Source organism: Longimicrobium terrae (genome assembly GCF_014202995.1).
In the GTDB taxonomy this organism is placed as follows: domain Bacteria; phylum Gemmatimonadota; class Gemmatimonadetes; order Longimicrobiales; family Longimicrobiaceae; genus Longimicrobium; species Longimicrobium terrae.
In genome coordinates this window covers 569572-622287 of sequence record NZ_JACHIA010000003.1, presented here as the reverse complement: position 1 = coordinate 622287, position 52716 = coordinate 569572, and the positions used below count along the sequence as shown (strand labels likewise).

General features: G+C 69.6%; 44 protein-coding genes (1 of these 44 only partly in view). 32 read left to right on the top strand and 12 right to left on the bottom strand.

Features of this window, described 5'->3' with window-relative positions; genetic code table 11:
- The first annotated feature begins 555 nt into the window (after nt 1-555).
- The 13 genes from HNQ61_RS08825 (at nt 556) to frr (ending at nt 14268) form a co-directional block, all read left to right on the top strand.
- The gene (locus HNQ61_RS08825) at nt 556-1209 is read left to right on the top strand and encodes a hypothetical protein (protein ID WP_183685586.1); all 654 of its coding nucleotides are present in this window, start codon (nt 556-558) and stop codon (nt 1207-1209) included.
- A gap of 258 nt (nt 1210-1467) precedes the next feature.
- On the top strand, nt 1468-1779 hold the full coding sequence (locus HNQ61_RS08820) for a hypothetical protein (RefSeq protein WP_170039980.1): 312 nt from the start codon (nt 1468-1470) through the stop codon (nt 1777-1779).
- A 139-nt stretch (nt 1780-1918) separates the two neighbouring features.
- Entirely contained in the window at nt 1919-3118 is a 1200-nt protein-coding gene (locus HNQ61_RS08815; protein ID WP_170039978.1) for a hypothetical protein, read from the top strand.
- A 413-nt stretch (nt 3119-3531) separates the two neighbouring features.
- The gene (locus HNQ61_RS08810; RefSeq protein ID WP_170039976.1) at nt 3532-4725 is read left to right on the top strand and encodes a hypothetical protein; all 1194 of its coding nucleotides are present in this window, start codon (nt 3532-3534) and stop codon (nt 4723-4725) included.
- Between the two features lie 347 nt (nt 4726-5072).
- Nucleotides 5073-7712, top strand: a complete 2640-nt coding sequence (locus HNQ61_RS08805) for a BamA/TamA family outer membrane protein (protein WP_170039973.1) — start codon at nt 5073-5075, stop codon at nt 7710-7712.
- 175 nt (nt 7713-7887) lie between these two features.
- Complete coding sequence (gene lepB, locus HNQ61_RS08800) at nt 7888-8673, top strand: signal peptidase I (RefSeq protein ID WP_205762210.1); 786 nt, start codon at nt 7888-7890, stop codon at nt 8671-8673.
- 289 nt (nt 8674-8962) lie between these two features.
- Nucleotides 8963-9820, top strand: coding sequence for a sigma-70 family RNA polymerase sigma factor (locus HNQ61_RS08795; protein WP_170039971.1), 858 nt, complete (start codon nt 8963-8965; stop codon nt 9818-9820).
- Between the two features lie 427 nt (nt 9821-10247).
- Nucleotides 10248-10676: a 50S ribosomal protein L13 gene (gene rplM, locus HNQ61_RS08790; protein ID WP_170039969.1), complete on the top strand. Its 429-nt coding sequence runs from the start codon at nt 10248-10250 to the stop codon at nt 10674-10676.
- 5 nt (nt 10677-10681) lie between these two features.
- The gene (gene rpsI / locus HNQ61_RS08785; RefSeq protein ID WP_170039968.1) at nt 10682-11074 is read left to right on the top strand and encodes a 30S ribosomal protein S9; all 393 of its coding nucleotides are present in this window, start codon (nt 10682-10684) and stop codon (nt 11072-11074) included.
- 206 nt (nt 11075-11280) lie between these two features.
- On the top strand, nt 11281-12144 hold the full coding sequence (gene rpsB, locus HNQ61_RS08780) for a 30S ribosomal protein S2 (protein ID WP_170039967.1): 864 nt from the start codon (nt 11281-11283) through the stop codon (nt 12142-12144).
- 203 nt (nt 12145-12347) lie between these two features.
- The gene (gene tsf, locus HNQ61_RS08775) at nt 12348-12947 is read left to right on the top strand and encodes a translation elongation factor Ts (RefSeq protein WP_170039966.1); all 600 of its coding nucleotides are present in this window, start codon (nt 12348-12350) and stop codon (nt 12945-12947) included.
- Nucleotides 12944-13681 (top strand): UMP kinase, encoded by a 738-nt coding sequence (pyrH, locus tag HNQ61_RS08770; RefSeq protein WP_170039965.1) that lies wholly within the window; start codon nt 12944-12946, stop codon nt 13679-13681. The genes tsf and pyrH overlap by 4 nt, the downstream gene beginning before the upstream one ends.
- 35 nt (nt 13682-13716) lie before the next feature.
- Nucleotides 13717-14268 carry a ribosome recycling factor gene (gene frr, locus HNQ61_RS08765; RefSeq protein ID WP_170039964.1) on the top strand — a complete coding sequence of 184 codons (552 nt, stop codon included), beginning with the start codon at nt 13717-13719 and terminating at the stop codon, nt 14266-14268.
- 247 nt (nt 14269-14515) lie between these two features.
- Here the strand turns inward: frr and HNQ61_RS08760 are convergent, their stop codons facing one another.
- The 5 genes from HNQ61_RS08760 to HNQ61_RS08740 form a co-directional block, all read right to left on the bottom strand.
- Complete coding sequence (locus HNQ61_RS08760; RefSeq protein ID WP_170039963.1) at nt 14516-15580, bottom strand: galactose-1-epimerase; 1065 nt, start codon at nt 15578-15580, stop codon at nt 14516-14518.
- Between the two features lie 300 nt (nt 15581-15880).
- Nucleotides 15881-16951: a glycoside hydrolase family 43 protein gene (locus tag HNQ61_RS08755; RefSeq protein ID WP_183685584.1), complete on the bottom strand. Its 1071-nt coding sequence runs from the start codon at nt 16949-16951 to the stop codon at nt 15881-15883.
- A 121-nt stretch (nt 16952-17072) separates the two neighbouring features.
- On the bottom strand, nt 17073-18551 hold the full coding sequence (locus HNQ61_RS08750; RefSeq protein ID WP_170039961.1) for a RagB/SusD family nutrient uptake outer membrane protein: 1479 nt from the start codon (nt 18549-18551) through the stop codon (nt 17073-17075).
- A gap of 47 nt (nt 18552-18598) precedes the next feature.
- Nucleotides 18599-21682 (bottom strand): SusC/RagA family TonB-linked outer membrane protein, encoded by a 3084-nt coding sequence (locus HNQ61_RS08745; protein WP_170039960.1) that lies wholly within the window; start codon nt 21680-21682, stop codon nt 18599-18601.
- A 132-nt stretch (nt 21683-21814) separates the two neighbouring features.
- Nucleotides 21815-22936, bottom strand: a complete 1122-nt coding sequence (locus HNQ61_RS08740; RefSeq protein ID WP_170039959.1) for a LacI family DNA-binding transcriptional regulator — start codon at nt 22934-22936, stop codon at nt 21815-21817.
- A gap of 451 nt (nt 22937-23387) precedes the next feature.
- Here HNQ61_RS08740 and HNQ61_RS08735 point away from each other — a divergent pair, with 451 nt between their 5' ends.
- The 5 genes from HNQ61_RS08735 to HNQ61_RS08715 all read left to right on the top strand — a co-directional run bounded on the left by HNQ61_RS08735 (nt 23388) and on the right by HNQ61_RS08715 (nt 29228).
- Nucleotides 23388-24356: an ABC transporter substrate-binding protein gene (locus tag HNQ61_RS08735; protein ID WP_170039957.1), complete on the top strand. Its 969-nt coding sequence runs from the start codon at nt 23388-23390 to the stop codon at nt 24354-24356.
- A 152-nt stretch (nt 24357-24508) separates the two neighbouring features.
- On the top strand, nt 24509-26071 hold the full coding sequence (locus HNQ61_RS08730) for a sugar ABC transporter ATP-binding protein (protein WP_170039956.1): 1563 nt from the start codon (nt 24509-24511) through the stop codon (nt 26069-26071).
- A gap of 1 nt (nt 26072) precedes the next feature.
- A complete protein-coding gene (locus HNQ61_RS08725; protein ID WP_170039955.1) occupies nt 26073-27050 on the top strand; it encodes an ABC transporter permease in 978 nt (325 codons plus the stop codon).
- Entirely contained in the window at nt 27050-28108 is a 1059-nt protein-coding gene (locus HNQ61_RS08720) for an ABC transporter permease subunit (RefSeq protein WP_205762208.1), read from the top strand. Before HNQ61_RS08725 ends, HNQ61_RS08720 begins: the two co-directional genes overlap by 1 nt.
- Nucleotides 28098-29228, top strand: a complete 1131-nt coding sequence (locus HNQ61_RS08715) for a glycoside hydrolase family 43 protein (RefSeq protein ID WP_205762206.1) — start codon at nt 28098-28100, stop codon at nt 29226-29228. Before HNQ61_RS08720 ends, HNQ61_RS08715 begins: the two co-directional genes overlap by 11 nt.
- Before the next feature lie 807 nt (nt 29229-30035).
- On the opposite strand, the gene HNQ61_RS08710 is transcribed toward HNQ61_RS08715, so the two are convergent.
- Nucleotides 30036-31088: a family 43 glycosylhydrolase gene (locus HNQ61_RS08710; RefSeq protein WP_170039953.1), complete on the bottom strand. Its 1053-nt coding sequence runs from the start codon at nt 31086-31088 to the stop codon at nt 30036-30038.
- Nucleotides 31089-31090: 2 nt separating this feature from the next.
- On the opposite strand from HNQ61_RS08710, the gene HNQ61_RS08705 reads away from it, so the two are divergent.
- The 10 genes from HNQ61_RS08705 (at nt 31091) to HNQ61_RS08655 (ending at nt 43099) form a co-directional block, all read left to right on the top strand.
- On the top strand, nt 31091-32233 hold the full coding sequence (locus tag HNQ61_RS08705) for a glycoside hydrolase family 43 protein (protein WP_170039951.1): 1143 nt from the start codon (nt 31091-31093) through the stop codon (nt 32231-32233).
- A gap of 8 nt (nt 32234-32241) precedes the next feature.
- Nucleotides 32242-33672 (top strand): family 43 glycosylhydrolase, encoded by a 1431-nt coding sequence (locus tag HNQ61_RS08700; RefSeq protein WP_221239671.1) that lies wholly within the window; start codon nt 32242-32244, stop codon nt 33670-33672.
- A 644-nt stretch (nt 33673-34316) separates the two neighbouring features.
- Nucleotides 34317-35375: a UDP-glucose--hexose-1-phosphate uridylyltransferase gene (locus HNQ61_RS08690; RefSeq protein ID WP_170039948.1), complete on the top strand. Its 1059-nt coding sequence runs from the start codon at nt 34317-34319 to the stop codon at nt 35373-35375.
- On the top strand, nt 35372-36370 hold the full coding sequence (galE, locus tag HNQ61_RS08685; protein WP_170039946.1) for a UDP-glucose 4-epimerase GalE: 999 nt from the start codon (nt 35372-35374) through the stop codon (nt 36368-36370). The genes HNQ61_RS08690 and galE overlap by 4 nt, the downstream gene beginning before the upstream one ends.
- 18 nt (nt 36371-36388) lie before the next feature.
- Entirely contained in the window at nt 36389-37555 is a 1167-nt protein-coding gene (gene galK, locus HNQ61_RS08680; RefSeq protein WP_170039944.1) for a galactokinase, read from the top strand.
- Between the two features lie 866 nt (nt 37556-38421).
- Nucleotides 38422-39168 (top strand): polyprenyl diphosphate synthase, encoded by a 747-nt coding sequence (gene uppS / locus HNQ61_RS08675; RefSeq protein WP_170039942.1) that lies wholly within the window; start codon nt 38422-38424, stop codon nt 39166-39168.
- An 8-nt stretch (nt 39169-39176) separates the two neighbouring features.
- Nucleotides 39177-40031, top strand: a complete 855-nt coding sequence (locus HNQ61_RS08670) for a phosphatidate cytidylyltransferase (RefSeq protein WP_170039941.1) — start codon at nt 39177-39179, stop codon at nt 40029-40031.
- A complete protein-coding gene (dxr, locus tag HNQ61_RS08665; protein WP_170039939.1) occupies nt 40028-41179 on the top strand; it encodes a 1-deoxy-D-xylulose-5-phosphate reductoisomerase in 1152 nt (383 codons plus the stop codon). The genes HNQ61_RS08670 and dxr overlap by 4 nt, the downstream gene beginning before the upstream one ends.
- Complete coding sequence (rseP, locus tag HNQ61_RS08660) at nt 41173-42528, top strand: RIP metalloprotease RseP (RefSeq protein WP_170039938.1); 1356 nt, start codon at nt 41173-41175, stop codon at nt 42526-42528. The genes dxr and rseP overlap by 7 nt, the downstream gene beginning before the upstream one ends.
- Nucleotides 42529-42715: 187 nt before the next feature.
- Nucleotides 42716-43099 carry a TraR/DksA family transcriptional regulator gene (locus HNQ61_RS08655; RefSeq protein ID WP_170039937.1) on the top strand — a complete coding sequence of 128 codons (384 nt, stop codon included), beginning with the start codon at nt 42716-42718 and terminating at the stop codon, nt 43097-43099.
- A gap of 324 nt (nt 43100-43423) precedes the next feature.
- Here the strand turns inward: HNQ61_RS08655 and HNQ61_RS08650 are convergent, their stop codons facing one another.
- The 6 genes from HNQ61_RS08650 to HNQ61_RS08625 form a co-directional block, all read right to left on the bottom strand.
- Nucleotides 43424-43636, bottom strand: coding sequence for a hypothetical protein (locus HNQ61_RS08650; protein WP_170039936.1), 213 nt, complete (start codon nt 43634-43636; stop codon nt 43424-43426).
- A gap of 401 nt (nt 43637-44037) precedes the next feature.
- A complete protein-coding gene (locus tag HNQ61_RS08645; protein WP_170039935.1) occupies nt 44038-44859 on the bottom strand; it encodes an MBL fold metallo-hydrolase in 822 nt (273 codons plus the stop codon).
- Nucleotides 44860-45011: 152 nt separating this feature from the next.
- Entirely contained in the window at nt 45012-46262 is a 1251-nt protein-coding gene (locus tag HNQ61_RS08640) for a putative sugar nucleotidyl transferase (RefSeq protein WP_170039934.1), read from the bottom strand.
- Between the two features lie 134 nt (nt 46263-46396).
- Complete coding sequence (locus HNQ61_RS08635; RefSeq protein ID WP_170039933.1) at nt 46397-47473, bottom strand: mannose-1-phosphate guanylyltransferase; 1077 nt, start codon at nt 47471-47473, stop codon at nt 46397-46399.
- Nucleotides 47470-47889: a response regulator transcription factor gene (locus HNQ61_RS08630; protein WP_170039932.1), complete on the bottom strand. Its 420-nt coding sequence runs from the start codon at nt 47887-47889 to the stop codon at nt 47470-47472. The genes HNQ61_RS08635 and HNQ61_RS08630 overlap by 4 nt, the downstream gene beginning before the upstream one ends.
- 52 nt (nt 47890-47941) lie before the next feature.
- Complete coding sequence (locus HNQ61_RS08625; protein WP_170039931.1) at nt 47942-48295, bottom strand: roadblock/LC7 domain-containing protein; 354 nt, start codon at nt 48293-48295, stop codon at nt 47942-47944.
- Between the two features lie 141 nt (nt 48296-48436).
- Between HNQ61_RS08625 and HNQ61_RS08620 the strand changes: the two genes are divergently transcribed.
- The 4 genes from HNQ61_RS08620 to HNQ61_RS08605 all read left to right on the top strand — a co-directional run.
- Complete coding sequence (locus HNQ61_RS08620) at nt 48437-49069, top strand: hypothetical protein (protein WP_170039930.1); 633 nt, start codon at nt 48437-48439, stop codon at nt 49067-49069.
- On the top strand, nt 49069-50358 hold the full coding sequence (gene serS / locus HNQ61_RS08615) for a serine--tRNA ligase (RefSeq protein WP_170039928.1): 1290 nt from the start codon (nt 49069-49071) through the stop codon (nt 50356-50358). The genes HNQ61_RS08620 and serS overlap by 1 nt, the downstream gene beginning before the upstream one ends.
- Before the next feature lie 106 nt (nt 50359-50464).
- Nucleotides 50465-51697, top strand: coding sequence for a sensor histidine kinase (locus HNQ61_RS08610; RefSeq protein ID WP_170039926.1), 1233 nt, complete (start codon nt 50465-50467; stop codon nt 51695-51697).
- Between the two features lie 520 nt (nt 51698-52217).
- Nucleotides 52218-52716 carry the start of an ATP-dependent helicase gene (locus HNQ61_RS08605; protein ID WP_170039924.1) on the top strand. Its footprint extends 1838 nt past the window's final position, so the window shows 499 of its 2337 coding nt (coding positions 1-499); it begins with the start codon at nt 52218-52220; its stop codon lies beyond the right edge, outside the window.

Below are 52716 nucleotides of genomic sequence, written 5' to 3'. Positions count from 1 at the left end.
GCGAGAAGTCAGCAGAGGCCATAGTAGTCGGAGGAGGTGCCGAAGGCGCTTGTACCCAGCCTCGCCGATGAAGGGCCGAACGGAAGGGAGGCCGATGCCTGCTTCGGCGGGGCTCGCACGGGAGGGTAGGGGTGAAGCCCCGAGAGTACCGCGCAGCGAGGAGACACCGACGGCGGAGAGCAGCCTCTTCGACCAGGACGGGGCTCCACAATCCAGTCCATCAACCTTCTGAACCGCCGTATACGGACCCGTACGTACGGTGGTGGGGGAGGGGTGCCGGGGGTAACTCCGGCCCCCCTATCCCGATCCCGGCCCGGATTTCACCCGCTGGCTGACGCGGCGGACCGTAGTTTGCTTTGGTGGCGGGGAGCAACGCTGGTTCGGCCGGAGCGCGGCCTGCCAGAGTGGGGAATGGAACTTGCTCCCCGCCGTTCGCGAACGCCCCCGGAGGATGGGCCCTGCCAGAGCAGGGAACGGGGGCTGGCTCACACAGGACTAACGGAGACGGCACCCGTGGCGCTCACTCGGAAAATCTCGCGCGCAATGCAGCGGCAGGTGGACCTTACCACCGCGGTCTGCCAGGAGCGGCTGCTCAGCACGCACGTTCGCCACGTGCTCGCGCTGGTGGACCTGGTGCACGACGAGCTGCCCTTCGATTCCGCGCTCGACATCTACGCGCGCATTCTCCGGCTTACCCCGGAGCAGGCCCGCAACGTTGGAAGCCGCGCGCTGGCCGCCATCGGACGGCGGACGGGGCTGACGGAAGCCGAGGAACTCAACCTCGACCTGTCCGACGACGAGTCGGACCTTCCGGATGAAACGCGCGCGCAGGGCGACGATTCGGGTCGGTTCGACGCGGTGTTCTCTCGCGTCCGCCGCCGCATCAAGGGCCGCGTGCAGGACGATCTTCGCCAGCGCATCAACCTGGCGTCGGCGCGTGCCGAAGACGCGCTCTTTGAGACGCACGTTCAGAACGCGCTGGTGTTCGGCAAGGCGCTGGCCGAAGAAGTGCCTCTGCACGAGGCGGTGGATCTGTACCTGGACGTGATGACGATTCCCGAAGGCGTGTCGGACGTCATCTTCAACCGGGCGCTGCGCATCGTCGCCGACGACGTGCTCCCGGGGCTGGACGCCAGCCGGGTTCCGCGCCGCGAAGCCGACGGCCGCACGGCCCCCGCTTCGGTGAACGCGTCGGCCTCCGCGCGCTGAGCAACGCACCCGGCCTGAGAGGGCCGGCACGGCCCCGCATCGCGCGGGCGCCGCACGACACGGACGGGGCCCGGCACGCCGGGCCGAACGGGTGAGGCGGAGGGAATGGGAGTGTCGTGGAACGCGATTTTGTGGTCGGGCTTCGTGGCCACCATCCTTTCGGCGTGTGTTTTCTGGCTGTTCCGGAGCTTTGAGTGGACCCGGTTCAGCCCCACCACCCAGCTGGGATGTCTGTTTTACCGGGATCCCAACGTTCCCGTGACCGAGACGGTAGGCTTCTTGCTCTTCTTTGCCCTGAACGTGGTGGTGGTCGCCGCGGTGTACGCGGGGCTCATGCGGGCGCTGGGCGGGCCGGGATGGGCGCTGGGCACGCTGCTGGGGCTCCTGAACGGGGCGGCGGTGGTGGGAGCGCTCCCCCTTCTGACCAGGGTGAGCAAGGCGGTAAAGGAAGGACGCATGCCGCCGCCGGGCCGCTACGGCCTGGCATGGGGCCGCGCGACGCCTTGGGCCATTCTGGCCGGCCACGGGGTGTACGGCGCGGTGCTGGGCGCGGTGCTCAAGGCGTTCTGAAGGATCCCGGCGAGCAGGCGGCGCCGGACGGGCAGGGGAGGGAAGGGCGCGCGGGCTGCGCCCTGCGGGACCGCGGCCCGGTACGGGCGCGGATGAATGGCAAGCGAAGTGTGATCAACACCCGGTTCGGAGAAGACAGATGAAGAGATTGGCAACAACCGCCCTGGCCGCCGCGGTTCTCGCGGTGGGCACCACGGCGGAGGCGGGCGCGCAGGACATGATGATGCGCCGCGCCAGCGCTTTCGAGCTGGGCGTGTACGCCGGCGGAAGTTACACCACCCCGTGGTTCAGCACGTCGGCCAACGGCGGCGACGACACCAGCTGGGCCCCGGAGTTCGCGCCCATCTTCGGCGCGACGGGCGCGTTCTTCTTTACGCCCTCGCTGGGCCTGCGGGTTCACGGCGCGTACATGCCGCAGAACCTGCCGGAAGACGAGGACAGCAACGTCGATTTCGAGTCTGACTACGTCGTCAACAGCTACCTGTACGACCTGGACCTGGTGTTCCGTCCGTTCGCCGCAAGCGAGACGGCCGGCAACCTGATGGCCAGCACGTACTTCTTCCTGGGCGGCGGCGGCTACACGGCCAACATCGCGGGAAGCGGCAACTACCCCGGCTGCCAGGCCGTTCCGGTCTGGATCACCAACGGCGTGTGCGTGTCGGACAGCCCCACGCTGTCCACCGTTGGCCAGGGTGTGGTGGGCGTCGGCGCCGACCTGTTCCCGATCGGCTCCGCGCTGGGCCTGTTCGGCGAGCTGGCGGTGCACGGCTACGACTCGCCGGCGCACGTGTCGGACGACAGCAACACGGCTGAAGACAAGATCACCTTTACGCCGCGCCTCGTGCTGGGCCTGAAGGCTGCGTTCGGCAACCTGCTGCCGCCTCCTCCTCCCCCGCCGCCGCCGCCGCCGCCGCCTCCCCCGCCGCCGCCGCCGCCCCCGGCTCCGCAGCCGCCGGTCACGCAGCCGACGCGCGAGATCCAGGTGTGCGTGGTGGAGAACGGTGCGCTGCGCAACATGTCTGCGACGTACAACACGCAGACGGGTGACACCACCTACATGGGTGGCACGCCGAGCATGACCGGCTACGCCGCGAGCTCGACGTGGTTCATCAACAACGAACCGGTCATGGTCATGGGCCGCCGGTACGTGAAGTACGGCCTGCCCCGCGTGCTCGGCGTCACCGACGTGACCCGTGCGGGCGAGTACCAAGGCGTGAGCGTGTTCGCCGAGAACGGCGCGACGGGCAGCCCGGATGTGATCTACATCCCGGTCCGCTCCGGCTGCGAGTTCCAGCCGTACCAGGTGGACGTCAAGGCGGGTGCGGTGCGCGGCGAGTAATCGCCACGCGCAATGCCCGGAAGTGAAAAAGGAGGGGCGCCACATGGCGCCCCTCCTTTTGCATCCCCCCGATGCCGCAGCCGCTACGCAAAGCGGTGCAAAAGTTCGAACGTTCGTTGCATGCCGCGGCCGGTGCCATTCTGGCGTGGATGTTCGGCCTCTGCCCCACCCGAGGGCGTCGGTATGACACGCGCGGCCGCCAACCGGCATGACGGGCGAATTACGGGCGCGGATGGATTCGCGCTATTGCAAGCGGTTGCGCGGCAACGGACTGGGCCGTGGGGGAGGTGGAGCCCGGCTCGATTCTCCGTGAATGTGAGTTGTGTTGGCATCGTTCTTGTATGGTCTCGTGCCGCGAAGTTTCGTTCCCCGTGGTGGGGAAGGTTCGCGATCACCCTGTTAGGGAGAAAAGGATGAAAAAACTCGCTACGTCTGCGCTGGCAGCAGCCGTGCTGGCGGCGGGGGCGGGGGAAGCGTCGGCGCAGGATATGATGATGCGCCGCGCCAGCCAGTTCGAGCTGGGCGTGTACGCCGGTGGCAGCTACACCACTCCGTGGTTCAGCACCTCCAACGGCGGCGACGACACCAGCTGGGCCCCCGAGTTCGCGCCCATCTTCGGCGCGACCGGTGCCTTCTTCTTCACGCCCTCGCTGGGTCTGCGTGTTCACGGCGCGTACATGCCGCAGAACATGCCGGAAGATGAAGACAGCAACGTCGATTTCGACACCGACTACACGGTCAACAGCTACCTGTACGACCTGGACCTGGTGTTCCGTCCGTTCGCCGCGAGCGAAACGGCCGGCAACCTGATGGCCAGCACGTACTTCTTCCTGGGCGGCGGCGGCTACACGGCCAACATCGCCGGAACCGGAACGTACCCGGGCTGCCAGGCCGTTCCGGTCTGGATCAGCAACGGTGTCTGCGTCTCGGATCGCCCGACCCTGTCGACGGTCGGCCAGGGTGTGGTCGGCGTGGGTGCCGACCTGTTCCCGATCGGCTCCGCGCTGGGCCTGTTCGGCGAACTGGCGGTGCACGGCTACGACTCGCCGGCGCACGTGTCGGACAACGACAACGTCGGTGGTGAGGACAAGATCACGTTCACGCCGCGCCTCGTGCTGGGCCTGAAGGCTGCGTTCGGCAACCTGCTGCCGCCGCCTCCTCCCCCGCCGCCGCCGCCGCCCCCGCCGCCGCCGCCGCCGCCGACCGTGGTGACGCCGCCGCCGGCTCAGTCGCCGACGCGCGACATCCAGGTGTGCGTGGTTGAGAACGGTGCGCTGCGCAACATGTCTGCGACGTACAACACGCAGACGGGTGACACCACCTACATGGGTGGCACGCCGAGCATGACCGGCTACGCCGCGAGCTCGACGTGGTTCATCAACAACGAACCGGTCACGGTCATGGGCCGCCGGTACGTGAAGTACGGCCTGCCCCGCGTGCTCGGCGTCACGGATGTGACCCGTGCGGGCGAGTACCAGGGCGTGAGCGTGTTCGCCGAGAACGGCGCGACGGGCAGCCCGGATGTGATCTACATCCCGGTCCGCTCCGGCTGCGAGTTCCAGCCGTACCAGGTGGACGTCAAGGCGGGTGCGGTGCGCGGCGAGTAATCGCCACGCGCAATGCCCGAAGTAAAAAAGGAGGGGCGCCGCAAGGCGCTCCTCCTTTTCTTTTTCTGTTGATCCGCGGATCCCACTCCCGGATACGGGGCTGCATCCCGTCATGCCGCCCGGCCGGAGTCATTCCGCACCCCGGTTCGAGGAGAGTCCCTTCTCCCGCTGCCCATGGCCGCGTTCGGGAAAGATGATCTTCCTCCGCGTCCGGCCGCACTCCCGATCGACACCGACCTCGTTTCATTCCGCCGCGCCCGCCGTTTTCTCGTGCGGGCTCCTCATTTGCATTCGTCTGGATTCTACGGGCGTTGACCCTCCAATCTCCTTTTCACGTGGACGATCCAATGGACATGGCTGGCGATCCTGCTGCTGGCGTTCCGGGTGGTGCCGGCGGTCGCCTGGTCGGGTGCGGGCGAGGTGGCGCCGCCCCCCTCGGCGCATTCGTTCCGGCGGAGCGCCGGCGCACGGCGCGGCTCCTTTCCCCTGCGGCGCTGGCGTTCGCGCTGGCCACCGCGGCCAGCACCGCCGCGGCGCAGCAGACCGCGACGGTCGCGGCGGGCGCGCGCTATCAGGTCGGCTCCTTTCACCGCTCGCTGTGGGGCGGCGCGTACCGGGACCTGTGGGCCACGCCCATCCGCGTCCCCGTCCTGGCGCCGGACACCTTTGCCGGCGGGCTGCGGGTGGAGCAGGAAGGCGGCGGGCTGGCGACGGAATCGCTGCGGCTTCGGGGCCGCGACGGGCGCGAATACGTGTTCCGCTCGGTGGACAAGGACCCCGCGCGCGGGCTGCCGCCGGACCTGCGCGGCGGCCCGGTGCAGACGGTGGCGCAGGACGAGGTGGCCAACAAGCATCCCGCGTCCGCGCTGGTCGTAGACCCGCTGCTGACCGCCGTGGGGATCCTGCACGTGCAGCCCCGCCTGTTCGTGATGCCCGACCACGCGTTTCTGGGCGAGTACCGCGAGCGCTTCGCCGGGCGGCTGGGCTGGGTGGAGCTGCGCCCGGAGGACGACGAGGACGGCGCTCCCGCCTTTGCCGGAGCCCAGAAGGTAATCGGGACGGACCGCCTGTTCGAGCGGCTGGAGGAAGACCCGCGCGAGCGGCTGGACGCGCGCGAGTACCTGGTCGCGCGGCTGATGGACATTCTGGTGGGCGACTGGGACCGGCACCTGGACCAGTGGCGGTGGGCCGGCTACAAGAGCGGCGACAACTGGCGGTGGCGTCCCATTCCGCGCGACCGCGACAACGCGTTCAACGACTACGCCGGGCTGCTGAACCTGCCGGTGCGCGCCGCCGCGCCGCAGTTTGCGCGGTGGGACGAGGACTACGTGGACGTGCCGGGGCTGGTGAAGACGGGCGGTGACCTGGACCGCCGGCTGCTGTCGGAACTGGACCGCGCGGCCTGGGACTCGGCGGTGGCGTTCGTGAAGGGGCGGGTGACGGACGCGGTGATCGAGGGCGCGGTGCGGCGGATGCCCGCGGAGTACATTCCGCTGAACGCGGAGGTCCTCGCCGGCCAGCTGCGCTCGCGCCGCGACCACCTGGGCGAAGCCGCGGGGCAGTTCTACGCGCTTCTCGCCAGCGACGTGAACGTGCACTCCACGGACGAAAAGGAGCGCGCGGAGGTGCAGCGGCTGCCCGACGGTTCGGTGGACGTCGTGATCCGCAGCGAGGGCGTACCCGGAACCTGGTTCCGCCGCCGCTTCGTCCCGTCGGAGACGCGCGAGGTGCGCCTGTACCTGCAGGGCGGGGATGACCAGGCGGTCGTGCGGGGCACGGCGTCCAACTCCATCCAGGTTCGGCTGATCGGCGGCGGTGGCGACGACGTGCTGGCGGATTCCGGACGGGCCGGCGCCCGCTCCACCGTCATCCACGACGACCGCGGCGACAACCGCTTCGTGCGCGGGCCCGGGACCAAGGTGGATACCCGTCCATACGATCCCCCCGCGCCGCGTTCGCTGTTCGGCAACCCGCCCGCGCCGCGCGACTGGGGCGTGGACTTCGCGCCCATTTCCCCGTACGCGCGCTGGCAGCCCAACGTGGGCCCGGTGCTGGGCGCGGGGCCGCGGTGGACGCGGTACGGATTCCGCCGCCAGCCGTACAAGCGGGAGATCAGCCTGCGCGGCGTGTACGCGCCGCTGGAGGACGGGGTCGGGGTGGAGGCGGACGCGGACTTCCGCCGGACCTCGTCGCGCGACGGGCTGCGCCTGGTGGCGGGGGCGCGCACGTTCGACGTGATCCGCTTCCACGGCCTGGGCAACGAGTCCCCGGGCGACATCGAGGAGGAGTACGAGGTCACGCATTCCGTGGTGAACGCGGAGGCGCGGTGGTACGGATGGACCGGCTCGCGCACGTCCTACTCCATCGGCCCGGTGGCGCGGTGGATGGACCCGCGCGACGACGCGGATCGTCTCGCCCCCCTGCGCGGCGGCGACGGACTGGTGGAGGCCGGCCTTGCGGGCGGCGTGCAGATCGACGCACGCGACACGCTGCCGGTAACGCGCGGCGGCTGGCTGGTGCGCGGCGGTGCGCGGGCGCTGGCGCACGACGCGGGCGGCCCGTTCGCCCGCGTGGAAGGGGAGGGCCGCGCCTACCTGCCGCTGCTGGCCGGCGGCACCTCGCTGGCGTTGCGCGCGGGCGGCGCGGTGGTGCGCGGCGGCTATCCCTTCCAGGAAGCGGCGTACCTGGGCGGCGGCGAGTCACTGCGCGGCTTTCCGTACCAGCGCTTCGCGGGCGACGCGGCGGCGTTCGGCGCGGCGGAGGTGCGGCAGCCGGTGGGCCAGGTGCACGTGCTGGTGCGCGCCCGCGTGGGCGTCTTCGGCTTCGGCGAGGCCGGGCGCGTGTGGCTGGACGGGGAATCGCCCGGCGACTGGCACCCGTCGTGGGGCGGCGGCGCGTGGTTCGAGACGACCGGGCGCGTGGTGACGCTGACCTACGCGCGCGCAGACGTCACGCGGCTGTACGCGGGCTTCGGCCTGCCGTTCTGATCGGCGGGTGGACGGCAGTGGTTGATCGTCGTCCGCCCGCTGTCCGCCGCACCGGGGGGCGCGGCCGGTGCGGCGCGCGGAACGGGTGCGGATGGGGCGGGGTAGTGTGAGGTTCGCGGGATTCCGTCCGGCGGCCGGCTCCACGGCCGCGCGGGACCGCCTCTTGGGCAAGAGCATGATGGACGACCTGCACAGCGATCCCTTTCACGCCCCGGCGGGCGGCTCCCTCGGGCCGTCCACTTCCTCGTCCGCGCCGGTGGATCCGCGGCAGATGAGCACCGGCCGGTGGATGTGGGAGTGGACCAAGGCGATCAGCACCGCCATCCTCCTCTTTCTGGTCATCCGCACCTTTGCGGTGGAAGCCTTCAAGATCCCCACGGGGTCCATGGAAGGCACGCTGCTGGTCGGCGACTTTCTGCTGGTGAACAAGGCGGTATACGGCGCCGAGATCCCGCTGACGCACCAGCGCCTGCCCGCCTTTTCGCTGCCGCGCCGCGGGGACGTGATCGTCTTTCTTCCCCCGCACGATCCGCACAAGAACTACGTAAAGCGCATCGTGGGCTCGCCGGGCGACACGCTGGAGATGCGCGACAAGGTGCTGTACCGCAACCACGTGGAGATGACGGAGCCGTACGCCCGCCACACCGATCCGCTGAGCGACCCCGCGGACCCGCAGATGGACTGGCAGCTCGCCTACCTGGTGAACCGCCGGCTCACGTGGAAGACGTACCATCCCACGCGCGACAACTGGGGACCGCTGGTGGTGCCCGCGGGGAAGTTCTTTGCGCTGGGCGACAACCGCGACCGGTCAGAGGATTCGCGCTACTGGGGCTTCCTGGACGCGCGCGCCATCCGCGGCCGCCCCATGTTCGTCTACTACTCCTTTCAGCACGACCTGACCGAGCAGTTCGACTGGCTGACGCGCGTGCGCTGGGGGAGGATCGGCGACGTGATCCGCTGATTCCGGAACGGCGGGAAGGGGATGGGCGGCTGGCGATGGGAAGGGACAAAAGGTGCTAAACAAATAGCGGCGCGATCCTGGAATCCAGTGATCGCGCCGTATCTTTTTGCGAGCGGGCACGCGGGTTTGTGAAGGGGGGTTGACAGGGTAAGGCGGGTTTTCCATGTTCCGTGGCAGGTGGTCCCCGCCCGGGGATCACTGCTTCTCTTCCGCTGTACCGCGCCTCTCGGCGCAATCTCCGCCGGGTCCTCCCGAACGGCCCCCAGCTTCCGTCCCCCGGAGCACGCCGATGACCTTCAGCCCGCCCAAGAAACTTCCGGCCGAATCCGAGTCGCTGGACCAGTACCTCCGCGAGATCAGCGTATACCCGCTCATCAACCGCGAAGAAGAGTGCCGGCTGGCGCAGCGGATCCGCGAAGGAGAATCCGAGTCGCTGGAGCGGCTGGTGCGCGCCAACCTGCGGTTCGTGGTGGCGGTGGCCAAGAAGTACCAGAACCAGGGCGTATCGCTGGCCGACCTCATTAACGAGGGCAACATCGGCCTCATGCGGGCGGCGCGGAAGTTCGACGAGACCAAGGGGATCAAGTTCATCTCCTACGCCGTCTGGTGGATCCGGCAGGCGATTCTGCAGGCGCTGGCGGAGCAGTCGCGCATCGTGCGGGTGCCGCTGAGCCGGGCGGGGGCGGTGCACCGCATCGGCAAGCGCAGCTCCGCGCTCACGCAGGAGCTGGGGCGCGAACCCACGCTGCAGGAGATCGCGTCGGAGCTGGAGGTGCCGGAAAACGAGATCAGCCACGCGCTGGCGATGTCGCAGGTGTACCTGTCGCTCGATGCGCCGCTGGTTCCGGGGGAGGACGGGCAGCTGCTGGACTACCTGAGCGACACGGTGTCGCCGGGCCCGGACGACGAGGTGTACGAGCACGCGCTCAAGCGGACGATCGACGACGCGCTGGGAACGCTGAGCGAGCGCGAAAGCAAGGTGCTGCGCCTGTACTTCGGCCTGGGCGACACGGAGCCCATGACACTGGAGCAGATTGGCGAAAGCTTCGGCATCACGCGCGAGCGGGTGCGGCAGATCAAGGAGAAAGCCCTGCTTCGCCTGCGCCACCAGTCCCGCGCGCGCTTCCTGGAGACGTTCCTGATCTAGTCGATGGACCGCGAGGATTGTCCTCGCCCGGGGTTGATGACGAGAGGGCGCACGAGAATCGTGCGCCCTCCGCTGTTTTGGATCCCCGGCGTTCCGCCGATTCGCCGCGCCCGCGGTCCGTCGCGGAACCGGTCGCACGACCGGAAGCGCGCGCCATCGATGCCACCGGCTGCCGGGGATCGCTGGGGACCTGCCCTGGGCACCGAGCACCTGGAGCCGAGCACTCCGGCGCTCGCCCCCGCCCCTCTGCCGCCCATCCCCGCCGCCCTGGGTTGACACATTCGCCCGAACCCTGTATTGTGACGGTCTGTCCCGACCACGCCACTCCGCCTCCGGCACGGCGCCGGAAGCGGAGTTTTCGTCCGGAACACCAGAACCCGCCGGCACAGGCCGGCACAGGCCCGCGCCTTGGGCGCGAGAGAGTAGAATGAAGACGTATTCCGTTAAGGCGGGCGAGATCGAGCACAAGTGGTACGTCGTCGACGCCGGGGGCAAGATCCTCGGCCGTGTGGCGACGGAGATTGCCCGCGTTCTGCGCGGCAAGCACAAGCCGATCTTCACGCCGCACCTGGACACCGGCGACTACGTCGTGGTCATCAACGCGGACAAGGTCCGTCTGAGCGGCAACAAGGCCGACCAGAAGACCTACTTCAAGCACACCGGCTACATGGGCGGGGAAAAGTTCATCCCCTTCCGCGAAATGCTGGCCAAGCACCCCGAGCGGGTGATTGAGCTTGCGGTGAAGGGCATGATGCCCAAGAACGCCCTCGGCCGCCAGATGCGCAAGAAGCTGAAGGTGTACGCCGGGACGGAGCATCCGCACCAGGCGCAGAATCCCGAGCCCCTCACCTTCTGATCATCATGGCGACGGAACAGATCAACGCAGTCGGGCGCCGCAAGACCTCCGTGGCGCGCGTGTACCTGCGCCCGGGCAACGGCACCTGGTCGGTAAACGGCCGCACGCTGGAGGCGCACCTGCCCCGCCACGTGCTGCAGCAGTCCGCCAGCCGTCCGCTGGTGGCGACGCAGACCGACGGGCAGTACGACGTGAAGGTGACGGTGGCCGGCGGCGGGCTTCGCGGCCAGGCCGACGCCATCCGCCTTGGCGTGGCGCGCGCGCTCGTCAAGATCAACGAGGACTTCCGCCCCACCCTGCGGGCCGAGGGCCTGCTGACGCGCGACCCGCGCGAGGTGGAGCGCAAGAAGCCCGGACGTCCGGGCGCCCGCAAGCGCTTCCAGTTCAGCAAGCGCTGATCGGGAGCGTGGGAATCGCGGTGCCGGAGCGGCCATGCGCTGTTCCGGCACCGGTGTTTCCCGAATCCCGACCGATCAAGCACACTGCCCGACGCCCGTGCCGGGTGCCGCCGTACACCGGCGGTCGGCGCGGCGGATGACGGCGGTGGAAGCCCGGGCCCCGGGGTGGGGCCGCAGGGAAAACCGTACTTACAGGACCGATCAGCATGGCCGTCCCTCAGATCCAGGAACTCCTGGAAGCCGGTGTCCATTTCGGGCACCAGACCAGCCGGTGGAACCCGAAGATGCGCAAGTTCATCTTCGCGGAGCGCAACGGCATCTACATCATCGACCTCAAGAAGACGCAGCGGCAGATCGAACTCGCCCAGGAGCTGGTGCGGGGCGTGGTGTCGCGCGGCGACCGCATTCTCTTTGTCTGCACCAAGAAGCAGCTCAAGGGCGTGGTGGAAAGCACCAGCGAGCGGTCGGGGTCGTTCTTCGTGACGGAGCGCTGGCTGGGCGGCATGCTCACCAACTTCACCACGATCAAGAAGCAGATCCGCCGCATGCGCGAGCTGGAGCGCGGCCAGGACGAGGGCGCCTTCGAGCACTACACCAAGAAGGAACGCCTGATGCTTGACCGGGAGCGCGAGCGCCTGGAGAAGTACCTGGCCGGTGTGAAGGACATGGCCCGCCTGCCGGGCGCGCTGTTCGTGGTGGACGCCAAGCGTGAAAAGATCGCCATCAGCGAGGCCAACAAGCTGGGCATTCCGGTGATCGCCATCGCCGACACCAACGCCGACCCGGACCTGCTCACGGTGCCCATCGCGGGCAACGACGACGCGATCCGCGCGGTGGAAGTGATCAGCGGCGCCATCACCGACGCCATCCTGGAGGCCCGCGCCGCCATGCCGGTGGACGACCGCCGCCGCAGCGACGAGCCCGAGGCGACCACGTACAGCAGCGAGACCGGCGAGCAGAAGCCGGCCGACCGCGGCGACGACCGCAACCAGAAGCGCCGCCCGCGCCGCAAGCGCCGGCCCAGCGCCGGCGGCGCTCCGGGGTCGGCTGACGGGGGCGACGAGGGCTGAGGCCCGCGCCGAGCGCACGGTTTTTCAGGGGCCCCCGGCGCAGCACGCCGGCGGCCCCTTTCCGTACCCGCGCACCGCGCGGGCGAATTCGCCGGGCTACGGGGTTGCGCGAGCGCCCCGGAACCCCGATTCTCCGGCCCGCGGCCCCGCCGCAGCGCCGGCCGACAGCAAACGACGCACTTTTCCGGGACGGATACTCTACGATGTCCAACGTAATCAGCGCACAGGCGGTCAAGGAACTCCGGGAGCGCACCGGGGCCGGGATGATGGAGTGCAAGGGCGCGCTCACCGAGTCCGGCGGCGACATGGAGGCGGCGATCGACCTGCTGCGCGCCCGCGGCGCGGCCAAGGCGGCCAAGCGCGCCGAGCGCGAGGCCCGTGAAGGCGCCATCGGCAGCTACATCCACATGGGCGGCAAGATCGGCGTGCTGGTGGAAGTGAACTGCGAGACCGACTTCGTGGCCCGCAACGACGCCTTTCAGCAGCTGGTGCGCGACATTGCCATGCACATCGCCGCGGCCAACCCGGTGGCGATCCGCCGTGAAGACTTTCCGGCCGAGCTGGTGGAGCGCGAGCGCGCCGTGTACCGCGAGCAGATGAAGGAATCCGGCAAGCCGGAAGCCATCTGGGACAAGATCGTGGACGGCAAGATCGACAAGTTCTACGCCGACCAGGCGCTGCTGGAGCAGCCGTACGTGAAGAACCCCGACCAGACCGTGGGCCAGCTGATCACCGAAGTCAGCGCCAAGACGGGCGAAAAGATCGACGTGCGCCGCTTCTCGCGCTACGGCCTGGGCGAATGAGCGGGGCGGCCGACGGCGGGACCGAGGGGCTGCACTATCCCCGCGTGCTGTTGAAGATCTCCGGCGAGGCGCTTGCCGGGGAGCAGGGTTTTGGCATCAGCCCTCCCGTCGTCGACCGCCTGATCGACGAGATCCGCCACGTCCATGAGATGGGCGTGGCGCTGGGGCTGGTGATCGGGGGCGGCAACATCGTCCGCGGCACCAAGGCCAGCGCCGAGGGGATGGACCGGGTGAGCGCCGACTACATGGGGATGCTGGCCACGGTCATCAACGCGCTGGCGATCCAGAACAGCCTGGAGCGCAAGGGCGTGGAAACGCGCGTGCTCACGGCCATCCGCATGGAGCAGTTGGCCGAGCCGTACATCCGCCGGCGGGCCATGCGCCACCTGGAAAAGGGGCGCGTGGTGATCTTTGCCGGCGGAACGGGGAATCCGTACTTCAGCACCGACACCGCGGCGGTGCTGCGCGGGATCGAAATGAACGCCGACGTGATCATCAAGGCCACCAAGGTGGACGGTATCTACTCGGCGGACCCCAACAAGGACCCGAACGCCGAGTTCATCCCCGAGATCTCGTACCTGGACGCGCTGTCGCGCGAGTTGGGGGTGATGGACGCGGCGGCGCTGTCGCTGTGCAAGGAAAACCACATTCCCATCGTGGTGCTGAACCTGGATGCGCCGCGCGCGGTGTCCCGGGTGGTGCGCGGCGAGCGCATCGGCACGCTGGTTCACTGAGCCTTACTTCGACCTGATCCGGAGACCGGAACGCCATGTCCAGCCTGCAGAAAGCCCGTCAGCGAATGGAAAGCGCCATCGAGGCGCTGCGCCGCGACTTCCAGAGCGTGCGCACCGGCAAGGCCAACCCCGCGCTGCTGGATTCGGTGCGGGTGGAGGCCTACGGCAACCTGATGCCCCTGAACCAGGTGGGCACGGTGAGCGCGCCCGAGCCGCGCATGCTCACCATTCAGCCCTGGGACAAGACCCAGATCAAGGCCATCGAAAAGGCGCTGCGCGAGTCGGACCTGGGGCTCAACCCCAGCAACGACGGCAACCTGGTGCGCATTCCCATTCCGGCTCTTACCGAGGACCGGCGCCGGGAGTTCGTGAAGATGCTGCACAAGATGGCCGAGGAAGCGCGCGTCGCCGTGCGGCAGGTGCGCAAGGACGCCAACGATGAGGTCAAGGCGCGCCAGAAGGATGACGGCCTGAGCGAGGACGACATCCGCCGCGAGCAGGGCGACGTGCAGAAGCTGACGGACCAGTACGTGGCCAAGGTGGAAGAGATGGTCAAGGCCAAGGAAGCCGAGGTCATGGAGGTCTGAACCTCCTTGATCGGTTTCCTTTGATGACAAGGCGGGGGCGCACGATTCGGATCGTGCGCCCCCGCTTTCGTTTGTTCTCGTATTCCGCTGAACTGCCGTTTCACACGGAGGTCACGGAGGATGCACGGAGGGCACGGAGGAACAGCAGAAGAAAATCTCACACAGAGACACAGAGCCACAGAGAGAAGAGGAGGCGTGGCTGTTGTTTTTCTCTGCGCCTCTGCGGCTCTGTGTGAGGCTGTTTTTCTTATTCCGCGCCGAAGCGGTAGAGGATCAGCGAAGAGTAGCGCTCGCCGGGGCGCAGGATGGTGGACGAGAAGTGGGGATGGTTGGGCGCGTCGGGATAGGCCTGCGGCTCCAGGCACAGCCCCGTGCGGTGCGCGTACGCGATCCCGCCTTTGCCCACCGTGGTGCCGTCCAGGAAGTTGCCGGAGTAGAACTGGATGCCCGGCTGGGTGGTGTGCACCTCCAGCACGCGGCCGCTTTCCGGCTCATGCACCCGCGCGGCCAGCGCCAGCGTCCCCGCGCCACGCAGCGCGAAGTTGTGGTCGTAGCCGCCCGCGTACCGCAACTGCTCGTCGTCCGCGTCCGCGCGCGCGCCGATGGGCTGCTCGTCGCGGAAGTCGAACGGGGTGCCCTCGACGGCGGCCAGTTCGCCGGTGGGGATCAGCGTCTCATCCACCGGCGTGATGGCGTCCGCGTTCAGGCGGAGGCGGTGGCCCAGGATCTCGCGACGCGGGTCTGCCGTCAGGTTCCAGTACGTGTGCTGGGTCAGGTTCACCGGCGTGGGCGTGTCCGTCACCGCGTCGTACTCCACCCGCAGCGCGCCTTCGCTGGTCAGCAGGTAAGTGACGGTCACATCCACCGTGCCGGGATAGCCCTGGTCTCCGTCGTCGCTGGTGAGCCGCAGGCGCACGCCGGCACCCTCGGACGTTTCCACCGTTTCAGCGGCCCACAGGCGCTTGTGGAAGCCCCTGGGACCGCCGTGAAGGTGGTTGGGCGCGTTGTTGATCAGCAGCTGGTGCTCGTGGCCGTCCAGCGTGAAGCGGCCCCGCGCGATCCGGTTGCCGGAGCGGCCGATGAGCGCGCCCTGGAACGACTCGTCCGCCAGGTATTCATCCAGCGTGTCGAAGCCCAGCACCACGTCTCCCATGCGGCCGTCGCGGTCGGGGACGTGGATGGACAGCACGGCGCCGGCGTAGGCGCTCACCCGCACCCGCGCCACGCCGGGCAGCTCCATCGTGAACGCTTCCACCGGCGTTCCGTCCGCCAGATGGTCGAAAGGGGAGCGCTGCACGGTCACAGTCTGCACGGAATCCTCTGGGCTGGTCATGAGCAGGGCCGCCCGCTCATCAGGCGGCCCGGAACCGAAAATCTATCGCACGGCGAAGCGTCAGGGCAGGGAAGAACCGCTTTGAATCACACAGAGTCAACAGAGTTAACAGTAACAGACTGGACTGATGCCGCCTGATCTCTTCCGTTACTCTCTGTTGACTCTGCTAACTCTGTGTGCGACCTGCTGTTCTCAGTTCCTCCGTGCCCTCCGTGCCCTCCGTGCATCCTCCGTGACCTCCGTGTGAAACGGCAGTTCAACCGGACGATGCGAGGCGCCTCAGTTAGCGCACTGCCCGGAAGGCATGGCGATCTGGCGCCCGGACTCCGCCGGAATGCCGAAGTCCGGCGACCCGTCCGCGTTCCACCCGAATTTCTGCATGCGGATCACGCGGTCCCACCCCGGCGTGGTGCTGGTCTTGGCGTGATACACGATCCACGATTCGCTGCTGTCGGGCGACACGGTAAAGCTGGCGTGCCCCACCCCCGGCACCCCGCCGACGGGAAGAAAGACCGGCCCGCTCTTGGTCCAGCTGGAAGCCTGCAGCGGGTTGGCCCCGGTGAGCCGCAGCTGCCCCAGCCGGTAGTTCTCCAGCCACGACTCCTTGGTGGAGTAGATGACGAACGTCTGCCCGCCGCGCTGCAGAAACTCCGGCCCCTCCTGAAGATCCAGTTCGGTGCCGCGCTCCCACGGCTCCACGGGCGAGCTGAGGCGCGTGCGGTTGCCGCTGATGGTGTACGGATTCGACATGGGCGCGGCGTACAGGTGCTGCGCCGTCTTGTCTGTGGTCGCGTTGTTCTCCCATCCGCTCCACACCGCCATCAGCTGCCCGTTCACCCGCCCGACGGTGAGGTCGATGGCCCACTTGTTCTCGCCCCCGCCCGCCAGGTCATCGCCCGTGTACAGCATGCCGCGGTCGGTGTACGCGCCCTGCGGATCGTCGCCCGCGGATTCCAGCACGCCCGCGCGCTGGTGCGTAAACGGCGGCCCGGCGCGTCCCCCGGCGTAGTAGATGTACCAGCGCCCGTCCACGCGGTGCAGCTCCGGCGCCCAGATGTTGGTGCGGTTCCACCCCGTGTCGGGCGCGGCCCACACCCGCGTGCCGGGCCCCGCCACCTCGGTGAGTCGCGTGCTGCGCGACACGTAGATGCCGTTGTCGCGCGACTGCACCATGTAGTAGGCGCCGTTCCAGCGCACCACCCAGGGGTCGGCGCCCCCCGCCACCGGGTTGGCGAAGGTGCACCTCGCGACGGGCGGCGGCTCGGTGGAGCCGCCGCCGTTGCCGGAGCACGCCGCCAGCAGCGCGGCGAGGGCGACGGCGGAGGCGCGCGGAAAAGCTCGGAGGATCATCATGCGGCCTGGAGTTGGAAACGGAAGGGCGCGGCGCCGTGAGGTGCACGCGCCCTGGGGTGTGGATGTGCGAACGGCCGCCGGAGCGGCCGTTCGCGTTGGTGTCACGCCGTTCCCCGAATTACCAGCCGGGGTTCTGCTTGACGTTTTCGGCGTTCAGGTTGGTTTCCGTGGACGGGATCGGAAGCAGCGCCCGGAACGGCTCGAACAGGTTGAAGTCCGGGTCGTGCGTCTTGAGGATGTTGATCCGCGCCTGGTCCGTGAGCCACCCGTGCCGCTTGAGCCACAGGAAGCGCTCGTTCTCAAAGCCCAGTTCCTTGAGCGTCTCGGCCTCGATGCGGTCGCGCATCTGGGTCTGCGACAGCCCGGCGGCGATGGGGGCCAGCCCGGCGCGCGCGCGCACCTGGTTGACGAACGGGCGGGCCGCTTCCGTCTGCCCGGCCTCGTTGAGCGCGTCGGCGTGCATCAGCAGCACGCCGCCCAGGCGCAGCACCCGGACGTTGATGGGGTTGTCCCAGTCCTGGTCGCGCTTGTAGTACTCGCCGTACTTCTTCCAGAAGCGGTCGCCCAGCCGGTTGCCGTAGCGCGCGGTGAACGAGGTGCCGTACACGTCCTGGCCGCCGGCGCGGTTGTAGAACAGCGTGGCGTCCAGGCGCGGGTCCGGCTGGTCGGCCGTGGTACGCTCGCTGGCCAGCTGGTCATAGTACCAGTTGGTGGGCTCGCCGTCGCAGAAGCCGACACCGCACGGGCCCATCATCTTGATCATGTTCTGCCCGCGGCTGCCGGCGGCCAGCACTTCGGGGCCGCCGAACTGCACCTCGAAGATGGACTCGCGGTTGTTCTCGGTCGCCTCGATGAAGTTGTCACCGTAGTTGGCCATGAGCTGGTAGCCCGGGATCACCGGGGCGAACGCCGCGGCCGCCTGCGGCCACTTGCCCTGCTGCAGAAGCGCGCGGCCCAGCAGCGCCGACGCGGCGCCGCTGGTGGCGCGGCCCACGTCGGCGCCGGAGTACGACGCCGGCAGCACGGCCCGGGCTTCGTTCAGGTCCTTTTCAATCTGCGCCCACGCCACGTCCGGCGTCACCTGCACCGGACGGTCGCTGGCCACCGACGGGGTGAGCGGCATGGGCACGTTGCCGTACAGGCTCACCAGGTTGAAGTACATCAGCGCCCGGATGAACTTGGCCTCCCCCACGATGCGGTCGCGGGTGGTGGTGTTCATGTCGATGCCCGGCACGTTGGCGATGACCTGGTTGGCCCGGAAGATCGCCTGGTAGTGGTGCTGGAACAGCTCGCGGTTCACCTCGAAGTCGTAGCTGCTGAGCACCGACTTGGTGAAGTTGGCCAGGTCGCCCCACGGGCTGCGGCTGTAGCCGATGTCCGAGCGGGTGTCGTAGGCGAACTGCAGCCAGCGGCCGTAGGTGCCGTTTTCCTGCAGGCCGCGGTACGCGGCGTTCACGCCCAGGATCGCGTCCTGTTCGTTCTGCCAGAATGTTTCCTCGGTCCGCTGGTTGGGGTCGGACTGCGTCAGGTCGGCGCACCCCGTGAGCATCGCGGCTCCCAGGAGAAGCACCGGAACCATCCGGTTGAGTGGCTTCATGGCTCGATTGCTCGGCTCGTTGTGGGTGGAGGATCCAGGCCGCCGCATTACAGGTTCACGTCGATGCCGAGCGTGAACGAGCGCGGGTTCGGATAGATCGTTCCGTCGTCGATTCCGCGGGTCAGGGCGTTGCCGGCGTTGATTTCCGGGTCCCAGTTGGAGAAGCCGCTGAAGGTGTGCAGGTTCTGCACGTTCAGGTAGATGCGCGAGCCTTCGCCGCCCAGGCCCAGCCGGCTGGTCAGGCTGCCCGGCAGGCGGTAGCCCACCACCACGTTCTGAATGCGCAGGTACGAGCCGTCCTCGATCCAGCGGTCGGTGTTGGCGCGGGCGTTGTCGGCGCCGGCGGCACCGAACACGGCGCGCGGGTCGTCGGTGTTGGTGTTCTCGGGCGTCCAGGGGTTCAGCCCGGCGCGGTAGTTGGAGTTCTCGTCCAGACGGTCCGTCCAGTACTTCACCACGTTGAACACCTCGGAGCCCTGCGAGCCGCGCATGGCAAGGCCGAAGTTGAAGGCGCGCCAGGTTCCGTTCAGCGCCAGCCCGCCCTCAAGGTTGGGGATGGGGCTGCCCGCCACGTAGCGGTCGTCGTCGTTGATGGTGCCGTCGTCGTTCAGGTCCGCGTAGCGGATGTCGCCCGGCCTGGCGTTGGGCTGGATCAGGCGGCCCTCGCTGTTCTTGTACGCCTGCACTTCGGCGTCGCTCTGGAACAGGCCGTTGGTGCGCAGGACGTAGAACTCGCCGATGCTGCCGCCCACCGTGGTGCGCGACACGTTGTTGAAGCCCGCGAAGATCGGCTGCCCGCCATTGCCCAGCGCGGTGACCTTGTTGTCGATGGTGGTGAGGTTGGCGCTCGTGGTGAGCTCAAACTCGCCGCGGTTCATCGTGTACTCGGCGCCGAACTCGAAGCCGCGGTTGCGGATGCTGCCGGCGTTCACCGTGGGCGCCGCCGTGGCGTCGTTGAAGCCCGAGCCCAGGCTCCAGGGGATGGGCGCGTTCACCAGCAGGCCGTCGCTCTTGCTGACGTAGTAGTCGGCCGTAAAGCGCAGCGCGTCGTCCATCACGCTGAAGTCCAGCCCCACGTTGGTCTGCGTCTGGTCCTGCCAGCGGATGTCGGGGTTGGCCAGGCGCAGCTGCGTGGCACCCGTGGCGATGTTGCCGCCGAACAGGTAGCTCTGGTTGGCGATGATGGACGCCGCGTACTGGAAGTCGCCGATGTCCTGGTTGCCCAGCGAGCCGTAGCTGGCGCGCAGCTTCAGGTTGTCGACGGCGCCGCCCAGGAAGGGCAGGTTGTCGTAGAACGACTCTTCGCTGATCACCCAGCCGGCCGAGCCCGACACGAAGGTGCCGTACTTGTTGCCGGGCCCGAAGCGCGACGAGCCGTCGCGGCGGATGGTGCCGGTGAGCAGGTAGCGGTCGGCGTACGAGTAGTTGGCGCGGGCCAGCAGGCCGCGCAGCGCGCTGGGGATCTCGAAGCCGCGGTTGGCGAAGCTGGTGGTGCCCGCGTCGATCTCCGTCAGGTCCTCGTCGGCGAAGCCGCGGCGGTACGCCTCGATGCGCTCAAAGCGGCCCGTCTGCTCCGACACGCCGGCCACCGCGCTCAGCGAGTGCTCGCCGAAGGTGTTCTCGAAGTTCAGCAGGTGCTCCATCAGCAGCACCATGTTGGTGTCGCGGCGGTCCGTGGCCTCGTTGAAGGTGGGCACGGTGTTCTGCCGGATCTGCTGCTGCCGGATGAAGTTGTTGTAGTTCAGGTCCTGGTAGTCCACGCCCAGGTTCAGGCGGTAGCGCAGCCAGCGGGTGAACGAGTACTCGCCGAACAGGCTGCCCAGCACGCGGTTGCTGATGTCGCGGTTGTCCTCGCGCTCAAACGCGCCCACCGGGTTGGTGCCGAAGGTGGCCAGCGCGCCATTGCCGCTGCCGTAGCCGTAGCCGCTGGCGTTGTTGGCGTCACGCACCGGAATGCCCGGCTGCAGGCGCACCGCGTCCACCAGGGGAAAGCCCACCAGGTTGTTGCGCGTGCTGCGCGACAGGGTGGCGTTCTGCCCCACGCGCCACTTGGAGCCGCGCGTTTCCGAGTTCACCCGGAAGCTGAAGCGCTCGAAGTCGGTGTCGATGATGGTGCCTTCCTGATTGAAGTAGCCGGCCCCGATCAGGTAGTTGGCGTTGTCGCTGCCGCCGCTGACGGCGACGTTGTGGTCCTGCACGGCGCCCTGCTGGAACACCGCGTCCTGCCAGTCGGTGTCGATGCTGATGGGGGTGTTGTCGGGCGCCTGGCCGCCGTTGACGCGGGCCATGTTGTTGATCTGCGTCCACCGCTCCGAGCTTACGAAGTCGATGCGGCGCGGCACTTCCTGGAAGCCGTAGTACGAGTTCACGGCCACCTTGGGCGCGCCCGAGCGGCCGCGGCGGGTGGTGATGACGATGACGCCGTTGGCCGACTGCGCGCCGTACTGCGCGGCCGCCGACGCGTCCTTCAGCACCTGCACCGACTCGATGTCGCGCGGGTTCAGGTTGGGGTTCTGGCGGGTGTACATGCCGTCCACCACGTATAGCGGAGAGGTGCCGCCCAGAAAGTTCTGCCCGCGAACGATGACCTGCGACTCGCGCCCCGGCTGTCCGCTGGACACGATGTTCACGCCGGCCACGCGGCCGCGCAGCGCTTCTTCAACCGTGGCGACCTGGCGGTCCTGGATGTCGGCCGCGGTCACTTCGCTCACCGCGTCGCTCACCGTGGCGCGGCGCTGGGTGGTGTAGCCCACCGCCACCAGCGTGTCGAGCGTCAGGGTGGCGGTGCCCAGTGTGAAGTTGGCGGTCGCCGTTTCGCCGGCGGCCACGGTCACGGTCACCGCGCTGGAGGAAAAGCCCATCTGTCCGGCGCGCACCTGCTGCCGGCCGGCGGGAACGCCGCTGATGGTGTAGCGTCCGTCAGGCCCGGTGCGGCCGCTGAGCTGGGTTCCCACCACCGACACCTGCGCGTCGGCCACGGGCGACCCGTTGGCCGCGCTCACCACGAGGCCGCTGATGCGGCCGGTACTCTGGGCGTGAAGCGGCACGCCCGCGAGCAGTGCCAGACAGGCGAACGCTCGGAACAGCAGCCTCGCGGCGGTCCGGGCGCGGGAAACGACAGGGTTCTTCATCGGGTTCCCTCAATTGGGAAGCGGGTGAACGGGTCCGGCCGCGCGGGGGACGCGCCGGCCGGGGTGGGGCGGGTGGGACAACTCCGGCGGGCGGCCACGGGCGGCCCGGTGCTACACGGTCGGGTCATTCGTTCAGCGCACGGACAGGCTCGGGGTGCGCCCGGCGCCGGCGGCCCCGCTGCCGACGGCCACCTGGACGATGGAGGGGGCGGGCGCCGCGCCCCCGGAACGGGCGCGGGTGGAATCGCGCGCCACCACTTCGGTTTCCAGGAACAGCCTCTGGGGCGGAAGCGTTTCGCGCGATTCGATGTGCCGGATGAGCATCTGCGCCGCCATCTGCCCCATGTGGAACTTGGGAACGCGCACGGAGGTCAGCCGCAGCGGCAGAAACTCCAGGATGTGGATGTCGTCGAACCCCACCACCGACACGTCGCCGGGAACGTCGATCCCCAGCTCCGACAGCGCGCGGCACAGGCCCAGCGCCACCAGGTCGTTGTAGCAGGTGACCGCGGTAGGGCGCTCCGCGGCGGGGCGGCCGGAGAAGTACTCCATCCCCGCGCGGTAGCCGTCTTCGGCGTGGGCCCCGGCGCGCACCACGCCGTCATCGCCAAAGATGATGTGGCTGGCGCTGCACGCCCGTCTCACCCCGTCGATGCGCTCCTGGCTGTGCATGGAGTACGCGGGCCCGGCGAAGTGGGCCAGCCGCGCGTGCCCCTGCCCGATCAGAAACTCCACCGCCTTGCGCGAGGCGCCCTGGTTGTCGACGTCCACCAGCGACGCCTGCAGCCCCAGCACCTCCTCCAGCAGCACGAAGGGCAGGTTGCGCCGCTTGAGCTCGAACAGGTGCGACAGGTCCGCCGTCTGGTCCAGCACGGGGGTGATGATGAGCCCGTCCACCCCCTTGGCCTGCGCCAGCTCCACCGCGCGCCGCTCGGAGGCGTGCTCGCCCTCGCTGCTCATCACCAGCAGGGTGTAGCCGGCCTCTTCCGCCGCGGCGCGCGCGCCGGTCACCACTTCGCCGTAGTACGGGTTGTCGATTTCCTTGATCACCAGCCCCAGGCTGCGCACCTGGCCGCCGCCGCCCCGCGTGTCCGGCCCGCTCTTGCGGTAGTTGAGCGATTCGATGACGGCCAGCACCCGCTCGCGCGTGGACTTGCGCACCGTTCCCGTGTCGTTGAGTACGGCGGACACGGTGGCCTTGCTCACTCCCGCGAGCCGCGCGACGTCGTTGATGGTCGGCTGCTTGTTCTTCATCGGCGGCGTGGGCAGAGGCGGGGCGCGGGGCGGAATGGCGGAGAGAGCGGCGCCCGCGAACCGGGGGTGAACCGCGATTGAACGTGTTTGAACAGGTTCGGGTGCGTTCAGGTTAGACGTTCGCTTCCGGGCTGTCAAGCATTATGTTCGTTCGAGGTGCAAATCTGTGACGGCCCTGCAACGGTCCGGAGAGCGCGGACCCCTCTTGGGCCCAGCACCCAGCAGGAGCAGGGCCGGAAGCCGGATTGCGCCTCGCGGATGTTGGCCCGTTCGGGGCCCATCCAACTCTTCTGCTGGTATTGGCGTGTAACGTGACGGCCACGGGCAAGGTGCTTGACATCGTGCACCCGGTAAACGTACTGTCTCTGAACAAATCTGAACTCACGTCGGACTGGTTCAGGTCTCGCCCGTCCGCACGCCATTTCAAGCCCCCATCCGTCCAGGCCAGCCCATGTCCCCGTTCCGGCTCCGTACCTTCCTGCGCGCGGGCGTGCTGCCCGTGCTCGCCCTTTCCGCGCTGGCCGGCTGCCGCAAGGAGGCCGCGTCCGACGGCAAGTGGACCGTCGGCTTTTCGCAGATGGGGCACGACAACCCCTGGCGCATGGCGCAGACGGCCAGCCTGCGCGACGAGGCGCAGAAGCGCGGTTACGACATCGTGGTCACCGACGCGCAGGACCAGACGGCCAAGCAGGTGGCCGACGTGGAAGACCTGATCGCGCGCCGGGTGAACGTCATCCTCCTCGCCCCGCGCGAGTACGAGGGTCTGGCGCCGGCGCTGCAGGCCGCCAAGGAAGCCAACATCCCGGTGATCCTGGTGGACCGCGAGGCGGAGGGTAAGGCGGGCGACGACTTCGTCACCTTCCTGGGTTCCAACTTCGTGGAGCAGGGGCGCCGCGCGGCCGAGTGGCTGGTGAAGGAGACGGGCGGAACGGCGGGGATCGTGGAGCTTACCGGCACGCCCGGCTCGTCGGTGGCGTCGGACCGCGCCAAGGGCTTCCGCGAGGTGATCGCGCAGCACCCGGGAATGAAGATCCTGGCGTCGCAGACCGGCGAGTTCAGCCGCGCGACGGGGCAGCGGGTGATGCAGAACATCGCGCAGTCGCTGGGGCCGCAGATCACCGCCGTGTACGCGCACAACGACGAGATGGCGCTGGGCGCCATTCAGGCCGTGCGCGCCGCCGGCCGCACGCCGGGAACGGACGTCCGGATCGTGTCCATCGACGGGCAGCGCGCGGCGCTGGAAGCCATTCAGCGCGGCGAGCTTGGGGCGACGGTGGAAAGCAACCCCCGCTTCGGCCCCATCGCGTTCGAAACGATCGAGCAGGTGCGCAAGGGCCAGCAGGTGCCGCCCAAGAAGCTGATCACAGATCGCTTCTTTGACCGCACCAACGCGGCGCAGTTCGTGGCCGAGGCGTACTGACGGATGGGAAGTGCGTGAGTGCGGGGTGCGGGGTGCGTGAGTGCGGAGCCTGAAGCTTCCGTCCCGCGCCCGCGCATCCGGCACTCACGCACTTTGCTGTCGCACTCACGCACTCACGCACTCACGCACACAGCACTCACGCACTCTCCTTCATGACCAGCCTCCCACCCGATTCCCGGCCCGAAGTCCTCCGCATGGAGGGCATCGTCAAGCGCTTCGCCGGCGCCACCGCGCTGGACGGGGTGAACTTCACCCTGCGCCGCGGCGAGGTGCACGCGCTGGTGGGCGAAAACGGCGCGGGCAAGAGCACGCTCATCAAGATCATGACCGGCGCCTACCGCCGCGACGGCGGCGAGGTGTGGGTGGAGGGGCAGCCCGTCTCCTTCGGTTCCCCCGCCGACGCGCAGGCCGCCGGCGTGATTGCGGTGCACCAGGAAATCCACCTTCTCAGCTTCCGTACGGTGGCGGAGAACGTGTACCTGGGCCGCGAGCCGCGCCGCTGGGGGCTGGTGGACTGGCGCCGCATGCGGACGGACACGGCGGAACTGCTGCAGCGGCTGGGGCTGGCCATCGACCCGGACGTCGTGCTCGGATCGCTCAGCACGGCGCAGCAGCAGATGGTGGCCATCGCGCGCGGCGTGTCGCTGGGGGCCAAGGTTCTGGTCCTGGACGAGCCGACCAGTTCGCTGGCGGAGCGCGAGGTGGCCATCCTGTACGACATGATCCGCCACCTGCAGTCGCAGGGCACCAGCATCGTCTACATCAGCCACCGCTTCGACGAACTGTACGCCGTGTGCGACCGCACCACGGTGCTGCGCGACGGGCGGCTGGTGGCCACGCACCGCATGGCGGAGCTGGAGCGGCTGGACCTGGTGTGCCTGATGCTGGGCAAGGCGCGGGATGAACTGCGGCAGGGGACCACGGCGTTCGCCGGGGCCGCGCCGGAGGCGGAAAGCGCGGAGCCGCTGCTGCGCACGGACGGGCTGCGGCGCGGGCAGAAGCTGCGCGGCGTGTCGCTGGACGTGCGCCGGGGGGAGATTCTCGGCGTCGCGGGGCTGCTGGGGTCGGGACGGACGGAAACGGCGCGCGCCATCTTCGGCGCCGACCCGGCGGAGGACGGCGGCATTCAGATGGATGGCAAGCGGATCACCCCCCGCACGCCGGACGATGCCATCCGCGCGGGAATCGCCTTCGTCTCCGAAGACCGCAAGGGCGAGGGGATCATCCCCGAACTGTCCGTGCGCGAGAACCTGACGCTGGCCGCGCTGCCGACGCTGACGCGCGCGGGGATCGTGGACCGGGCGAAGCAGCGCGAGATCGTCGACCGCTACATGAAGCGGCTGGGCATCAAGGCCACCAGCGCGGACCAGAAGATCCGGGAGCTCAGCGGCGGCAACCAGCAGAAGGTGCTGCTGGCGCGCTGGCTGTGCATGAGCCCCGCGCTGCTGATTCTGGATGAACCGACGCGCGGCATCGACATCGGCGCCAAGGGCGAGATCCAGGCGCTGATCAACGAGCTGGCCGGCACCGGGCTGGGCGTGCTGATGATCTCGTCGGAGCTGGAGGAGCTGGTGGAGGGGAGTTCGCGGGTGGTCGTGCTGCGCGATGGCCAGAACGTGGCCGAACTGCGCGGCTCCGACATTTCGCAGCAGTCGATCATCCACGCGATGGCCGAGGGGAGCGCGGTGTCCGCGTCCCCGGCCCTGGAGAGCTGAGATGGAGGCAACGGTGGCCGTGCGGCGGGCGCCCGCGGCGGGATCCATGAGGCGGTGGTGGAGCGCGATGGGCGCCACGGGGGGCGCGGTGATCGCGCTCGTCATTCTGGTGCTGGCCAACGCCATCTTCACCCCCAACTTCGCCACGACGGGCAACTTCTGGAACGTGCTGTTCCAGCTGTCCGTCACCCTGCTGGTGGCGGTGGGAATGACGCTGGTGATCGCCACCGGCGGCATCGACCTGTCCGTCGGTTCGGTGATGGCGATCAGCGCGGCGGTCGCGGCGGTGACGGTGGATCAGGGGCTGGTCATCGCCATTCCGCTGGCGCTGCTGGCGGGCGCGGCGGTCGGCCTGCTGAACGGCGCCTTCGTGTCCACTTTCAAGGTGCAGGCGATCGTCGTCACCCTGGCGACGCTGCTGGCGGGGCGCGGGCTGGCGCAGGTCATCAACCGCGACGGCGCGCTCATCACCATCAACGATCCCGGCTTTCTGGTGCTGGGCCGCGGGCACATCGGCCCGGTGCCGGTGCAGGTGCTGATCGCGGCGGCCGTGGTGGCCCTGGGCATCTTCGTCCTTCGATCGACGCCGTTCGGGCGCTACGTGCTGGCGGCGGGCGGCAACCCCGCGGCGGCGCGGCTGGCCGGCGTCCCCGTCAACCGGACGGTGATCACCGTCTACGTGATGAGCGGGATGCTCGCCGCGCTTGCCGGCCTCGTCGAAGCCTCGCGCCTGGGCGCCAGCGCGGCGGCGCGCATCGGGCAGGGCGCGGAGCTGGACGCCATCGCCGCCGTCGTCGTCGGTGGAACGCTGCTGAGCGGCGGCCGCGCGACGATGATGGGGACCGTGGTGGGCGCGCTGATCATGCAGGTGATCGCCACCAGCTTCAACATGCTGCTCATTCCGTACGCCTGGGCGCTGGCGTTCAAGGCGCTCATCATCCTCTTTGCCGTGTACCTCCAACTCCCGAGGCGGGTCTAGTGGAACACCAGGGGCAGACCGGCGGCACGGCGCTCGGCGTCGCGCCCGGGCCGGCGGACAGCCACGTGGGCGCCGGAGCGGGAGTGGCCGCGCCGGTGCCGGCGCTGCGCGCGCGGGCCGCGTCGCTGCTGCAGCGGCAGGGGACGATGATCGCGCTGATCGCCGTGTGCGTCTTCGGCGTCATTCGCTACGAGGCGTTCGCCACGCCCGAGAACCTGCTGAACGTGCTGCGGCAGAACAGCATGCTCGGCTTCGTGGCGCTGGGGATGACGATGGTGGTGCTCACCGGCGGCATCGACCTGTCCGTCGGCTCGGTGCTGGCGCTGGGAGGGATTACCGCCGCCGCGCTGTCGCCGTACGGCACCTTTGCCGCCATCGCCGGCGGGCTCGCCGCGGGCGCGGTTCTGGGCGTGGTGAACGGCGTGCTGATCACCCGCGCGCGCATTCAGCCGTTCATCGTCACGCTTGCGATGATGATCGCGGTGCGCGGCGTGGCGCTGGGGACCACGAACGAGAACTCGGTGCGGGTGGACCGCGCGGCGGAGGGCTTTCTGTGGCTGGGCCGCGGGCGCCTGCTGGGCGTTCCCGTTCCCGTGCTGCTGGCCGCGCTCGCCTTCCTGATCGGGTGGACGGTGCTGCGCTACACGCGCTACGGCCGCTACGTGTACGCCTCCGGCGACCATCAGGACGCCGCGCGGCTGCTGGGATTGAAAGTGGACGGCGTGCTGATCACCACCTATGCCGTCAGCGGCGTGCTCGCCGCGCTGGCCGGCGTCGTCCTCGCGGGACGGCTCGGCGCGGGGCAGCCGGTGGCGGGAGCGGGATGGGAACTGGACGCCATCGCCGCCGTGGTCGTGGGCGGAACGCTGCTGAGCGGCGGGCAGGGCGGGGTGGGCGCCACCCTGGTGGGCGTGCTGCTGCTGGGCGTGATCTTCAACCTGTTCAACCTGGAAGGCACCATCACGCCGTGGTGGCAGGGCGTGCTGCGCGGCGTCTTCCTGCTCGGCGTCGTGGTGATCCAGAGCCGCCTGCAGCGCCGGACGCCTCATGGGCACTGACGCGCGGCACGTGGTGGAATCCGGGATGAACGGCACGCGATCGGGGATGATGCGCATCGGCGCGCTGCTGCTGGCGTGCGCGCTCCCGGCCTGCGCGCCCGCATCCAACGCTCCGGCGGCGTCCGCGTCGAGCGGTGCGCGGACGTACACCAATCCCGTGCTGGACGTGGATTTTCCCGATCCCACGGTGATCCGCGCGGCGGACGGGATGTACTACGCCTACGCCACGCAGACGGAGCGGGACGGCACGACGCTCAACATCCAGATGGCGCGCTCGCGCGATCTTGCGACGTGGGAGCACATCGGGGACGCGCTGCCGGCCAAGCCGCGCTGGGCGCGCACCACGCAGGACTTCTGGGCGCCGCACGTGGCCCATCACGACGGCACGTACTACCTGTACTACTCCGCCAAACCGGACGCCGCGGTCAGCGACACCACGCGCGGCCTGTGCCTGGCCGTGGCGACGTCGCGCCGTCCGGAAGGACCGTTTGCCGACAAGGGCGAGCCGCTGCAGTGCGGATCGGGGTTCGTGAACATCGACCCGATGTCGTTCGATGATCCCGCCACGGGAAAGCGGCTGCTGTACTGGGGATCGGGCTTCGGGCCCATCAAGGTGCAGGAACTGGCGGCGGACCGCGTGTCGTTCGCGGCGGGGAGCCGGCCGGTGGATCTGGTGCCCGCGCTGCCGGAGTCGGATTCCACGCAGTACCAGCGGCTGGTGGAGGGCGCCTGGGTGACGTACCACGCGCCGTACTACTACCTGTTCTACTCCGGCGACAACTGCTGCGGCCCGCGTGCGCACTACGCCGCGCTGGTCGCGCGTTCGCGCAGCGCGACGGGGCCGTTCCAGACGCTGGCGGAGGCCACGGGCGCGCGCACCAGCGCCATTCTGGAGGCGGGCGGGCAGTGGACGGCGCCGGGGCACAACTCGGTCATCACCGACGCCAGCGGGACGGACTGGATCTTCTACCACGCAGTGGATGTGCGGCGTCCGCGCTCCAAGCCGTCGGACGACGTGAACACGCGCCGGGTGATGCTGATGGACCGGCTGATCTACGTGGACGGATGGCCGCGCGTGGACCGCGGCCCGTCCGCCGAGCCGAGGCCGGGGCCGCGGTAAGAGAAGAAAACAGCAGTGCCCAGTGCCCGGTTCCAAGTGCCCAAGCGGTACGCGCACCTGGGCGCGAGCCGAGTGATGACGGTGCCGCCGCTGCACGTGTCAGCCGCGCTGAGATCGCCCTTGTCATCCTGAGCGGAGCGCCGCCGCCGGACCGTCCGGCACGCCAGACTTTGACGCGCAGTCAAGGATCTTGCCACGGCACTCTCGGAGTGCCCGGTAGGTGGGGCGTGGATCAGGCTCGGAATGCGGTGCTCGGGGCAGAGGATGTGGCAAGATCCTTCGACTCGCTGCAGGCATCGGCGCGAGGGAGGGTGCGGCATGGCCGCTCGCTCAGGATGACAACGCGAGGTGCAGCGCGTCGCGCGCTGTCGGCGCGACGGAGACGACGGCGCCTGCTCCTATAGAAGGAGCGCGCGCCTGCTCCTTCAGAATGAAAGTGTGCGGTTCGGAAGGCGACGCGCCCAAATTGTCATCCTGAGCGGAGCGCCGCGCCAGACGGTCCGGCACGCCAGACCTTGGCGCGTAGTCGAAGGATCTTGCCACGGCACTCTCGGAGTGCCCGGCAGGTGGGGCGTGGATCAGACTCGGAATGCGGTGCTCGGGGCAGAGGATGTGGCAAGATCCTTCGACTCGCTGCAGGCATCGGCTCCGCGGATGGTGCGGCGTGGCCGCTCGCTCAGGATGACAATCCTGGGCTGATGCGCGGGTGAGAAATTATAGCGCGGCCGCTGTGCGGGCGAGGAGAGAGAAGCGCCCGGCGTCCAACCATCGACGCCGGGCACTGGGGACCGGGCACTTCCGTTGTTCCTACTCCCCCGGCCTGGGGCAGTACGGAAGGCCGTCCGCATCCCAGCGCAGCTCCACGAGCGCGGCGTTGCGCGGCGCGGTGGGCGAGCCGAACCGGGCGTGCGTGACCAGCCACTCGCGCCCGTCCGCCGCCTTGAACCAGTCGCAGTGGCCCGGCGCGTAGAACCCGTGCTCCGGCAGCTGCCCCAGCACGAAGCCGCGGCCGTCGCGCGTGACGTTTTCCAGCGCGCCCGCGGCGTTCTCGACCAGCGCGCCCACGGCGTAGAAGCCGTAGTAGCAGCCGCCGCTGTACAGGTACACGCGCCGGCCCTGCGGATTGGTCAGGCCGCCGACCGGGCCCTCGACGGTGCTCCAGCGCACGGTGTCCGTCGCCCAGTCCACGCCGGGAATGTGCATCCACGGCAGGCGCCGCGTGGCATCGAACAGCTGCCACTGCTCCGTGGGGCGCGCCAGCAGGGCGGGGGACGAGAGGACGCGCGTAAGGTCGTCGTTGATGGCGACTTCCACGATGCCGGTGCCGTACGGCTCGTCCTGAATGAAGTCGATGGCGTACGCCATCCGCATCACCCCGTCCGGCCCGGCGTACACATCGGCGTCGATGGCGAAATCCGCGTCGGGCGTAAGGACGTGGCCGGTGTCGATGAACGGCCCTTCCGGCTGCTCGGCGTCCGCCCGGCGGATCTGGTGGCCGATGTGGGCCTGCTCGCCCAGCCCGGCGCCGTGCGAGTACAGCATCACGTACGGCCGCTCCAGTCCGGCCACGTAGCGCACGCACGGCGCCCAGAAGGCGTACTTCGTGGCGTCGCCGGCCAGCGTGGGGCCGATGGGGCGCCACGTTTCCAGATCGTCGGAGGCGAACGCGGGAAAGGCGCCCGCCGACGCGGTGCCGCCGCGGCCGTCGCTGGTTTCGTCGCGCGTCACGTAGACGTAGTAGCGGTGCGCCGCCGCCACGCCCTCGGGAATGGCGAGCAGATAGGGATCGCCCTGGTCGGCGGCTTCCGGGTACAGGGGCCGGTAGCTCACCGGCCCGGGAACACGCAGAGAGGATTGCATCGATGATTCGCAGTCGTGGTCAGGTGTTGCTCGCCCGTGCCGGATTCGCCCTGTTCGGTGCCGCGTCGTTCGCCGCGTGCGCCCCCGCCGCGCAGTCGCCGGAGTCGCCGGCGCCCGTGGCGGCCGCGTCCGGCGGCTCGTGCACGTTCACCAATCCGGTGGCGCGCGGCGCGGACCCGTGGGTGGAGTTCCGCGACGGGTTCTACTACATGGCGCAGGGCAAGAATCCCGGCGAGGGACAACGTAGCAGCATCTGGGTGTTCCGGTCGAGAAAGCTCACCGATCCCATGCGCGACAGCGTGCAGGTGTGGACCTCCCCCGAGACCGGGTGGAACCAGACGCACATCTGGGCGCCGGAAATCCGCTTCGTCGACGGGCGCTGGTACATCTACTACGCCGGCGGCCGCCCCGGCCCGCAGGACGCGCCGTTCATCTACCAGCGCGCCGGCGTGCTGCGCGCGGCCGGAAACGATCCGCGCGGCGCGTGGGAAGATCTGGGCGCGCTGGACACCGGCGGCGACCTCGCCACCCGCGCCGACGACGTGTGGGCCATCGACTTCACCGTCCACCGCCTGAACGGGCAGCTGTACGGCTTCTGGTCCGGGTGGGACAACAACACGCCGGTGGCGCGCACGCCGCAGTTCATCTACGTGGCGCGCATGTCCAACCCGTCGACGATCAGCGGGCCGCGCGTGCGCATCTCGTCGCCCACGGAAAGTTGGGAGCGCCGCGTGGATCCCACCGACGGGCTGGATCTGAACGAGGGGCCGCAGGTGCTGGAGCACAACGGCCACGCGTTCGTCATCTACTCCACCCGTGAGTCGTGGACGCGCGCGTACCGGCTGGGGCAGCTGCGCCTGACGGGAACCGATCCGCTGCAGCCCTCCAGCTGGACCAAGAGCGGGCCGGTGTTCGCCGAAGCCAACGAGGTGTACGGCCCCGGCCACAATGGGTTCACCAAGTCGCCAGACGGGACCGAGGACTGGATCATCTACCACGCCAAGGTGGATACCGGGCCCAACTGGAACCGCGTCATCCGCGCGCAGCGCTTCACCTGGCGCGCGGACGGATCGCCGGACTTCGGGCAGCCCGTGGCGTCCGGCGTGGCCCTGCCGGTCCCGTCCGGCGAGCCGTGCACGCAGTGACGGAACGCGTGGCGCACGAAGCTCGTTTCCCGTCACCCGCGGACGCGCCGTTCGCGTTCGATGTGACGGTCGCGGAGGATGGGCGGACGATGGCCGTCACTGGCCCGGACGCGTCCGGCGCGGTGGTGACAGAGTCCTTTGCCGTCCGGGAACGCACGCACAACGGGTATCTGGATTTCCACGCGGCCGTGTCCGCGCGGTTCCGCACGCGGATGCCGCGCAACCGGCGTCCCGCGGAAATCCCGTCCTTCACCGCGCCGTATCAACCGCTGCTGACGGAGAACCTGTCGCCGCGCGTGCTGCACGGGTACGGCGATCCCGCCGTCATCCGCGTGGCGGGAGAGGATGGGCCGTGGTACTGGCTCGTCGCCACCTCCAACGACGCGCCCGACTCCTTTCCCGTCGCGCGCTCGCGTGATCTGCGGGACTGGGAGCTGACCGGCTTCGTCTTTCCCGCCGGGCACAAGCCGGCGTGGGCGTCCGACGGCGCGGGAATGAGCGACTACTGGGCGCCGGAGATGCACGAGGTGGGCGGCGAGTACCGCGTCTACTTCGCCGCGCGCGAAAAGGACGGGCTGGACCTGGCCATCGGCGTGGCGACCGCGCCCACGCCGCACGGCCCGTTCACCACGCCGGACCAGCCGCTGCTGCGCGGCGGGGTGATCGACGCGCACGTGCTGGTGGAAGATGGCGATGCGTGGCTGTTCTGGAAGGAAGACACCAACGGCGTCTGGCCGCGTCTTCTCCACAAGCTGCTGTTCGAGCACGGCCGCCTGATCGCCGAACTGTTTCCGGCGGATGAGGACCAGCGCACCGCGTCGCTGATCGCCGCGCTGTGGCCGTGGGTGCGCACGCGCGAGCCGATGGAAAACTTCTTTGTCCATCAGCCCCTGGTAGAAGCCGTCACCGGCCGCTTCTCCGAAGTCCGCGCCCGCCTTGCCGAACTGCACGCGCGGGAGACGGAAAATGATGTGCGTGATGCCATCGACGCCGTCCTGCACGCCATGCGCACGCCGATCTGGGCGCAGCGCCTGACGGCGGACGGGCTGGGGCTGGAAGGGGAGCGGACGCTGGTGCTGGAAAACGATCAGGAGTGGGAGGCGCACCTGATCGAGGGCGTGTGGGTCGCGTCCTGTGGCGGCAAATACTACCTGTTCTACGCCGGCAACGACTTTTCCACCTCGCGCTACGGCATCGGCGCGGCGGTGGCGGACGCGCCGCTGGGGCCGTATCGCAAGCTGCCGGGACCGCTTCTGCGATCCACGGCGGAATGGTGGGGGCCGGGGCATCCGTCCGTGGCGCAGGGTCCGGATGGCGGTCCGTGGCTGTTTCTGCACGCCTTTTTTCCGGGCCGCACGGGATACAACGAATTCCGCGCCCTGCTTACGGTTCCGCTCGTCATGAACGGCGACCATGTGGGCATCCGCGCGGCGGAGTAGACGGCGGAAGCACGCGAAGATCGCCGCGGCCGAGGCACGCGGCGAAATGAGACGATCCAAGCCAAGCCCGGCGTGTCCGCAAATCCAGGAGCGAATGAATTCGCCGCTGGACCAGCACGAAGTCCGCCTGCGCGGACTGCATCGGCGGCCGAGGTGCCGTTCTCACGCCGCGGCGAATTCCTCGAAGGCTGTGGAGGCCTCCGCGCGGCGTAAAGCCTCCGGCAACGCCGAAGCGGGCCGCACGCATGGAGATTTCGGCGGCAGTCCGCGCAGGCGGACTTCGTGCCTTTCCAGCGGCGATTTCAATCGCTCCTGGATGCGGATTTCGCCGCCCGCGCAATGGTGAGCTCGCCGGCTTCTGGATGGCCGAGGCGCCAGAATCATCGCGATGCGCGGACCGCGACGAGGTGGAACGCGCGTGGTCCCGTCGGAACGAACCGAACCTGCGGCCACAGTCCGCGCAGGCGGACTTCGCGCAGTTGTTGCCGCGACTTCAGTCGCCCCAGCAGTCCATGGATCAAAAGTCAGACGCGCGATCCTGATCACATTCGACCCACTTTGGAGCGGGAAGCAGATGATCGTGCAGGCGATGACGGGAAGGGACGCGATCGTGATGATCACAGACGTACGGCGGAGTTCGGCGCATGGCTGACGCATCCACCGGGCTGGACGCGCTGGGCGACAACCCGCACCGCCGGCTGAACCTGCTCACCGGCGAGTGGGTGCTCGTATCCCCGCACCGCGCCAAGCGCCCGTGGCAGGGCCAGACCGAGGCGATCCCCGCCGACACGCGCCCCGCGCACGATCCCACCTGCTACCTGTGCCCCGGCAACGAGCGCGCGGGCGGCGAGCACAACCCGGATTACGCCGGCACCTTCGTCTTCGACAACGACTTCGCCGCGCTCCGGCCGGACACGGGCGACGCGCAGACGGAAATCGGCGGGCTGCTGCGGGCGCGCACGGAGCCGGGCATCTGCCGCGTCATCTGCTTCAGCCCGCGGCACGATCTGTCGCTGCCGCAGATGGCAGTGCCCGCCATCCGCGGCGTGGTGGATCTGTGGGCGGACGAATACGCGCGGCTGGGCGCCCTGCCGGAGATCGGCCACGTGCAGATCTTTGAGAACAAGGGGGAAATGATGGGGTGCAGCAATCCCCATCCGCACGGCCAGATCTGGGCGCAGCGCTCCGTGCCCATGGCCGCCGCGCGCGAGGGCGAACGCCAGGCCGAGCACTTTGCCGCGCATGGACGCACGCTGCTGGCGGACTACCTCGCTCTCGAGCTGGATCTCGCCGAGCGGATCGTGGTCGAGAACGACCACTTCGTCGCGCTGGTTCCGTTCTGGGCCGTGTGGCCGTTCGAGACCATCGTCATCAGCCGGCGTCCCGCGCGCGACCTGACGGCGCTTTCGTCCGAGGAGCGCGACGGGCTGGCGGACGTGCTCAAGCGGCTGACGGGGCGGTACGACGCGCTGTTCGGTGTCTCGTTTCCGTACTCCGCCGGCATCCACCAGGCGCCCACGGACGGCGAACCGCACCCGGAGTGGCACCTGCACATGCACTTTTATCCACCCCTTCTGCGCAGCGCGACGGTCAAGAAATTCATGGTCGGATACGAGATGATGGGCGAGCCCCAGCGCGACGTGACGCCGGAATCCAGCGCCGCGCGCCTGCGTGACGTGGCGGAAAGCGGAGGTGTGCGATGAAGGTTCTGGTCACCGGCGGCGCCGGATACATCGGAAGCGCCGTGGTCCACCAGTTGGTGGCGGGCGGCGACGAAGTGGTGGTCTTCGACAACCTCACGCAGGGCCACCGCGCCGCCGTCCACCCGGACGCCGTCCTCATCGAAGGCGACCTGTCGGAGCGCGGCGCCATCGACGCGGCGCTCTCGGAGCACCGGCCGGAGGGCATTCTGCACTTCGCCTCGCACACGCTGGTGGGCGAGTCGATGGAGTTCCCCTTCCGCCACCTGGGGAACAACGTGCGCTGCGGCCTGAACCTGCTGGAAAGCGCGGTGGACCACGGGGTGCGGCGCTTCATCCTGTCCTCCACCGCCAACCTGTTCGGCCAGCCGGACCGCGACCTGATCGACGAAGAAACGACGATTTCGCCGGGCAGCCCGTACGGCGAGTCCAAGTTCATCCTGGAGCGTATCCTTCACTGGATGGACGACCGCTTCGGAATGCGCTACGCCGCGCTGCGCTACTTCAACGCGTGCGGCGCGCTCAGCCCCGACCTGGGCGAAGACCACGATCCGGAAACGCACCTCATCCCCCTGGTCCTGCAGGTCGCCCTGGGCCAGCGCGAGCATGTGACGATCTTCGGGGACGACTACGACACGCCGGACGGCACCTGCATCCGCGACTACGTCCACGTGGCGGACCTGGCGGACGCGCACATCCGCGCGCTGCACGCGCTGGACGGCGGCAGCCGCACCTACAACCTGGGAAGCGGCACCGGCTTCAGCGTGCGCGAGGTCATCGAGACCTGCCGCGCCGTCACCGGCCACGCCATTCCCGCCACGGTCGGCCCCCGGCGCCCCGGTGATCCGGCCGTGCTGGTGGCCTCCAGCGAACGCATTCGCGGCGAGCTGGGCTGGTCGCCCAGGTACGACGACCTGCGCACCATCGTGGAAAGCGCCTGGGCGTGGCACCAGTCGCATCCGCGCGGCTACGGCGACCGCGCTCCCCACGCCTCCTGACCTTTGATTTCGGCTTCCATGACGAGCGACAACGGGTTGCGGTCCGCGGTGGTGCGGGCCTTCGAGGAGCGCTACGGCGGCGCGCCGGCTTTTGTGGCCCGCGCCCCCGGCCGCGTGAACCTGATCGGCGAGCACACCGACTACAACGACGGCTTCGTGCTGCCCATGGCCATCGACCGGGCCGTGTGGATCGCCCTGCGCCCGCGCGAAGACTACAAGGTCCGCATTCATTCGCTGGACTTTGACGAAGAGCGCGAGTTTGACCTCATGCACCTGGCCAGCTCCGGAATGGAGTGGATGGACTACGTGCAGGCGGTGGCGTGGGCGCTGCAGAAGCGCGACCGCAACCTCAAGGGGTGGGACGGGGTGACGGCGGGCGACGTGCCCATCGGCGCCGGCCTGTCTTCCAGCGCGGCCTTTGAGCTGGCCTCCGCGCGCGCATTTGCCGCCCTCAGCGGGCTGCACTGGGAGCCGCGGGAGATGGCTTTGATGGCGCAGCGGGCGGAAAACGAGTGGATCGGCGTGTACTGCGGGATCATGGACCAGATGATCAGCGCCGCTGGCGAGGCCGGCCACGCGCTGCTCATCGACTGCCGCTCGCTGGAAACGCGCTCCGTTCCCGTGCCGGCGGGCACCTCGGTGGTGATCCTGGATACGGCCACGCGGCGCGGCCTGGTGGACAGCGCCTACAACGACCGCCGCCGCCACTGCGAGGAGGCCGCCGCCGCGCTGGGCGTGCCCGCGCTGCGCGACGTGACGCGGGCGAAGTTCGAGGCGCGGGCGGAGTCGCTGCCGCCGCTGATCCGCAAGCGCGCCCGCCACGTGGTGACGGAGATCGAGCGCACGCTGGAGGCCGCCGAGGCGCTGGAGCGCAACGACGCCGCGCGCGTGGGCGACCTGATGAACGCCAGCCACGCCAGCCTGCGCGACGACTTCGAGGTGTCGCGTCGCGAGCTGGACGTGATCGTGGAACTGGCGCAGGCGCAGGGTGCCTGCTACGGCGCGCGGATGACGGGCGCGGGCTTTGGCGGATGCGCGGTGGCGCTGGTGCAGACCGAGGGCGCGGAGGCGTTCGCGGCCTCCGTTGCGGCGGACTACCAGCGCGCCACGGACCTGGAGGCGCGCGTGTACGTCTGCTCCGCGTCCGAGGGTGCGTCGCTGGAGCAGATGGAGTACGCGGCGTAGGAGGTTCGCGGGGCGAACGACGGGTCGGTGTGGAGGACGGGTTCGGCGAGTGCGGCGGGCCGGGAGGCCCCTCCCCCGGCCCCCATAGGCGCGAACTTAAGCCATATCGAGCCCTCTTAGCCCCGTATTTTTACATTCACGGTGGCGCAAAGCTGGCGAAATCTGGTCGAATTAGCCGTCGCGAATAAACTTTGCAAAATAAAGTTGACGCCTATGCCCCCGGCCCCTCCCCGTGCAAACTGCGCACGGAGAGGGGAGACCCCGGCGCGTGGGCGAAGGATGGTGCGCGTCCGGGAGTGACGCCCTCACCCCGCGTGCTGCGCACGACGACCCTCTCCCACGAACGGATGTGGGAGAGGGAGCACACCCCAGATTGGCGCGGGGGAAGCCACGGCGCGGGCGGCGGGATCCCGTCCGGCGGTTGAAACCGCGCCTCGAAACACACGAAGTCCGCCTGCGCGGACTGTGCAATCGTCGTCCGCGCGATCCCCAAGGCAGTTGAAGCCCCGAACGGCGCGCGAATAGCGCCGTGTCGGGGCTTTGCGTCGTTTGAGCGGCGGATTTATCCGCTCAGGACACCTCGGCGCGCCGCGGATTCCGGGATCCGCGCGAGGTTTTCCGCCGCGCCCCAACCCTCCCCCAGTCTTTTTTGGGGGAGGGTGGGCCGGTGGTGCCGGCCCGGGTGGGGGCCGCCCCGGAGCCCGTCTCCCCCGGTGCACATTCGCCCCCGCGCACCCGCCTGCAACGCACTCACGCACCCCGCACTCACGCACTTCTTCACCCCGCACTCACGCACTTTCCCCCGTCCCTCTGCCGGGCCGACCACTTGCTTTGACAAACCCCGCGCTCGGGTCCATCTTTGGGCCATGTCGCACGATCCGCTGCTTCACGAAGTCCGCCTGAACGGAGCCGTTCCGCGCCACGTGGCCGTCATCATGGACGGCAACGGGCGCTGGGCGCGCGAACGTGGAAAACCCCGCGAGTTCGGTCATCGCGCGGGGATGCGCGCCGTACGCGCCTCCGTGGAGGCCGCCATCGAGGCCGGCGTGGAGGTGCTGACGCTGTACGCCTTCTCCGCGGAAAACTGGGGCCGGCCGCCCACGGAAGTTTCCGCGCTCATGGGGCTGCTGGAGCTGTACGTGCGCCGCGAGCGCCGCGACCTCAAGGAAAAAGGGGTCGAGGTGCGCTGCATCGGCGAGATGGACCGCCTGGGGCCGCGCACGCGGGGCGCCCTGCAGTCCATCATCGACCACACGCGCGGCGGGCCCAAGATGCGCCTGAACCTGGCCATCAGCTACGGCGCGCGGCAGGAGATCGTCCTGGCCGCACGCCGGCTGGCGGAGCGCGTGGCCGCCGGAACGCTGCTCCCGGGCGAGATCGACGAAGCGCTGTTCGCGCAGCAGACGTACACCCCCGACGATCCCGATCCGGACCTGCTCATCCGCACGTCCGGCGAAATGCGGATCAGCAACTTCATGCTCTGGCAGCTGGCCTACACCGAGCTGTACGTGACTCCCGTCCTGTGGCCGGACTTCGGGCGCGAACAGTTCTACCAGGCGCTGCTGGAATACCAGAGACGCGAGCGGCGGTTCGGCCGCGTGCTCGCTACCTGAAAGACCGCGTGGCCGCATCGGAAACGCTGACCCGGGTGGGCGTTGCCCTGGCCGGAATCCCCGTGGTGATCGCCGCGGCCTATTTCGGCGAATGGGTGCTCGCCGCCCTGCTGGCCGCCATCGCCGCGCTCACCGCGCGCGAACTGTTTCGCATGGCGGCCCGCAAGGCGCCGCGCCCCCTGGAGCTTCTGGGGATGATGGGCGCGGCGGGGATGATCCTGGGCGCGGCCATCGACCCGCGGATGGGCCTCGCCAACCCCGTCCCTGCCGCCGTCCTCGTCGTGCTGACGATGACGGTGGCCACCGCCGCCATCTGGACGCGCGGCGTGGAGGGTGAGCCGTTTCTCTCGCTCGCCATCACCGTCTTTGGCGCGGGGTACGCGGGGCTGCTCGCCTTCGGCCTCTTTCTGCGCCACCTTCCCGGCGTGGACGATCCGCTCCACGGCACCGCCATCCTGTTCGCCCCCATTCTCCTTACCTGGGTGAGCGACACCGCCGCCTACTTTGGCGGCCGGGCGATGGGAAAGCACAAGCTCATCCCGCGCGTAAGCCCCGGAAAGACGGTGGAGGGCGCGCTTTCCGCGGTCGCCGGGAGCCTGCTGGCCGGAGCGGGGTACGCCGTGCTTCTGGGCCGCTTTCCCGCGTACCATCCCACAATCCTGCAGGGCGCCGTGTTCGGCCTCCTGGTGTCCGTCTTCGCGCAGGTGGGCGATCTGGCGGAGTCGCTGCTCAAGCGCGACGTGGGGGTAAAGGATTCGGGAACGCTGCTCCCCGGCCACGGCGGCGCGCTGGACCGCTTCGATTCGCTCCTCTTCACCCTGCCGCTGGGGTACGCGTTCTTCCGCTTCGTGGTGGGTGGATGAAGGGCGTCGCCATACTGGGGGCCACCGGCTCCATCGGCGCGAGCGCGCGGGCGGTGCTGGCGCAGCACCCGGAAAGCTTTCGCGCCGTCGCGCTGACGGCGCACCGCAACGCGGGCGCCCTGCGCGAACTGGTGGCGGAGATGCAGCCCTCCCTCGCCGTGCTCGCCGACGCGCCCGTCCCCGGCGACGTGCCCCCGGGCGCGGCGGAGTGGCGCAGCGGGCGGCAGGCGCTGCTGGAGGCGGCCACGCACCCGGACGCGGACATCGTCATCAACGCGCTGGTGGGCGCCGCCGGGCTGGAGCCCACGCTCGCCGCGCTGCGCGCCGGAAAGCGGGTGGCGCTGGCCAACAAGGAGTCGCTCGTCTGCGGCGGGCCGCTGGTGCTGGAGGCCGCGCAGCGGGGCGGGGGAGAGCTGGTGCCGGTGGACAGCGAGCACAGCGCCATCCTGCAATGCCTGGCCGGAAGCCGCGCGGCGGACATTCGGCGGCTCGTCCTCACCGCGTCGGGCGGCCCGTTCCGCACCTGGACGCCCGAGCGCATCGCCGCGGTGACCCCCGCGGACGCGCTGCGGCACCCCACGTGGGACATGGGCGCCAAGGTGACCATCGACAGCGCCACGCTGGCCAACAAGGCGCTGGAGGTCATCGAGGCGCACTTTCTGTTCGGCGTGCCGTACGACCGCATCGAGGCCGTCGTACATCCGCAGTCCATCATCCACTCGATGGTGGAGATGGCGGACGGTTCGGTGCTGGCGCAGATGGGCTTTCCGACGATGGAAATCCCCGTTCTGTACGCGCTCACGCACCCGCACCGGCTGCCGTACCAGACGCGCCGCTTTGACCCCGTGGCCGCGGGGACGCTGACCTTTGAGGCCGTTCGCGGCGAGTGCTTTCCGCTTTTCGCCCTGGGCGTGGGCGCGGGGGCGGAGGGCGGAACCGCGCCGGCCGTGTTCAACGCCGCCAACGAGGTGGCCGTTGCCGAGTTTCTGGCCGGCCGCGCCCCGTTCCGCGGCATCGGCGAGGCGGTGGACGATGCACTGCAGCGGTGGGCCGGCGGGCCCGTCCGCACCCTGGACGACGTGCTGGAGGCCGATGCCTGGGCCCGGCGCGCCACGACCGACTTTCTGACCCGGCTTGCCCCGTGCTGACGATTCTGGCGACCCTGGTCGCGCTGTCCCTGCTGATCCTGATCCACGAGTTCGGGCACTTCTTTGCCGCGAAGTCGGTGGACATCGCCGCGCCCCGCTTTTCCCTGGGGCTGGGGCCGCGCGTGGCCGGCTTCCAGTGGGGGGAGACGGAGTTCGTCATCTCCGCCATTCCGCTTGGCGGCTACGTGAAGATGGCGGGGATGGAGGACGACGAAGCCGCCGCCGCGCTGGAAGGCGGCGAAAAGATCGAGGAAGTCGATCCCTCGCGGACCTTTGACGCCAAGCCGCTGTGGGCGCGCGCCTGGGTGATCAGCGCCGGCGTCATCATGAACCTGCTGTTTGCGCTGCTGGCCAACCTGATCCTGGCCTTTGCGCAGGGCGAGCAGTACGTGGCCACCACGCAGCTGGCGCCCATGACCACGCTGGGCGGAAGCGCGGCGCAGGTGGCCGCCATCCCCACCGGCGCGGCCGTGACCTCCGTGGGCTCGCAGCAGGTGGACAGCTGGGACCGCATGCAGGAACTGCTGAGCGAGGCCCCCGCCGGCCCGGTGCAGATCGGACTGCGGGGCGCGCAGCCGGTGACGCTGAACCTGCCGGAAAAGGGAGCCTCGCGCGACAGCATCCGCGCGGCGCTGCGCTTTCTGAGCAAGCCCGTGTTCGGCGCCGTGCAGCCCGACATGCCCGCGGCCAAGGCGGGCATTCAGGGGGACGACAGCATCATCTCCATCGGCGGGCGGCCCATCCGCGCCTGGCACGAGGCGGTGGAGATCTTTCGCGGCAGCCCGGGCAAGCCGCTCGCGCTGGAACTGGAGCGCGCGGGGCAGCGGCGCACGGTGACGCTCACGCCCGCGACGGAAAAAGAGACGGTGAACGGGGCGGAGCGCACGGTCGGCAAGATCGGCGCGCTGGAGAAGCCGACCATCGACTACCGGCGGCTTAGCTTTGGCGACGCGGTGGCGGCCGGGTTCGAGGGCACCTGGCGGATGATCACCATTCTGCTGGATACGCTGCGCGACCTGGTCACCGGCGCTCTCTCGCCGCGCAACCTGGGCGGGCTGCTGTCGATCGGCGAGGCGTCGGGGCAGAGCGCGGCGCAGGGGCCGGCCAGCTTTCTGTTCTTTCTGGCCTTTCTGTCCGTCAACCTGGCCGTGCTGAACCTGCTGCCCATTCCCATTCTGGATGGCGGGCACCTGATGTTTCTGCTGGTGGAGGCCGTGCGCGGCCGGCCGCTCAGCATCGAGGCGCGCATCCGGCTTTCGCACGTGGGTCTGATCATCGTGGTGGGGCTGATGCTGTGGGCCAACGGCAACGATGTGGTCCGCTACCTGGGGCGCCTGCTGAACCGCTGATCGCGTCTACTTTGATGAAATCACCCCGGCGGCCTTGAAGGAATGGCCTCCGGGGTGGTACATTTGCGGGCTGTCCCGCGCGCAGCGGGTGCGTTGGATCGAACGTTCGATGCGCGCCGAGGCCCGGCGGGCGTGCGCTTCGGGGCACCCCGCCCGACACATATCCAGCCACAAGCGAGACCCCGAGATGGACCGGACCCAACGCGACGCCATCGAGCGTCTTCTTCTTCGCGAACGCGAGAAAATCCAGCGTTCGATCGGACGGTTTCAGCAGAATACGGCGCAGAGCCGCGACGCCGCCGACGCGGATCTGAGCAGCTATTCGTTCCACATGGCCGACCAGGGCACCGACGCCATGGAGCGCGAAAAGTCGTTCCTGTTCGCCAGCAAGGAAGGCCGCTACCTGTACCGGCTGGAGGAGGCGCTGCGCCGGCTGTACACCGATCCCGAGGGCTTCGGCATCTGCCACGGATGCAAGAACGAGATCCCCTTCATGCGGCTGGAAGCGCTGCCGCACGCGCGCTACTGCCTGGACTGCAAGCGCCGCGAAGAAGAAGACAAGGCGGCCTGATCGGCTCCGGTTGGATGATGTGGAAAGGGCGGCTCTCCGGTGCGGAGAGCCGCCCTTTCCGTTCCCGCCACCGTGGTAACAGCCATCACGCGGAGGCCGCGGGGGGCGCAGAGGTCGCGGGAACGGCAACAGAAAAGCCTCACGCAGAGCCGCAGAGACGCAGAGAAAGAACAACGGAGGGGGTGTGGAGATTCGATTCTCCAGCCCCCTTCGTTGTTTTCTATCCATCTCTGTTTTCCCCGCAGTTCCTCCCCGCGACCTCCGCGAACCCCCGCGGCCTCCGCGTGAGGGCAGTTGATATGATCGCGAGCAGGGCGATGGCGATCACGCGGAACTTCCCATCGGGTACGGCTCTTCCGCTTCCAGCCCGTCTCCGACTGTGATGTCGAATTCCTCGGCAATGGCGCGCAACTCGGACATGAAGACGGGATCTTGCGCCGCCTCGTCGTAGCTGGCGTACAACTTCTCGCGACGCGTCTGTCGTGCCTGATCGTCCTGATGATCTCGCGCTTGCGCCACTGACGAACGGTTCCGCATCGGCATCTCCTCTGGTCACAGTTGGACAGATAGGGGAAACTGCACGGTGTGGATGGCGGGCGCAAGTCTCGCGAAATGAAAAGAAAAACCTCCGCTTGGGCGGAGGTTGTGGAAACGATCCAAGAGATCGGCCGGGCGCGTCAGAACAGCGAGGTCTGCGCGGGGAGGCGCCGTCTGCCGTCGCGAGAGCGGCTGAAGCCGCCGCTCCAAAGGCGCAAAGCCCCGACGCGGCGCCCACAGGCGCCGCTCGGGGCTTCACAACCGACTCCAATCTCTCAGGTCCGGCTCAGCGCCTGATGAAGCCCCGAACGTGGACGCGACAGCGGCCGCGTGTCGGGGCTTGGCGCTGTTTGAGCGGCGGCTTCAGCCGCTCAAGGGAGATGCCGTCCCGTCAGGGCGCCTCAGAACAGCGAGGTCTGCGCGGGGAGGCGCTGGCGGCGCATGCGGGACACGTCGATGGGCGCCAGCGGGCTCTCCTGCCGCGCCACCTCCAGCGTCCCCTCGTACCGCCGCCGCTCCAGCGCCATCCCCACGACGTCCCTGGCCAGATGCGGATCGTTCGCCTGCTCGCTCAGGTGCGCCAGGACGACCGCGCACAGGTTGTCGTGGTACAACTCGCCCACGAGTTCCGCGGCGGCGCGGTTGCTCAGGTGGCCGTGGCTGCCGCCGATGCGCGCCTTGACCGACCACGGATACGGACTTTCGCGCAGCAGGATCTCGTCGTGGTTGCTTTCCAGCACCAGCACGTCGCACCCCTGCAGCGCGTGCCGCACGCCCGCCGTGGCGCGCCCCAGGTCCGTGGCGATCCCCAGCTTCTCGCTCGTCGCGGCCTCTGTCACCGTCACCGCCACGGGATCGATCGCGTCGTGAACGGTAAGGAACGGCGTCACGATCAATCCGCCGATCCGCACCGGCTCGGCGCTGCTGTACGGGCGCACGTCCTCGCTGCCGTCCAGCAGCGATCCGCATACGTTGCGCGTCAGTTCCGTCAGGTACAGCGGCAGATTCCACCGGCGCGCGGCCACGCCCATCCCCCGCGTGTGGTCGCCGTGGTCGTGCGTCACCAGCAGCGCCGTGAGCGAGGCGGGGTCCACCTGCACCTCCGCCAACCGGCGCTCCAGGTCGCGCCCGCTGAACCCGGCGTCCACCAGGAGCCGCGTTTCGCCCGATTCGATCAGCACCGCGTTGCCGCGGCTGCCGCTGCCCAGCAGGGTGACTTGCAAAGGACGAAAGTGCGGAAGTGCGGAAGTGCGGGGTGCGTGAGTGCGATGGTGAACGTCGCGCCGGAAACGGCGGACGCCCTCCGGCGACAATCTAACAGAATCGCGGGAGGGCGTCTAACCTGTTGCTCAGGCGCGGGATCGGCGGATGGCCGTCACTCCCCGCCGGGGCCGCGGGCGGCCTCCCATGCCCGGGCCAGCTGCCCGGCCGCGCCGTCGGAAAGCTCCACGCCGCGGCGCGCCATGGCCCGCTTGGCCACGTCCAGAAACTTGTCCACCCGGTACGCCGTGAGGTCATCCCCGGTTCCCCAGCTGAACGGGGGGACGTACTTGGGCGGCATCTCCGCGCCGTACAGGTTGCTCCCCGCGCCCACCACCGTCCCGGTGTTCAGCAGCAGGCCGATCCCCGTCTTCACGTGGTCGCCCAGAAAGCAGCCCACCTTGATCTCCCCCGTGTCCTGCTCGCCGGAGGGGGTCCACAGCCGCACCGTGCCGTAGTTGTTCTTGAGGTCGCTGTTGGTGGTCTCCGCCCCCAGGTTCACCCAGGCGCCAAGGTAGGCGTGGCCGATATGGCCGTCGTGCGCCTTGTTCACCCAGTTCAGGCACACGCTCTCGGCGAACTCGCCACGGATGCGGCACCCCTCGCCGATGCTGGCCTCTTCCAGCGCGCCGCCCAGCACCATGCTCCCCCGGCCCACGTACGCCGGGCCCGCCAGCCGCGTGAACGCCCGCACCTGCACCCCGTCATCCAGCCACACGGGACCCTTGGTGAGGTCGAAGACCACGCCGGGTTCGATCCGCACGCGCTCGCCCAGCACCAGCGGATGGTCGCCGAAGCGGAAGGCGCCCTCGGGAAGCTGCGGCCGGTCCTCCGCCGACTGCTCCGCGCCGAACAGGCCGGCCACGTCCGCCGTGGTCTGCGCGCCGCTGCCGGACATCAGCTCCCACATGGCCCCGATCATCCGCCCCTGCAGCTCCACCGCGCCGGTGCGGTCCAGCAGCGTGGAGGGCGAGTCGAAGAACGCCGCGTCTGGCGCCGGCGTCCCCGCGGGAGCGAACCACCCCGCCACCTCGCCGTCGACGACCACCGCGCCCGCGCCGCCCCGCCGGGCGCGCCACAGGTCACCGCTGCCCCACGCGGGAACGGCGCGCGCGGACAGAAACAGCCGGTCCCCGTCCGCCGGCGCGTCGGCGTAGGGAATGACGGGGGGCGCGTCCGCCTCCTCAAAGCCGGCCAGGTGCGCGGGCCCCAGGTGCGCCACGCACCGCGCCCCGAACAGGCGCTCCGCCCGCCTGCGCCCGGTAAACGCGCCGAAGCGCAGCTCGCCGCCGGGTCGGGTGAGCGCGAACGGGTGCCACGCGCGGCTGTGCGCGTCGTCAAACAGAATCAGCGAAAGGTCGGACATGCGAGGTCGGTCGGCGATGGAGCGGGTTGACGGCCGTGAACGAAAGCGGGCGGTCTCGCGGAGTGCACCCCGCGTGCCGCCCGCGACACGTCCATCTTCATCCCCCCGCCGGGGAGGAAGTCCCGCGGCGGGGGTCAGCGCAGGTCGCGCAGGTGGTCCGGCAGCTGCTGCAGCATGCGCTTCAGGTCCGGCGAGCGGTCGCGGTGTGCCACGAAGGTTACCCCGCCCGTACGCACGACCACCAGGTTCTCCACCCCGAAGCCCACCACGGGCCCCTCGTCGGCGTACAGCACGGTGTTGTCGCACTCCACCGCGTGCGCGTCGCCCAGCAGCACGTTGCCGCGCTCGTCCGCGGGGCGCGTGCGGCTCACCGCGTCCCAGGCACCCACGTCGTCCCACGCAAAGGTGGCGCGCACCACGCCGCTGCGGTCCGACCGCTCCAGCAGCGCCTCGTCGATGCTGATGGTGGGGGCAAGGCGGAAGAACTCCTCCGACTCGCCCCGGCGCAGCATGGGCACCAGCTCGCGGAACTCCGGCGCGTGCGCCTGCAGCTGGTCCAGCATGTCGGCGCAGCGCCACACGAACAGCCCCGTGTTCCACAGAAAGCGGCCGGACGCCAGGTACTCCTCCGCCGTCTCCCGGTCCGGCTTCTCCACGAACTCGGCGACGGCGTTCCCCGGCTCCGGATGGTCGTCCCCCGCGAGCCCGTCCAGCGGGGCGCCCAGGCGGATGTAGCCGTAGCCGGTTTCCGCGCGCGTCGGCGGCGCGCCGATGGTGAACAGGCGGCGGTGCCCCACGGCCAGCTCCGCCGCGCGGGCGATCAGCGCGCGGAACGCTTCCGGGGGATGGATGACGTGGTCCGCGTGCAGAGACACCATCACCGCGTCCGGATCCAGCCGCTCCAGCTCCGCCGCGGCCCAGGCCAGCACCGGCCCCGTTCCCGCCGCGCGCGGCTCCAGCAGCAGGTGCTCGCCGCCCAGTTCCGGAAGGACGGAGAGGAGCGCGCCGGAAAGTTGCCCGCCCGTCAGGATGCGCAGCCGGTCGGCGGGGACGAGCGGAACGATGCGGTCCACCGTGTCGCGGATCAGCGGCTGCTCCGACGCCAGGGGAAGCAGCTGCTTGGGGCGCGCCGGCGTGCTCACCGGCCAGAATCGCGAGCCCACGCCGCCGGCCAGAATCACCGTCCACAGGTGCGGATTGGCGGTGCTCATGCGTCGCCGCCCTCCGACGGAGGCCCGCCGAACAGCTCGTCCACCCGCGCCAGCAGCTTCTTGGGGCTGAACGGCTTGGTGAAGAAGTCGGTGGCGCCCAGCTCCATGGCCTGGCGCCGGTCGGCGTCCTGCCCCTTGGCGGTCAGGATGATGATGGGCGTTTCGCGCCGGTGCGGAAGGCGGCGCGCCTCGGCCAGCACCTCCAGCCCGGTGGCGTACGGCATCATGATGTCCAGCAGAACGATGTCGATGGGCTCGGTGCCGTTCAGTTCGGCGAGCGCGGCCCGGCCGTCGGAAACCAGGGTGACCTCGTAGGGACCCTGCTCCAGCTTCATCTGGATGATGCGGCCGATGTGCGGCTCGTCGTCGGCCACCAGGACGCGGCGAGGGGCGTCGGCGGCGGGGTCTGCGTTCATCACACCCACAGGGGACGGGGGAACCGCGCGGGCGCGGCCGGGGTTGTACGCGTCACACCAGCGCGGCCAGTTCGTCGCGCCGGGCGGCCAGGTCGCGCAGAAGCGGGGCAAACCCCACGCCCGCGTCCAGCAGCACGGCCATCAGCACCTCATCCGAAAGCACGCTCGCCAGCGCCACGCCGCTGCCCAGGCGCACGGCGATGGTTTCGGCCTCGCCGGCGCCGCTGGCCTGGCCCAGCGCCCCGGCGGCCGAGGCCAGGCCGGGGATCATGGCCGACACGGTTTCGGCGTCCAGCGAGGGGTCGCCGTGGTGCGCGATCAGCAGGCCGTCGCGCCCGAGCACCAGAACGTGGCGTACGCCGGGGTGCGCGGCCAGCGCGGCGAGCGCGTGGTCAAGAGAGGGCATCGGTGCCTTTCCGCGGGTGAAAACCGGGCCGGGACGGCCAGCAACGTACCCGGCCCCGACCGTCCAAGTCAACCCTGAACCGGCCCGGCGCACCTTGACGGGTGCTCCCGGCGCCGCGTATGCTTTCCGTTGCGACCGCCCGTGTGGCGGCGCTCTTTTTTTCACCTGTACGCCCTGCGCACCGCGCCCGGAGCGTACGGCCATGTGGAGGGAACCGCGGTGCGCTTTGCCCCCTTCGTCCTGTTGATCTTTCCCCTCGCGGCCTCCATGACGGCCTGCGATGAAAATTCCCTGTTCGACGAGGTCATTCTGACCACCGACACGGTCACCATCGGCGCGCCCAGCGGGCCGTCGGGGCTGCCGTCGGCCATCAGCATCTCGCGTCCCAACGCCATCGAGCCCATCGAAAGCCGCCCGGAAACCGCGGGCGACGCGCAGCGCTGGGACTTTGCCCTGCGCCAGGGCCCCGGGGGCGAGCTTCAGCTGCGTTCTCGCCAGCCTGACGAGGGCGGCGTGGGCTCCGGAATCCTTCCCACCACCCAGGCGTTTGAGAACATCGAGCGCGGCAGCCGCGCCCGTTCGCGCTACCTGCTCACGCCGGTGACGCTCACCACCAACGCGGCGTACATGCTGCGTTCGCAGTACAGCAACGGCTTCTCGTCCTGCGGCGGATACGCCAAGGCCAAGGTGCTGGAGCTGAACACCGCCCAGGCCACCGCCAAGCTGGCGCTGGTGCTGAACGACCGCTGCGACGACGAGCGCCTGACCGACTGATGATCGACGTCCGCCTGCTGCGGCAGGACCCCGACGCCCTGCGCGGCCGCCTGGCCGCGCGGGGCAAGCGTGATGAAACCGACCAGGCCGTCGACACGGTGCTGGCGCGCGACGCCGAGCGCCGCGCCCTGATCGGCGAAGGCGACGAGCTCAAGGCCCGCCGCAACGCCGTCAGCCAGGAAGTGGGCCTTCGCAAGCGGCGCGGCGAGCCGGCCGACGACCTGATCGCCGAAACGCGGACGGTGGGCGACCGCATCCGCGAGATCGACGCCCGCCTGCGCGATCTGGAGGCGGAGATCGAGCACGTTCTTCTGCGCATGCCCAACGTCACCGACGCCTCGGTGCCCGCCGGCGGCGAGGAGTCCAACGCTCTGGTCCGCACCTGGGGCGAGCGGCGCGAGTTCTCCTTCACTCCCCGCCCGCACTGGGACATCGGCGCGGAGCTGGGGCTGATGGACCTGGCCGGCGGCGCGCGCGTGGCGGGAAGCGGCTTTCCCGCGTACCGCGGGATGGGCGCCCGGCTGCAGCGCGCCCTCATCAACTTCTTTCTGGACCTGCACACCGGCACGCACGGCTACACCGAGGTGGAGCCGCCGTTTCTGGTGACGCGCGACGCCATGCAGGGGACGGGGCAGTACCCCAAGTTCGTGGAAGACGGCGACGCGTACGAGATCGAGGCGGACGGGCTCTTTCTGGTTCCCACCAGCGAAGTGCCGCTGGTGAACCTGCTGCGCGAGCAGCTGCTGGAGCCGGGCGCGCTGCCGGTGAAGTTCACCGCGTACTCCCCCTGCTTTCGCCGCGAGGCGGGTTCGGCGGGCAAGGACACGCGCGGGCTGCTGCGGCTGCACCAGTTCGACAAGGTGGAGCTGGTGCGCTTCGAGGAGCCGCAGAACTCCCCCGCGGCGCTGGAAGAGATCACCGCGCATGCGGAAAAGGTGCTGCAGCTGCTGGAGCTTCCGTACCGCGTGCTGCTGCTGGCCGCGGGCGACACGGGCTTCGGCAGCACCAAGACGTACGACCTGGAGGTGTGGGCGCCCGGGGTGGAGAAGTGGCTGGAGGTGAGCAGCGCCAGCAACATGGGCGACTTTCAGGCGCGGCGCGCCGGCATCCGCTACCGCCCCGAGGCGGGGGCGCGGCCGGAGTTCGTGCACACGCTGAACGCGTCGGGCGTGGCGCTTCCCCGCACGGTCATTGCCCTGCTGGAGAACGGCCAGCAGGAGGATGGGTCGGTGCTGATCCCCCAGGCCCTGCAGCCGTACCTGGGAACGGACCGGCTGGTCCGCTCCTGAGCGCGCCGCGCGCCGGCGGCCGTCCGGCGCCGGCGCACCCGCCCGTGCCGCCAACCCTCATGCGAGCCCCCGCTCTCCCGCGACGCGGGCCGCCCCGCCCGCGCGGATGAACCGCCGCCACTGGCCCACCGCCCTGGCCGTTCTGGCCGCGGCCATCCTGGTCTGGTACCTGTTGTACAGCCAGGCGCTCGTGCGCGAGCTGCGCAAGGACGCCGAGGTGCACTCGCGCATCGTGGTGCGGGTGTACAGCGGGCTCAGCGACCCCGACATGGAGCCGCTGGCCACGCTGCTGGGGCTGTCCGGCGAAATCCAGCGGCTGCGCATTCCCATCGTGTACGCCGACCAGGACGGGGTTCCCGCGTTCTGGGTGAACCTGCCGTTCGAGGCGGCGCAGGGCGACACCGCGGACATGATCCGGGTGATGAAGTACAGCGACCGGCTGGCGCGGCAGAACCCGCCGTTGACGGAGCAGGGGCTGGGAACCATCTATTTCGGCGATCCGCCCTCGGTGGAGCGCCTGCGCTGGGTGCCCCTGCTGCAGGTGGGCGCCCTGGTGGCGCTGCTGGCCACCCTGGCGTCCGTCATCCGCCACAACGTGCGCACGGAACGCGAGCGCATCTGGGCGGCCATGGCGCGCGAGTCGGCGCACCAGATGGCCACGCCGCTTTCGTCGCTGGCGGGATGGGTGGAGATCCTGCGCCTGCCGGAGGAGGACCGCGAGGGGATGGCCACGCTGCCGGCGGTGGCGGGGGAGATGGAGGCGGACCTGGACCGGCTGGAAAAGGTGGCCCGCCGCTTCGAGTGGATCGGCCGCCCGGTGCAGACGGAGTCGGTGGACGTGCGCACGCTGCTGCGGCTGCTGGAGCGCTACGTGCGCGTGCGCCTGCCGCAGCTGGGGCGCGGCGTGTCGCTGGAGGTGGACATTCCCGAGGGGATGCCGGCGGTGCAGGGGAACGCCATTCTGCTGGAGTGGGCGCTGGAGAACCTGGTCAAGAACGCGCTGGACGCGCTGGCCGGGGCGGGCGGCCGCATCTGCATCGAGGCGGAGGCGCTGGGCGAGCGGCGGGTGGAGATCCGGGTGACGGACGACGGGCCGGGCGTGTCGGCGACGGTGCGCACCACGCTGTTCGAGCCGGGCGTATCCACCAAGAAGGGCGGGTGGGGCGTGGGCCTTTCGCTCGCCCGCCGCATCGTGGAGGACGTGCACGCGGGCAAGCTGCGGCTGGAGCCGTCGGAAAAGGGGGCGCGCTTCGTGATGCAGCTTCCCGCGGTGCCGGAGCCGGCGGATGCGGGGCGGCTGCGCGGGCGCGGGGTCGGGTTGTACGGGGGAAGTGCGTAGGGGTGCGTGAGTGCGGAGTGCGTGAGTGCGTGAGTGCTGGCTTTACGGCGGCCCCCACCCGGGCCGGCACCACCGGCCCACCCTCCCCCAAAAAAGACTGGGGGAGGGTTGTTGGCGGGCGGCGAGTCCGGCGCGACACGGGTAGTTCGTCGCGCTGAGCGGATTTCGTTGAGCGAATGAATCCGCCGCTCCAACAGCGGGAACCCCCGACACGGGGCGATTCGCGCCCCGTTCGGGGCTTCAACTGCATCGTGGCCGGCGTCCAGTCCGCGAAGGCGGACTTTGTGTGTTTCGAGGCGCGGTTTCAACCGCCGGACGGTCGCCGCGGGTGTGTGCCGAACGCCGCCCTCGCGCTGAGGTCTCCCCCTCTCCCGCTTGCGGGAGAGGGGGCCGGGGGGTGAGGGCTGCCCGCGGCCGCGCCAGACCATCCGGAGCACACCTGCCGTTCTCCCCAGCTCCGTGCGGCAGTTTGCCTCCCGTCGTTCCGCGTGACAATCGCAATCCAGAAAGCACTGCATAGATGGCGTTCGACCTGTCGCACCTGAACCCGGAGCAGAACGAGGCGGCCTCCCACTTCGAGGGGCCGCTGCTCGTGCTGGCGGGCGCCGGGTCCGGAAAGACCCGCGTGCTCACCTCGCGCATCACCTGGCTGGTGGACGAGATGGGGGTGGATCCCGCCGGGATCCTGGCCCTCACCTTCACCAACAAGGCCGCGGGTGAAATGCGCGAGCGCGTCCGCTCCATGCTGGGGCGCGAACTCGCGGGAATGTGGATCGGCACGTTCCACTCCGTCGGCGTGCGCATTCTTCGCCGCGATGCGCCCAAGCTGGGGTGGAGCCCGTCGTTCACGGTGTACGACGCGGACGACCAGGACGCGCTCATCAAGCGCATCATCCGCGACCAGCTCAAGCTGGACCTCAAGAAGTGGCCGCCGCGCGCCATCCACTCCGCCATCTCCGCCGCCAAGAACGAGCTCACCGGCCCGCAGGAGTATGCCGAGGGCGCGAATGACGCCTTTG

Coding starts and splice junctions, on each gene's coding strand:
- HNQ61_RS08815 (WP_170039978.1), top strand. CDS start 1,919: ATGAAGAGATTGGCAACAACCGCCCTGGCCGCCGCGGTTCTCGCGGTG.
- HNQ61_RS08810 (WP_170039976.1), top strand. CDS start 3,532: ATGAAAAAACTCGCTACGTCTGCGCTGGCAGCAGCCGTGCTGGCGGCG.
- HNQ61_RS08805 (WP_170039973.1), top strand. CDS start 5,073: ATGGACATGGCTGGCGATCCTGCTGCTGGCGTTCCGGGTGGTGCCGGC.
- lepB (WP_205762210.1), top strand. CDS start 7,888: ATGATGGACGACCTGCACAGCGATCCCTTTCACGCCCCGGCGGGCGGC.
- HNQ61_RS08795 (WP_170039971.1), top strand. CDS start 8,963: ATGACCTTCAGCCCGCCCAAGAAACTTCCGGCCGAATCCGAGTCGCTG.
- rplM (WP_170039969.1), top strand. CDS start 10,248: ATGAAGACGTATTCCGTTAAGGCGGGCGAGATCGAGCACAAGTGGTAC.
- rpsI (WP_170039968.1), top strand. CDS start 10,682: ATGGCGACGGAACAGATCAACGCAGTCGGGCGCCGCAAGACCTCCGTG.
- rpsB (WP_170039967.1), top strand. CDS start 11,281: ATGGCCGTCCCTCAGATCCAGGAACTCCTGGAAGCCGGTGTCCATTTC.
- tsf (WP_170039966.1), top strand. CDS start 12,348: ATGTCCAACGTAATCAGCGCACAGGCGGTCAAGGAACTCCGGGAGCGC.
- pyrH (WP_170039965.1), top strand. CDS start 12,944: ATGAGCGGGGCGGCCGACGGCGGGACCGAGGGGCTGCACTATCCCCGC.
- frr (WP_170039964.1), top strand. CDS start 13,717: ATGTCCAGCCTGCAGAAAGCCCGTCAGCGAATGGAAAGCGCCATCGAG.
- HNQ61_RS08755 (WP_183685584.1), bottom strand. CDS start 16,951: ATGATCCTCCGAGCTTTTCCGCGCGCCTCCGCCGTCGCCCTCGCCGCG.
- HNQ61_RS08750 (WP_170039961.1), bottom strand. CDS start 18,551: ATGAAGCCACTCAACCGGATGGTTCCGGTGCTTCTCCTGGGAGCCGCG.
- HNQ61_RS08745 (WP_170039960.1), bottom strand. CDS start 21,682: ATGAAGAACCCTGTCGTTTCCCGCGCCCGGACCGCCGCGAGGCTGCTG.
- HNQ61_RS08740 (WP_170039959.1), bottom strand. CDS start 22,936: ATGAAGAACAAGCAGCCGACCATCAACGACGTCGCGCGGCTCGCGGGA.
- HNQ61_RS08735 (WP_170039957.1), top strand. CDS start 23,388: ATGTCCCCGTTCCGGCTCCGTACCTTCCTGCGCGCGGGCGTGCTGCCC.
- HNQ61_RS08730 (WP_170039956.1), top strand. CDS start 24,509: ATGACCAGCCTCCCACCCGATTCCCGGCCCGAAGTCCTCCGCATGGAG.
- HNQ61_RS08725 (WP_170039955.1), top strand. CDS start 26,073: ATGGAGGCAACGGTGGCCGTGCGGCGGGCGCCCGCGGCGGGATCCATG.
- HNQ61_RS08715 (WP_205762206.1), top strand. CDS start 28,098: ATGGGCACTGACGCGCGGCACGTGGTGGAATCCGGGATGAACGGCACG.
- HNQ61_RS08710 (WP_170039953.1), bottom strand. CDS start 31,088: ATGCAATCCTCTCTGCGTGTTCCCGGGCCGGTGAGCTACCGGCCCCTG.
- HNQ61_RS08705 (WP_170039951.1), top strand. CDS start 31,091: ATGATTCGCAGTCGTGGTCAGGTGTTGCTCGCCCGTGCCGGATTCGCC.
- HNQ61_RS08690 (WP_170039948.1), top strand. CDS start 34,317: ATGGCTGACGCATCCACCGGGCTGGACGCGCTGGGCGACAACCCGCAC.
- galE (WP_170039946.1), top strand. CDS start 35,372: ATGAAGGTTCTGGTCACCGGCGGCGCCGGATACATCGGAAGCGCCGTG.
- galK (WP_170039944.1), top strand. CDS start 36,389: ATGACGAGCGACAACGGGTTGCGGTCCGCGGTGGTGCGGGCCTTCGAG.
- uppS (WP_170039942.1), top strand. CDS start 38,422: ATGTCGCACGATCCGCTGCTTCACGAAGTCCGCCTGAACGGAGCCGTT.
- dxr (WP_170039939.1), top strand. CDS start 40,028: ATGAAGGGCGTCGCCATACTGGGGGCCACCGGCTCCATCGGCGCGAGC.
- HNQ61_RS08655 (WP_170039937.1), top strand. CDS start 42,716: ATGGACCGGACCCAACGCGACGCCATCGAGCGTCTTCTTCTTCGCGAA.
- HNQ61_RS08650 (WP_170039936.1), bottom strand. CDS start 43,636: ATGCGGAACCGTTCGTCAGTGGCGCAAGCGCGAGATCATCAGGACGAT.
- HNQ61_RS08640 (WP_170039934.1), bottom strand. CDS start 46,262: ATGTCCGACCTTTCGCTGATTCTGTTTGACGACGCGCACAGCCGCGCG.
- HNQ61_RS08635 (WP_170039933.1), bottom strand. CDS start 47,473: ATGAGCACCGCCAATCCGCACCTGTGGACGGTGATTCTGGCCGGCGGC.
- HNQ61_RS08630 (WP_170039932.1), bottom strand. CDS start 47,889: ATGAACGCAGACCCCGCCGCCGACGCCCCTCGCCGCGTCCTGGTGGCC.
- HNQ61_RS08625 (WP_170039931.1), bottom strand. CDS start 48,295: ATGCCCTCTCTTGACCACGCGCTCGCCGCGCTGGCCGCGCACCCCGGC.
- serS (WP_170039928.1), top strand. CDS start 49,069: ATGATCGACGTCCGCCTGCTGCGGCAGGACCCCGACGCCCTGCGCGGC.
- HNQ61_RS08610 (WP_170039926.1), top strand. CDS start 50,465: ATGAACCGCCGCCACTGGCCCACCGCCCTGGCCGTTCTGGCCGCGGCC.